The organism is Kitasatospora sp. NPDC059160 (genome assembly GCF_042755465.1).
In the GTDB taxonomy this organism is placed as follows: Bacteria; Actinomycetota; Actinomycetes; order Streptomycetales; family Streptomycetaceae; genus Kitasatospora.
In genome coordinates this window covers 1-51,287 of record NZ_JBHZCN010000069.1, presented here as the reverse complement: position 1 = coordinate 51,287, position 51,287 = coordinate 1, and the positions used below count along the sequence as shown (strand labels likewise).

43 protein-coding genes are annotated in these 51,287 nt (G+C 74.0%); 22 read left to right on the top strand and 21 right to left on the bottom strand.

All coding sequences use genetic code 11. The features are described 5' to 3' along the window. Positions 1-1,173: MFS transporter (locus ACFXOZ_RS27030; protein WP_380593084.1), on the bottom strand; the 1,173-nt coding region annotated here is incomplete at its 3' end. Between the two features lie 170 nt (positions 1,174-1,343). Here ACFXOZ_RS27030 and ACFXOZ_RS27025 point away from each other — a divergent pair. The 8 genes from ACFXOZ_RS27025 to ACFXOZ_RS26990 all read left to right on the top strand — a co-directional run bounded on the left by ACFXOZ_RS27025 (position 1,344) and on the right by ACFXOZ_RS26990 (position 10,115). Continuing rightward, positions 1,344-1,802: a MarR family winged helix-turn-helix transcriptional regulator gene (locus ACFXOZ_RS27025; protein WP_380522969.1), complete on the top strand. Its 459-nt coding sequence runs from the start codon at positions 1,344-1,346 to the stop codon at positions 1,800-1,802. A gap of 259 nt (positions 1,803-2,061) precedes the next feature. After that, complete coding sequence (locus ACFXOZ_RS27020) at positions 2,062-3,303, top strand: sedoheptulose 7-phosphate cyclase (RefSeq protein WP_380593083.1); 1,242 nt, start codon at positions 2,062-2,064, stop codon at positions 3,301-3,303. Beyond that, complete coding sequence (locus tag ACFXOZ_RS27015) at positions 3,300-4,505, top strand: ROK family protein (protein ID WP_380593082.1); 1,206 nt, start codon at positions 3,300-3,302, stop codon at positions 4,503-4,505. The genes ACFXOZ_RS27020 and ACFXOZ_RS27015 overlap by 4 nt, the downstream gene beginning before the upstream one ends. Beyond that, a complete protein-coding gene (locus ACFXOZ_RS27010; protein ID WP_380593081.1) occupies positions 4,502-5,677 on the top strand; it encodes an alcohol dehydrogenase catalytic domain-containing protein in 1,176 nt (391 codons plus the stop codon). The genes ACFXOZ_RS27015 and ACFXOZ_RS27010 overlap by 4 nt, the downstream gene beginning before the upstream one ends. Continuing rightward, positions 5,674-6,492 carry an SDR family NAD(P)-dependent oxidoreductase gene (locus ACFXOZ_RS27005; protein ID WP_380593080.1) on the top strand — a complete coding sequence of 273 codons (819 nt, stop codon included), beginning with the start codon at positions 5,674-5,676 and terminating at the stop codon, positions 6,490-6,492. The genes ACFXOZ_RS27010 and ACFXOZ_RS27005 overlap by 4 nt, the downstream gene beginning before the upstream one ends. Next, a complete protein-coding gene (locus tag ACFXOZ_RS27000) occupies positions 6,489-7,352 on the top strand; it encodes a sugar phosphate isomerase/epimerase family protein (protein WP_380522964.1) in 864 nt (287 codons plus the stop codon). The genes ACFXOZ_RS27005 and ACFXOZ_RS27000 overlap by 4 nt, the downstream gene beginning before the upstream one ends. A gap of 9 nt (positions 7,353-7,361) precedes the next feature. After that, positions 7,362-8,441: an alcohol dehydrogenase catalytic domain-containing protein gene (locus tag ACFXOZ_RS26995; protein ID WP_380522963.1), complete on the top strand. Its 1,080-nt coding sequence runs from the start codon at positions 7,362-7,364 to the stop codon at positions 8,439-8,441. Between the two features lie 156 nt (positions 8,442-8,597). Then, a complete protein-coding gene (locus tag ACFXOZ_RS26990) occupies positions 8,598-10,115 on the top strand; it encodes an IPT/TIG domain-containing protein (RefSeq protein WP_380593079.1) in 1,518 nt (505 codons plus the stop codon). A gap of 42 nt (positions 10,116-10,157) precedes the next feature. Here ACFXOZ_RS26990 and ACFXOZ_RS26985 read toward each other — a convergent pair whose 3' ends face one another. Continuing rightward, positions 10,158-11,093: a DUF4232 domain-containing protein gene (locus ACFXOZ_RS26985; RefSeq protein WP_380593078.1), complete on the bottom strand. Its 936-nt coding sequence runs from the start codon at positions 11,091-11,093 to the stop codon at positions 10,158-10,160. 99 nt (positions 11,094-11,192) lie between these two features. Between ACFXOZ_RS26985 and ACFXOZ_RS26980 the strand changes: the two genes are divergently transcribed. Beyond that, the gene (locus ACFXOZ_RS26980; RefSeq protein WP_380593077.1) at positions 11,193-12,416 is read left to right on the top strand and encodes a hypothetical protein; all 1,224 of its coding nucleotides are present in this window, start codon (positions 11,193-11,195) and stop codon (positions 12,414-12,416) included. Here ACFXOZ_RS26980 and ACFXOZ_RS26975 read toward each other — a convergent pair. Next, positions 12,390-13,913, bottom strand: a complete 1,524-nt coding sequence (locus ACFXOZ_RS26975) for an FAD-dependent monooxygenase (RefSeq protein ID WP_380593076.1) — start codon at positions 13,911-13,913, stop codon at positions 12,390-12,392. The genes ACFXOZ_RS26980 and ACFXOZ_RS26975 overlap by 27 nt on opposite strands. Before the next feature lie 88 nt (positions 13,914-14,001). On the opposite strand from ACFXOZ_RS26975, the gene ACFXOZ_RS26970 reads away from it, so the two are divergent. Continuing rightward, entirely contained in the window at positions 14,002-14,583 is a 582-nt protein-coding gene (locus ACFXOZ_RS26970) for a CGNR zinc finger domain-containing protein (protein WP_380593075.1), read from the top strand. Between the two features lie 62 nt (positions 14,584-14,645). Here the strand turns inward: ACFXOZ_RS26970 and ACFXOZ_RS26965 are convergent, their stop codons facing one another. Further along, positions 14,646-15,446 (bottom strand): hypothetical protein, encoded by an 801-nt coding sequence (locus ACFXOZ_RS26965; RefSeq protein ID WP_380593074.1) that lies wholly within the window; start codon positions 15,444-15,446, stop codon positions 14,646-14,648. A 137-nt stretch (positions 15,447-15,583) separates the two neighbouring features. Between ACFXOZ_RS26965 and ACFXOZ_RS26960 the strand changes: the two genes are divergently transcribed. Then, complete coding sequence (locus ACFXOZ_RS26960) at positions 15,584-16,408, top strand: SDR family oxidoreductase (RefSeq protein ID WP_380593073.1); 825 nt, start codon at positions 15,584-15,586, stop codon at positions 16,406-16,408. Positions 16,409-16,488: 80 nt separating this feature from the next. After that, positions 16,489-17,583, top strand: a complete 1,095-nt coding sequence (locus tag ACFXOZ_RS26955; RefSeq protein ID WP_380400372.1) for an alanine racemase — start codon at positions 16,489-16,491, stop codon at positions 17,581-17,583. A 98-nt stretch (positions 17,584-17,681) separates the two neighbouring features. Here the strand turns inward: ACFXOZ_RS26955 and ACFXOZ_RS26950 are convergent, their stop codons facing one another. From ACFXOZ_RS26950 to ACFXOZ_RS26935, 4 genes are all read right to left on the bottom strand, one after another. Continuing rightward, complete coding sequence (locus ACFXOZ_RS26950; protein ID WP_380593072.1) at positions 17,682-19,121, bottom strand: hypothetical protein; 1,440 nt, start codon at positions 19,119-19,121, stop codon at positions 17,682-17,684. Between the two features lie 116 nt (positions 19,122-19,237). After that, complete coding sequence (locus tag ACFXOZ_RS26945) at positions 19,238-20,701, bottom strand: hypothetical protein (protein WP_380593071.1); 1,464 nt, start codon at positions 20,699-20,701, stop codon at positions 19,238-19,240. 162 nt (positions 20,702-20,863) lie between these two features. Then, positions 20,864-22,312, bottom strand: a complete 1,449-nt coding sequence (locus ACFXOZ_RS26940; protein WP_380593070.1) for a hypothetical protein — start codon at positions 22,310-22,312, stop codon at positions 20,864-20,866. Between the two features lie 219 nt (positions 22,313-22,531). Next, a complete protein-coding gene (locus tag ACFXOZ_RS26935; protein ID WP_380593069.1) occupies positions 22,532-22,783 on the bottom strand; it encodes a DUF6296 family protein in 252 nt (83 codons plus the stop codon). 362 nt (positions 22,784-23,145) lie between these two features. On the opposite strand from ACFXOZ_RS26935, the gene ACFXOZ_RS26930 reads away from it, so the two are divergent. Then, positions 23,146-24,711: an acyl-CoA synthetase gene (locus tag ACFXOZ_RS26930; protein ID WP_380593068.1), complete on the top strand. Its 1,566-nt coding sequence runs from the start codon at positions 23,146-23,148 to the stop codon at positions 24,709-24,711. Between the two features lie 69 nt (positions 24,712-24,780). Here the strand turns inward: ACFXOZ_RS26930 and ACFXOZ_RS26925 are convergent, their stop codons facing one another. Next, positions 24,781-25,614 carry a polysaccharide deacetylase family protein gene (locus tag ACFXOZ_RS26925; RefSeq protein WP_380593067.1) on the bottom strand — a complete coding sequence of 278 codons (834 nt, stop codon included), beginning with the start codon at positions 25,612-25,614 and terminating at the stop codon, positions 24,781-24,783. On the opposite strand from ACFXOZ_RS26925, the gene ACFXOZ_RS26920 reads away from it, so the two are divergent. Next, on the top strand, positions 25,607-25,738 hold the full coding sequence (locus ACFXOZ_RS26920) for a hypothetical protein (protein WP_380522949.1): 132 nt from the start codon (positions 25,607-25,609) through the stop codon (positions 25,736-25,738). The two genes, ACFXOZ_RS26925 and ACFXOZ_RS26920, sit on opposite strands and share 8 nt — an antisense overlap. Positions 25,739-25,741: 3 nt before the next feature. On the opposite strand, the gene ACFXOZ_RS26915 is transcribed toward ACFXOZ_RS26920, so the two are convergent. The 5 genes from ACFXOZ_RS26915 to ACFXOZ_RS26895 all read right to left on the bottom strand — a co-directional run bounded on the left by ACFXOZ_RS26915 (position 25,742) and on the right by ACFXOZ_RS26895 (position 31,052). Next, positions 25,742-26,089, bottom strand: coding sequence for a hypothetical protein (locus ACFXOZ_RS26915; RefSeq protein ID WP_380593066.1), 348 nt, complete (start codon positions 26,087-26,089; stop codon positions 25,742-25,744). 40 nt (positions 26,090-26,129) lie between these two features. Further along, positions 26,130-27,113, bottom strand: coding sequence for an aldo/keto reductase (locus ACFXOZ_RS26910; protein WP_380593065.1), 984 nt, complete (start codon positions 27,111-27,113; stop codon positions 26,130-26,132). Between the two features lie 62 nt (positions 27,114-27,175). Then, positions 27,176-27,697 carry an SUKH-4 family immunity protein gene (locus ACFXOZ_RS26905; protein WP_380593064.1) on the bottom strand — a complete coding sequence of 174 codons (522 nt, stop codon included), beginning with the start codon at positions 27,695-27,697 and terminating at the stop codon, positions 27,176-27,178. Positions 27,698-28,324: 627 nt separating this feature from the next. Next, positions 28,325-29,527, bottom strand: coding sequence for a glycosyltransferase (locus ACFXOZ_RS26900; protein WP_380593063.1), 1,203 nt, complete (start codon positions 29,525-29,527; stop codon positions 28,325-28,327). Positions 29,528-29,612: 85 nt separating this feature from the next. Continuing rightward, positions 29,613-31,052, bottom strand: coding sequence for a hypothetical protein (locus ACFXOZ_RS26895; RefSeq protein ID WP_380593062.1), 1,440 nt, complete (start codon positions 31,050-31,052; stop codon positions 29,613-29,615). Positions 31,053-31,120: 68 nt separating this feature from the next. Between ACFXOZ_RS26895 and ACFXOZ_RS26890 the strand changes: the two genes are divergently transcribed. Continuing rightward, positions 31,121-31,294: a hypothetical protein gene (locus ACFXOZ_RS26890; RefSeq protein WP_380522944.1), complete on the top strand. Its 174-nt coding sequence runs from the start codon at positions 31,121-31,123 to the stop codon at positions 31,292-31,294. Between the two features lie 4 nt (positions 31,295-31,298). Here the strand turns inward: ACFXOZ_RS26890 and ACFXOZ_RS26885 are convergent, their stop codons facing one another. Beyond that, positions 31,299-32,564, bottom strand: a complete 1,266-nt coding sequence (locus tag ACFXOZ_RS26885) for a helix-turn-helix domain-containing protein (RefSeq protein WP_380593061.1) — start codon at positions 32,562-32,564, stop codon at positions 31,299-31,301. A gap of 115 nt (positions 32,565-32,679) precedes the next feature. On the opposite strand from ACFXOZ_RS26885, the gene ACFXOZ_RS26880 reads away from it, so the two are divergent. Beyond that, entirely contained in the window at positions 32,680-34,356 is a 1,677-nt protein-coding gene (locus tag ACFXOZ_RS26880) for an FAD-binding dehydrogenase (protein ID WP_380593060.1), read from the top strand. Between the two features lie 16 nt (positions 34,357-34,372). Here ACFXOZ_RS26880 and ACFXOZ_RS26875 read toward each other — a convergent pair whose 3' ends face one another. Next, positions 34,373-35,167: a hypothetical protein gene (locus tag ACFXOZ_RS26875; RefSeq protein ID WP_380593059.1), complete on the bottom strand. Its 795-nt coding sequence runs from the start codon at positions 35,165-35,167 to the stop codon at positions 34,373-34,375. A 170-nt stretch (positions 35,168-35,337) separates the two neighbouring features. Then, on the bottom strand, positions 35,338-38,115 hold the full coding sequence (locus ACFXOZ_RS26870; RefSeq protein ID WP_380522940.1) for an SdrD B-like domain-containing protein: 2,778 nt from the start codon (positions 38,113-38,115) through the stop codon (positions 35,338-35,340). Positions 38,116-38,582: 467 nt separating this feature from the next. Between ACFXOZ_RS26870 and ACFXOZ_RS26865 the strand changes: the two genes are divergently transcribed. Continuing rightward, positions 38,583-39,284, top strand: a complete 702-nt coding sequence (locus ACFXOZ_RS26865; RefSeq protein WP_380593058.1) for a TetR/AcrR family transcriptional regulator — start codon at positions 38,583-38,585, stop codon at positions 39,282-39,284. 60 nt (positions 39,285-39,344) lie between these two features. Here ACFXOZ_RS26865 and ACFXOZ_RS26860 read toward each other — a convergent pair whose 3' ends face one another. After that, positions 39,345-40,808, bottom strand: coding sequence for an FAD-dependent monooxygenase (locus ACFXOZ_RS26860; RefSeq protein WP_380593057.1), 1,464 nt, complete (start codon positions 40,806-40,808; stop codon positions 39,345-39,347). Between the two features lie 66 nt (positions 40,809-40,874). On the opposite strand from ACFXOZ_RS26860, the gene ACFXOZ_RS26855 reads away from it, so the two are divergent. Further along, complete coding sequence (locus tag ACFXOZ_RS26855) at positions 40,875-41,504, top strand: TetR family transcriptional regulator (protein WP_380522936.1); 630 nt, start codon at positions 40,875-40,877, stop codon at positions 41,502-41,504. Positions 41,505-41,545: 41 nt separating this feature from the next. Here ACFXOZ_RS26855 and ACFXOZ_RS26850 read toward each other — a convergent pair whose 3' ends face one another. The 3 genes from ACFXOZ_RS26850 to ACFXOZ_RS26840 form a co-directional block, all read right to left on the bottom strand. Further along, positions 41,546-43,183 carry an amidohydrolase gene (locus ACFXOZ_RS26850; RefSeq protein ID WP_380522935.1) on the bottom strand — a complete coding sequence of 546 codons (1,638 nt, stop codon included), beginning with the start codon at positions 43,181-43,183 and terminating at the stop codon, positions 41,546-41,548. A 92-nt stretch (positions 43,184-43,275) separates the two neighbouring features. Further along, positions 43,276-44,694 (bottom strand): APC family permease, encoded by a 1,419-nt coding sequence (locus ACFXOZ_RS26845; protein ID WP_380593056.1) that lies wholly within the window; start codon positions 44,692-44,694, stop codon positions 43,276-43,278. 236 nt (positions 44,695-44,930) lie between these two features. Next, complete coding sequence (locus ACFXOZ_RS26840) at positions 44,931-45,086, bottom strand: DUF6131 family protein (RefSeq protein ID WP_380522933.1); 156 nt, start codon at positions 45,084-45,086, stop codon at positions 44,931-44,933. Positions 45,087-45,418: 332 nt separating this feature from the next. Here ACFXOZ_RS26840 and ACFXOZ_RS26835 point away from each other — a divergent pair, with 332 nt between their 5' ends. The 4 genes from ACFXOZ_RS26835 to ACFXOZ_RS26820 all read left to right on the top strand — a co-directional run bounded on the left by ACFXOZ_RS26835 (position 45,419) and on the right by ACFXOZ_RS26820 (position 51,197). After that, the gene (locus tag ACFXOZ_RS26835) at positions 45,419-47,320 is read left to right on the top strand and encodes a glycoside hydrolase family 5 protein (RefSeq protein ID WP_380593055.1); all 1,902 of its coding nucleotides are present in this window, start codon (positions 45,419-45,421) and stop codon (positions 47,318-47,320) included. A 159-nt stretch (positions 47,321-47,479) separates the two neighbouring features. Further along, positions 47,480-48,001 (top strand): signal peptide protein, encoded by a 522-nt coding sequence (locus tag ACFXOZ_RS26830; protein ID WP_380593054.1) that lies wholly within the window; start codon positions 47,480-47,482, stop codon positions 47,999-48,001. A 297-nt stretch (positions 48,002-48,298) separates the two neighbouring features. After that, positions 48,299-49,714: a family 2B encapsulin nanocompartment shell protein gene (locus ACFXOZ_RS26825; RefSeq protein ID WP_380522930.1), complete on the top strand. Its 1,416-nt coding sequence runs from the start codon at positions 48,299-48,301 to the stop codon at positions 49,712-49,714. Then, a complete protein-coding gene (locus tag ACFXOZ_RS26820; RefSeq protein ID WP_380522929.1) occupies positions 49,701-51,197 on the top strand; it encodes a SufS family cysteine desulfurase in 1,497 nt (498 codons plus the stop codon). Before ACFXOZ_RS26825 ends, ACFXOZ_RS26820 begins: the two co-directional genes overlap by 14 nt. The last annotated feature ends 90 nt before the right edge of the window (positions 51,198-51,287 follow it).

Sequence of the window (51,287 nt, the reverse complement as noted above, 5' to 3'; positions counted from 1 at the left end):
CAAATCCACCACTCTCCGGCCGCGGGCCCAAATAATAAAAGAGAGGGTCAGGGCGACCGCCGTGGCGAGGGCGGCGGTGAGGGTGACGGCCCGGGCGTCGTAGCCGAGGTCGATGGTCGCGCCGCCGAGCCAGGCGCCGAGCCCGTTGCCCAGGTTGAACGCGGAGACGTTGGCCGAGAGGGCGAGGGCGGGCGCGGCGGCGGCCACCGCGAGGATCCGTGCCTGGAGCGCCGGGATGATGGAGAAGCCCGCGGCGCCGAACAGGAACAGCGCGATCGCGGCCGGGACCTGGTGGGGCGCGGCGAGCCAGAACAGCAGCAGGGCGACCAGCAGGGCGCTCTGGGCGCGCAGCACGCCGCGCATCACGTTGGCGTCGGCGGCCCTGCCGCCCAGGATGTTGCCGAGGACGGAGCCGATGCCGAAGACGATCAGCAGGATGCCGACCATGGCGGGCGCGAAGTGGCCGATGTCGCGCAGCAGCGGGGCCAGGTAGGTGGAGGTGGTGAAGACCGCCCCCTGGGCCAACACGGTGATCAGCATGGACAGTTGCAGACTCCCCTTGCGGAACACCTTCATCTGTTCGCGCAGCGACAGGCTCCCCTCCGCGCCCCCCTCGCCCTCGGTGGACAGCGCGCCGGGCACGAACCTGACGATCAGCAGCAGGCACAGCACGGCGAAGCCGGTGACGTAGCCGAAGGTGGCCCGCCAGCCGAAGTGCTGTCCGATGAAGGTGCCGATCGGGGAGCCGAGCACGTTGGCGAAGTTGAAGCCGAGCGCGATCTTGGCCATCGCGGTGGCCTGCTTGTCCGGCGGGGACATCAGGGCGGCGACGTGCCAGGCGACGGCGGCGAAGGTGCCGTGGCTGAGCGAGGTGAAGATGCGCGCGCCCATCAGCGTGGGGTAGTTGGGGGCGAGCACGGCGATGACGTTGCCGACGATGAAGACGCCCATCAGGGTGAGCAGCAGCCCCTTGCGGGACCACTTGGTGGTCAGCAGGGTGATGATCGGCCCCCCGATCGTCACCCCCAGCGCGTAACCGGTGACCAGCAGGCCGGCGGTCGGGATGGTCACGTCCAGATCGGCGGACATCTCGGGCAGGATCCCCGCGATGACGACCTCGGCGGTGCCGACGCAGAACACTCCGAGCATCAGGGCCAGGAGGGGCAGTGGCATGGCGACCCAAGCCTTTCGTAGGGAGCCAGGTTCAAGGATGATGTATGCGATTGCATATAGATAATGGACGAACGTGCCTGGGTGGTCAACTGCCGCAAAGAGTTACGCTGGAAAACAGTGGCGGACGGACAAGCAGAACGTTCCGAAGGACTCAGTGAGGGGCCGCGTCGATGGAGACATGGGGACCGGGGAGCGGGCGGGACGAGATCGCCATCTGGCGACAGCTCACCCGCCTGATGGAGCAGGTCAACGCGACCGCGGGCAGGCGGCTGACCCGCAGCCACGGGGTCTCCATGAACGAGTTGCTGCTCCTGCTCTCGCTCGCCGAGCAGCGCGACGGCACCCTGCGGATGTCGGACCTGGTGAAGACCCTGGGCGCCAACCAGCCCTCGGTCAGCCGGATGACCGCCCGCCTGGAGGACGCCGAGTGGGTGGTGCGGCGCAGCGCCCTGGACGACAAGCGCGGGGTGGACGTGCGGATCACCGAGGCCGGCCGGCGGCTGGCCGGGGAGGCCGAGCAGACCCTGCGCAAGGCCCTCGCCGAGGCGCTCGACTCGGCCGCCCTGAGCGACTCCACCGCCTCGCTCGTCGCCCGGCTGCGGTACGCGCCCGCGGTGCCGATCGACTGAGCACCCCCTCCCCGCACCGGCCCCGGTCGCAGGCCACCGCCCGCGACCGGGGCCGCTTCATGCCGCTTCACCTCCCCGCAACAGGACTCCACGCGAAGTAACAGTCCAGAAATATGCATTTGAATGCATCTACTGTGACCGCCATCACGTTGCCGTGTATACGGATCGAGCACTAGCGTTCGAGGCCGACAACAGGCGGACGGTCGACTCGTTCCCACCGCCCACTCCCCCGCTCGAGGACGCTCACGGAGGTTTCGTCATGTCCGGTACCCCACTCCCCGGCCCGACCACGCACCACCGCCCGACCGGCCTGAACCCGGTAGCGGATCTCCCCAAGCCGCCCGGCCTACACTGGAACGTCCGGGCCGAACAGCCCGTCGCCTACAGCGTCAGCATGGTGCGCGGACTGCTCGACCTCGACGACCCCACCCTCGCCCGCGCCGTCGGCGGCGGCCACGGCAGGCCCTTCCGCTGCCTGCTCGCGATCGACTCCGCCGTCGACGCGCTCTACCACGAGCGCTTCGCCGCGTACTTCGACCGCTGGCTGATCGACGCGACCTGGCAGGTCGTCCAGGGCGACGAGGACGCCAAGTCCCTGGAGCAGGCCGTCCTCGTCACCGAGGCCATGTCCCGGATGGGCATCCTGCGCCGCGCCGAGAAGGTCGTCGCCGTCGGCGGCGGCGTCGTCCTCGACATCGTCGGCTTCGCGGCGAGCATGTACCGCCGCGGCGTGCCCTACATCCGCGTCCCCACCACGCTGGTCGGCCAGATCGACGCCGGCATCGGCGTGAAGACCGGAATCAACCACGGCCACCACAAGAACCGCCTGGGCGCCTACTTCGCCCCCGAACTCGCCCTGATCGACCCGCACTTCCTGCGCACCATCGACCCCCGGCACGTCGCCAACGGCATCGCCGAGGTGATCAAGATGGCGCTGGTCAAGGACGCCGTCCTGTTCGACCTGCTGGAGGCCACCGTCGGCGACATCACCCCCGAGACCCTGGGCGGCTGCGGCTCGGCGGTCAGCGAGGTACTGTCCCGGGCCATCTCCGGGATGCTCGACGAACTGGAACCCAACCTCTGGGAACAGGTTTTGGAACGTTCCGTCGACTACGGCCACACGTTCAGCCCCTCCCTGGAACTGCGCGCCGACCCGCCCCTGCTGCACGGCGAGGCCGTCGCCGTCGACATGGCCATCTGCCTCGCCCTCGCCCACCTCCGCGGCCACCTCTCCGCGCACGACACCGACCGGGCGCTGAGACTCCTCCAGGGCTTCCGACTCCCCGTCGCCCACCCGATCTTCACCCAGGAGCTGCTGGAGGAGGCGCTCGCCGACGCGGTCAAGCACCGGGACGGCCTCCAGCGCGTCCCGCTCACCCGGGGCATCGGCTCCGTCGTCTTCACCAACGACCTCACCCCGGCGGAGCTCGGCCGGGCCCTGGAGTTCATCGGCGCCTGGACGACGGATGCGCGGGCCGAGCTCGTCGGCGCGGCGGTATGAGCGCGGGCACCGTGCCCCAGGCCTCGCCGGACGCCTCTCCGGACGCCTCGCCGGGCGGCGGCCGGGACACTCTGCCGGACGCCTCGCCGGGCGGCCAGGCGCCTGCGGACATCACCGTCTTCGACGTCGGCGGCACCCACATCCGCCGGGCCGTCTGGCAGCGCCGGGGCGGGCTGGGGACCCGCACCACGCACCCCTCCCCCAGCTTCAAGCGCTTCCCCTCGGCCACCGTCGCCGAGCTCCAGGACATGATGGTCCGCCAGCTGTGCGCCGGCGTGCCGCACACCCCGGCCCCCGTCGTCGGCATCTCCTTCGGCGCGGCCCTCGACCACCGCTCCGGGCTCGTCTACGCCTCCGCCCCGCTGTGGGGCGAGCACAGCGAGCCGTACGACCTGCGGGCCGCGCTGACCGCCCGGCGCCCGGACGTCCGGTGGCACATCGTCAACGACGTCACCGCCGCGCTGCTGCACGCCGCCGCGGCCGCCGAGCGCAGCGGCCACCGCAAGGTCCTGCTGGCCACCATCAGTTCCGGCATCGCCTGCCGGGTGCTCGACCAGCGGCAGCGCCGGATCCCGGTCGACGACAGCGGACTGCAGGGCGAGATCGGCCACCTGCCGGTGCACGCCGACCTCCTGGGCAGCACCGTGGAGTTGACCTGCGACTGCGGCCGGCCCGGCCACCTCGCCGCCTACGCCTCCGGCCCCGGCATCGCCCGGCTGGCCGACACCCTCGCCCACCGGGAGCCCGCCCGTTGGGCGGCCTCCCGGCTCGGCCGGCTCACCGCCGGCGGCACCGCCTTCGAGACAGCACTGCGCCGGGCCCTGGACGAGCAGGACGAGCAGGACGGGACCGGCGCACAGCGTGCACAGGACGGGAGGGACGGGCAGGACGGACGCCCCGGGCCGGACACGCTCGCCGCCGACCTGCTCGACGCCGCGACCGCCCCCGTCGCGGCTGTCCTGCGCACCGCGCTCTGCCTCGACCCCGAGCTGGACGAGGTGGTGCTGACCGGCGGCGTCGTCCACGGCCTCGGCCACCACTACCAGCGCGCCCTGCTGGGCCACCTCACCCGCGAGGGCCTCTACCTGACCAGCGACCGCACCCCCGACTGGCTGCACCGGCGGATCACCGTCACCGCCCCCGGCGAGGCCGACAGCCTCGCCGGGGCCGGGATCGCGGCCGGAGCCGGAGCGTCGACGTGACGACGGCCGAGCGCGTCCCCAGCCACCGCGCGCTGGTCCGCGAGCCCGGCGGCGTACGGCTGCGGCTGCGTCCCACCCAGGCCCCCGCCCCGGGCGAACTCCTCGTCGCCACCCAGGTCGCCGGGCTGTGCGGGACGGACATCCAGATGCTGCGCGGGCTGCGCGACGACCCGGCGCCGGTGATCGGCCACGAGGGCATCGCCCGGGTGGTCGCCGCCGGCCCGGGCGTCCCCGCCGCCCTGCGCCGCCCGGGCACCCCGGTGGTGGTCAACCCGACCCACCGGACGGACCCGTCCTTCCTGCTCGGGCACAACGTCGACGGCCTGCTCCAGGAACGCACCCTGATCCCGGCGACGGCCGTCCGGGACGGCCTGGTGGTGCCGCTGGCGCAGGAGCCCGACCCGGTGCTCGGTGCCCTGATCGAGCCGTTGGCCGCCGTCCGGTACGCCCTCGGCCTGCTGGCCGCCGGCCGTCCCCGGACCCTGGTGGTGTACGGCGACGGGACGATCGGGCAGCTCGCCGTCCGGGCCGCCCGCCGCCGGCTCGGCGCCGACGTCCGCGTCCTGCTCGTCCACCACACCCCGGACGGGCTGGCCTGGAGCGCTGAACGGGCCTTCCCCGGCGTGGAGTTGACGCTCGACCCGGTGCCCCCGGTGGGCTCCGGGCCGGTCGCGGCCCTGCTCGCGACCCCGCGCGACGGGACCCTCGCCGCGCTCGCCGCCGCCCTGCGGCTCGGCGGCCCCGGACTCTCGGACCACCTCGACGACGACGCGACCGGCGACCTGACCGTCGACCTGTTCGGCGGCCTCCCGCCCGGCGCCGCCGTCACCGAACTGCCCGGCGTCGACCTGGCCGCCGTCCGGGCCGCCAACTGCGCCGGGCACCCCGTCCCGTACGCCTTCACCACCACCCGCACCGCCGACGGCCGACGCGTCCGGCTGACCGGCCACCGCGGCGTGGGCAACGACCACCTCGCCGAGGCCGCCGCCGAGCTGTGCCACCACCCGGAGGCCTACCGCGACCTGGTGACGCACGTCGTCGGGCCGCCGGAGGCCGCCCGGATCATGACCGGGCTCTCGGCCGGCGGCGGACGCAGCGTCGCCGGGAGCCGGCTCGTCAAACTCGCGGTGCGCTTCGCCCCGGCGCCGCCCACACCCCTGGAGGCCCAGTGACCGCGCCCGACCGCACCCGCCGCCGCGCCCTGGTCGTCGGCGGGTCCACCGGCATCGGCCGTGGCGTCGCGGACGCCTGGGCCGAGGCCGGGCTGGACGTCACCGTGCTCAGCCGCTCGCGCCCGGCCGGCCCCGGGGCCGAGCGGCTGCGCTGGGCGGCCACCGACCTGACCGACACCGACCGGGTCGCCGAGAACCTGTCCCTGGCCGGCGCCGAACCGCTGCACGCCGTCTGCTACTCGGCCGTCCACTACGGCGACCGGCGGACCCTCTTCCGCGAGTGCACCGAGGCCGAGTGGCGCCGCCAACTCGACGTCAATCTGCACGGCCTCTGGCTCACCCTCTCCTGGACCGTCCCGGCCCTGCGCCGACCCGACCGTCCCGGGCTGTTCCTCGGCATCTCCTCCGAGGTCGTCTACAACGCCGGGCCGGGCCGCTCCGGCTACGCCGCCACCAAGGCGGGCGCCGCCGCCCTGCTCGACTCCGTCGCCCAGGAGGAGGCCGCCGAACCGCCGGGCACCGAGGCGCTGCGGATCGTCCAGGCCCTGCCCGCCGGCATGGTCGACACCCCCGGGATCCGGCGCCGGCGCCCCGACGGCTTCGACTACACCGCGTACATGCGCCCGGCGAGCTTCGCCCCGCTGGCCCACGAGCTCGCGGCGACGGCCGGCGCCGGACTGCACGGCGCCCACCTGGTGGTGGACCCCGAGGGCGGCTGGCGCCCGGTCGGCGAGGGGCTGCCGCTCTCCCAGAGCCGCCCCGTCCCGGCCACCGCCACCGCCACCGCGAGGGCCGCCGCCGGCGCCACCTCGTGACCGCCGCCCCGCTCCTCGGGCTGGCCGGCTGGCGCCTGCCCGGGGACCACCTCGACGCGGTCCGGCTCACCCACCGGGCCGGCGCCGACGGCCTCCAGCTCGACCTCGGCGGCCCCGGCCGCGGGCCGTGGCTCGACGCGCCGGGCACCGTCGAGCGGATCCTGGAGCACTGCGCCCGGCTCCGGGTCCGACCGCTCGCCGTCGCGGGCAACACCCTCAACGACATCGGCCTGCACGCCCCGCCGGGCGGCCGGGACGCGCTGCGCGTCCGACGCGTCCTGATCCGGGTGCTGGACGCCGCCCACGCCCTCGGCGCCCCGCTGGCCTTCGTCCCCAGCTTCCGCCGCAGCGCCGTCACCGACCGCGCGGAACTGGACCGCACGGCCGCCGTACTGGCCTGGGCGGCGGCGGAGGCCCGGGCCCGCGGGCTGCTGCTGGCCAACGAGAACGACCTCGACCCGGCGCGCGCCCGCCGCCTGGTCGACCAGGTCGCGGCGGACGGCTTCCGGCTGCTGCTGGACACCTACAACCCGCGGGTCGCCGGGGTCGACGCGGTGGCCCTGGTCGAGGCCGTCCACCCCTGGCTCGCGCCCCACGTCCACCTCAAGGACGGCACCGGCGGCGTGGTGGCGCGGGACCTCCTCGGCGACGGGGACGGCCCGGTCCGGGAGTCCCTCGCCGCCCTCGCCGCGCACGGGTTCCGGCCCGAGGCGCTGGTCCTGGAGAACGACCACCGCGACGGCGACCCCGTCCGCCTCGCCCTCGACCTCGAACGCGCCCGCGACCTCGCCCGCACCCACCAGCCGTCCGCCCCCCACCAGCCGTCCGTCCCCCACGAGCCGTCCGCCTCCCGCCCCTGAGGAGCCCCCGTGCCCCAAGCGCCGAACCTCCCGGCCGAGTACGCCACCACCACCCTGCGGGACGGCGTGGTGAGCCTCGGCACCCGCCCCTTCCCCCACGACGCGCTCCGCGCCGACACCGTCCTCATCAAGCCCCACCACCTGGGCATCTGCCGCGCCGACGCCAAGGAGGTCGTCGGCTCGCGCGACGTCCCCGAGGACCGCGGCCCGCTCTTCGGCCACGAACTCGTCGGCACCGTCGCCTTCGCCGGCGCCCGGACCGGCTTCCGGGAGGGCGAACTCGTCACCCTCAACCCCAACATCACCCCCACCCGCACCACCGGCTTCGCCGAGTACGTCTTCGTCCACGGCACGGAGGCGCAGCTGGACCAGGCCGTGGTGCGCGTCCCCGAGACCGGCATCCGGGACGCCGTCTGGATGCCCGAGCCCTTCGCCTGCATCGTGCACGCGCTCCGCAGACTGCTCGAACTCACCGCTCTCACCGACCTCCGGGGCCGGCGCGTCGCCGTCCTCGGCGCCGGCTGCGCCGGCCTCACCTTCGCCCTGTACGCCCGCCACCTGGGCGCCTCGCCCACCGTCTTCAACCGCGGCGAGGCCCGGCGCGCCTTCGCCCGGCAGCAGGGCCTGCTCGCCGCCGAGGAGATCCACCCGCTGACCGACGCCAAGGCGCCGCAGCACCAGGACAGGTACCACGTGGTGATCGTGGCGACCACCGTATCGACCACCGAACTCCTGGACACCGCCAGCGACTTGGCCGCCGACGGCGCCGTCCTCTTCGTCTACGGCGGCACCCGCCGGGGCGACACCTACCCGCCCGGCCGGGCCGACGTCGACACCATCCGCCGCGCGGAACTCATCGAGCCGGTCGAGCACCACGGCAAGCGGCTGCACCTCGCCGGCGCCTACGGCTGCCACCGCGAGGACTACGAGGAGGGCTTCCGGCTGCGCGCCGAACACCCGCTCGCCTTCCCCCTGGAGAAGCTGACCTCCCTGCGGATCGGCCTGGACGACTTCCCGCGCCGGGTGACCGACATCGCCGCCGAACGGGAGGACCACCCCGGCAAGGTGATCATCGACCTCGCGCCCTGACCCCGACCGGACGGGCGCGCGCACCGGCTTCGCACCCGGGGCCGGTGTACGCCCGGTGGCGTGACGCGGGGATCCGGCACCGCGTCGGACGGGCGCGGCGGGAAGCCGATCGGACACGATCCTCCCTGTCCCACCAGGCGATCCCGAGGAGCCGGCATGGCGGCGGAGCAGACCGCACCGATGACACCCCGAGTGGCGATGACCCTCGCCGCGATCGCGGCGACCGCCGCCACCCCGCGCCCGTCCGGGGAGACGGTGCCGGAGCAGTTGAACCGGGTGTTCCTGGGCATCACCCGGCAGTTGGCCGACACCGACCTCGCCACCGGCGCCGACTGGAGCCTCCGGTGGCTGGCGCTGGCCCCCGACAACGCCAACCTGGCGTACCTGGCGGCCGACCCGTCCTCCAGCAGCTTCGCCGTGGTCCTCCGCGGCACGGTCGGCAACGTGACCGACCTGCTGGAGGACCTCGACGTCGGCACGGTGGTGCCGTTCACCGCCGTCGGCGCACCGTCCGCCCCGGTGTCCGTGTCCCAGGGCGCGATGGCGGCCTTCACCCAGGTCGTGTCCATGAGCAGCGGGGGCGTGACCCTGGTGCAGGCGCTCACCGAAGCCCTCGCCGGGGCCGCGCAGACCCCCACGGTGTACGTGATCGGCCACAGCCTCGGCGGCTGCATCGCCACCATGGTCGCGCCCTACCTCCAGGCACGGTCCTGGCCCGGCGCCACCCCGCAGTTCGGCCTCTGCACCTTCGCCGCCCCCACCGCCGGCGGCCCGGACTTCGCCGACTACGTCGACTCCCTGCCGTGGATCGTCAACGCGCGCTACTACAACCCCTACGACGTCGTGCCGCTCGCCTGGACCTCGCTCGACGACGCCGAGGGCTGGTACCCGACTCCTCCCGGACCGGCGGCGAACGAGGAGGTGGACGCCGTCATCTCGGTGATCGCCGGTCTGCCCGGTCCCCACCAATACGCCCAGCCCGGCAAGGCCGTGCCCCTGGCCATCGACTACGGCCGGACCCACGACCCGGACTTCGTCAAGAGCTCACTCGCGGACTTCCTGGGCCAGGTCGCCTTCCAGCACGCCAACTCCACCTACCTGGGCCTGCTCGGCGCCCCCGACGTCCTGGCCGGCCCGGTGGTGCGGGCCCTCTCCACGAACTCCGGGGAGGGCGGCACCGCACTGGCCGTCGCCGGCAGCGGCTTCGGCCCGGGCGCGGCCGTCGACTTCGGCCCCGTCCCCGGCCAGGACCTCGCGGTCAGCGGCGACGGCCTCGCGATCAGCCTCTACGCGCCTCCCGGAGTCGGCGTGGTCGACGTCCGGGTCACCACCGAGCTGGGCACCTCGGCGGCCGTCCCCTTCGGCCGGTTCGCCTACGGCGGCCCCGCGCCGGTGATCACCACCGGCCTCTTCCCGGCCACCGGCCCCGAGGGCACCTCGGTGACCGTCACCGGCGTCAACTTCGGCGCCGACGCCCAGGTGTTCTTCGGCACCAACCCCGCGGCGTCGCCGCAGGTCCAGCCGCCCTACGAGATCGTCGTCGACGCGCCCGCCCCGAGCACCGGCTTCGGCAGGCCCAGCACCGTCAACGTGACCGTGGTGTCCAACGGCTACTCGTCCCCGGCCGGGCCGGCCAACGAGTTCACCTACCTGAAATCGTCCCCGGAGTCCTGACGGCCGAGTCATGACCACCGAGTCATGACCGCCGAGCCCTGATCACCCCGCCGGCGGCCTGGTCGCCGGCGGCTGCCCGTCCTCCCGCACCCAGGCGCCGACACCCAGGCGCCCGGTGGTGCCCAGGTCCAGCTCCGGCACGACCGTCACCGGCGCGGCGCCCGGCATCGCCCGGACCCGCACGTACGGGGCGTTCACCGCGTCACCGGCGCCCGCCTCGGTGGTGTTGCGCCACGCCAGCGTGGACCGTGCACCCTCGCCCGGCTTCAACGCGAGCGGCCGCGGCGGGTCGTCCGCCCCGGTGCCGCTCGCGATCTGCGCACCTCCGCGCAGGAGCCGCACCCCGTCGACCGGCCGGTGCCCCACGTCGAGGAGCTGGAGGTCCGGGTAGCCGTTGAGGTTCACCGTGGCCGTCCCGCAGTTGCGCAGGTGCAGCCCCACCACCCGCAGCCCCATCGCCGCGTCCCCGTCGTCCGCATTCACCCGCACCCCGGAGGCCGGGCACGGCCCGTCCGGGCGCGAGGCCTCGGCGCTCGGCACGCTCCGCACCTTGACGACCGTCAGCACCGAGCCCTTCCCGTCCAGTTCCACCCGCCCCTTCCCGGTCGCCCCCGGCGCGAGATCCCTGACCGTCCTCGTCTCGTTGCCCAGCACACCCCCGGCCGCCCCCGACCGGCCGAACACCACCGTCACATCGGCCGCCTCCGCGCCCGGGTTGGTCACCTCGTACTCCGCACAGGCCGCACTCGCCGCCGTGATCCGCACCCCGTCCTTCGCCACGGGCCCCGGCGAGGCCGACGCCGCCCCGCACGGCCCCGCACTGCCGGAGCCGGCGGCCGAAGGCCCCCCGCCCTCCCCGCCCGCCCCGGCCACCTGGCTCCCGCACCCCGCGAGCAGCACCACCGCCGCCGCCACCGCACCCACCGCACCGACCCCGCGCCTCACCGGCACCACCCCACCCGTCCCGAACTCACCCATCCGACCATCCGATCACGAACCACCCCACCCCACCGTGACCGCCGTCACTCCCCCTGCAACAGCCCCGCAACGCCGCCGCCGGTGGAGGATGATCTCCGGATGCCGGAACCCAGCCCTGCCCTCGAACGACTGGTCGCCAACGAGAACAGCTTGAGCGACCTGCTGGCCTTCCTGTTCGAGCGCGATCCCCAGCCCCTGATCGACCTGCTCGGCCTCGCCCCCGGCCCGTACCGGTGTCGACGCGAGGTCAAACAGCCTGCCGGCCGCCTGGACCTCGTGGTGTACCGGCGGTCGGACGACCGTCCCGTGGCCGTGCTGGAGATGAAGGGCGCCTCCGACGAGCACGGCGATCAGTTGAACCGCTACCGGGCCTGGGCCGAAACCCTCGACCCCGTACCGGCCCTGTTCTACTGCACCTTCGACGCCGCCCGGCCCACCGAGCCGTGGCGATCGCTGCGCCTCGTCACGCTCTTCCAGGCGTGGCACTCGGCCGCGGATCCGCACGCCGCGTGGCTCGCGCACGGGATCACCGACGTCCTGCACAGCTGGGAAACGGAGGCCGACGGTGCGATCGGGAGTTCCTCCGGCTGGTACGTGCCGGACGTGGTGAGCCGTCGTACGGCCCTCGCCCTCGACGACGCGCTGCGCCGCGACCATCCGGGCTCAGCCGAAGCGAGGGCCATGAGCACCAGCGGCGGAAACCCGATGGTGATGGCCTGGCGACACCACCCCTCCGGCTCCGACCACGCCTGGATCGCCGTGGACCTGCGCTGCCCCGGCCGTGGGATGCCCAGCCAGCCCTGGCTGTTCCGGCCGTGCGTCGACGTCCTCACCGGTGCCAGGCCGACGGTGGAAGCCGTGCTCGAAGCCCACGACCTGGCCGTGGAGCTGCAACCGGCGATGGCGCTGTCCTCGATCCAGGAGGGCCTTCGCCGGCGGGGCCGTCCGGAACTGGCCGCGGCGCTCCGCGCCGACAAGCACGACGGCCTGAACGGCCCCGCCGATCCCGAGGTCCTGGCCAGCTGGCGCGACCGGCTCGCCAGCGGCGCGAGCACACCCCGGCTGCATCCGGTCTTCTTCCACGACCGGCAGCGGCGCCTGGCGACCCAGTTCCGGCTCGACGTCGGCTCGCTCACGCGGACCGACCTCGCGGACCTCACCCTCGCGGTTCTCGACCACCTCGTGGAACGGGCGGACGCTCTCCGGTCCGACCGGGCCGTCTCGGCCCACGCGACAACAGGGCCGCACGACTCAGGGGCAGGCGACCCAGAGGCGGGCGACCCAGGGGCGGGCGACTCAGGGGCGGGCGAGGATCTGCCGTAGTACGTCGAGGAGTTGGGTCGCTTCGGCGGCCGGGTGCGGGGCCTGCCAGGCGATGTGGCCGTCGGGGCGGACCAGGGTGGCGCCGGTGGGTGGGAGGGTGAGCGACCGCATCAGGTCGGCGGGGAGGAGGTGGAGGGCGACGGGGAGGCCGGCGGCCGTGGCGGTGTCGGCGTGGCGCTGCCAGGCGGCGTCGGCGGTGAGGAGGGCGAAGCCCGGGCCGACCAGGTCGAGGGTGGAGCCGGTGGGGAGCGGCAGGTGCGGGAGGCGGGTGCCGGGGGCGGGGTCGGGGTGGGCGCCGTCCGGGTCGAGGGGTGGGCGCGGCGCCAGGGTGACGGGGAGGACGGCGGTGGAGGTGTAGGCCGCGGTGAGCAGCAGTTCGTCGTCCATCCGGTAGCTGGTGCGGGCACGGGAGTTGGCGAGGGAGATGTCGATGACCTGGCGGGCCACGGGGCGGCGTTCGGCCTCGTAGCTGTCGAGCAGCGCGTCGCCGGCCGTGCCGGCCGTGACGGCGGCCAGCTTCCAGGCCAGGTTGTCGGCGTCGCCGATGCCGGTGTTCATGCCGTGCCCGCCGGTCGGCGGCGTCACGTGGGCCGCGTCGCCGGCCAGGAGCACCCTGGACTTCCGGTAGCTGTCGGCGAGTTGGGCGTCCATCCGCCAGGTGGTGGTGTCCAGGACGGTCACGGCCAGGCCCGGCAGCCCGGCCGCTTCGCGGATCAGCCGGGCCAGCCGCGGGTGGTCGGCCCGCAGGGCGGTGGTGTCGTCGCGGCCGGGGTCGTACGGGTGCTGGTAGATCCAGCGCCGGTCGTTGTCGACGGCGAGGAAGCCGCCCCGGCCGGGCTCGGTGAGGAAGTAGGAGGCGCTGGCCCGGTCGGCGACGACCTCGCCGAGGGGCGCCTCGAAGCGGACGCCGAGGAAGTGGCCGAGGCCGGTCGGCCCGGCCATGGCGATCCCGGCGGCCGCGCGGACGGTGCTAGACGCGCCGTCGCAGCCGATCAGCCGGTCGGCGCGGACGGTGTGCCGCTCACCGCTGCCGCGATCCTCCAGGACGGCTTCCACGCCGTCGGCGTCCTCCGTGTACGCCACCAGCCGGGTCGCGAACCGGACGGCCTGCGGGGCGAGTTCCCGGGCGCGCCGGGCGAGGACGGCCTCCAGGGCGTCCTGGGAGCAGATCAGCCCGGGGGACGGGGTCCGCTCGGGGCCGTCCGGCACGGCGACCCCGGTGCGCACGAAGTCCGGGTCGACCAGGGTGCGGCCGCGGTAGAAGTACACCTGGGAGGGCGGGAGGCCGGCCCGCCGGATCTCCGGCTCCAGGCCGCAGCGCCGGAACACCTCCATCGAACGCGCCGACACGCCACGGGCCTTGGGGTGCCGGGAGGTGTCGGGGTGCGCCTCGACGAGCAGGTGGTCCACGCCGTGGCCGGACAGCAGGAGGGACAGCGTCAGGCCGACGGGGCCCGCGCCGACGATGAGCACGGAGGTCGTTGCCGGGAATCGCATGCCACTCCTTCGTAACGGCTATTCGAGATTTTTGACGTTACCATGGTGGCGGCAGAGAGCACCCAGGAGACGAGGACACCCCGACCCCATGCCCCGGACCCCCGACCCGACACCCGAAGCCCCCGGCCCCTCCCGAGGACCCGAGGACAACCCCCGCGGCCTCCACTTCCTCGCCGACCTCGCCAACACCGTCCGCGCGAACCCCGACACGGGCACCGCCGAACTCCAGGCCCTCCTGGACCGCCACGGCGGTCCGCCGTTCCACCTCACCGAGGCCGACGCCCGGGAACTGTGCGAGGCCACCGCCCCCGTGATCGCCGTCCTCGACACCGACGACCCCGACCACGCCGCCGAGGCGATCAACGCCCTCCTCGACCGCTACCCGCCCCGCCCGCACCTCGTCCGGCTCCCCGGCCGCCCCTGGTCCCTGCACACCCGGGCCCCCGCCGACGCCGGCCTCACCCACTGGCTGCTCTCCACCGCCGCCCTCGCCCTCGGCCTGTGGCTCAGCGAACGCGGCACCTGCGCCTGGGGCCGCTGCGCCGCCCCCGGCTGCGGCCGCCACTACATCGACACCGGCCGCCGCACCCCCCAGCGCTACTGCACCCCCCGCTGCGCCACCCGCGTCCGCGTCGCCACCCACCGGGCCGCCCGAAGGACCGGCGACTGAGCCCGCGCATCAGGCCTGCGGCAGCCCACGGCGGCCCGAGGCACGGAGGGTGTCGGCCCGGGTCAGGGCGCCCAGGGCAGGCGTACCGCTTCGATCTCGGCGTCCTCCAGCAGCGCGTCGACGAGCGCCGGCGGCCCGGCGACCTTGGTCGCCCAGAGGTCGTAGTCGGTGCACAGGACCCATGAGCGGTCCTCGGCCCAGAAGTTGGACGGACTGAAGTCGGCCTCCGGGTCGTCGTACAGGAGCTCGGCGTCGCCGAGCCGGCCGGCCCGCACCCGGAGGTTGTCGAAGTCGAACGCCCCGAGCATCAGTGGGTTGTAGTAGGCCAGGCACCGGGTGTCCGGGCCGGCGGGGCTGTGCGCGGTCAGGATGCCGATCAGCCGGGACCAGGTCTCCCGGTCCAGGCTCCCCTCGGTGGGCGGAGCGATGCCGAGCGGCCAACTGCCGTCCTTCTTGACCGAGGGGAAGCAGCGGTAGGACGGCAGCAGCCCGTCCGGCACGACGGGGTCGCCGGTGCGCCGGGCGAGCTCCGCCCAGCGGAGCCGCTGCCAACCGGGGCCGGGGTGCTCGGCACGGCCCAGGCCGCCCCCGGTGATGACGGTGGTGGCCACGAGGTCGATCCCCGGAAGGGTGTCGGGTTCGGCGGTGCCGGCCGCCGACCGAGCCCGGTGGTACTCGTCGTGCGACATGCCGGTCGGCGCCTGCTCGTGCTCGTACATGGCGTTGAGCACCCAGACCGCGTCGGGCATCGCGGGCGGCATGAACCCGGTCAGGCCGTCGCCGCACAGCTCCGACAACCAGTCCGTGGCACCGGGCGTCGCGAGCGGCCACCGGACTCGCGGCGGATTCGTTTCCTTGGTCATCGGGCCATGTTCCCAGCCGCCGCGGGTGGCATCAGGCCTGCGGGGGCGGGCAGGTATGAGGGGTCGTCCGGCTTCGGGGCGGGACGACCCGGCCCGGCCCCGGAGGCGGCCGGGAGGGCGTGGGAGGGACGGCGGGCATGGGCGAGCTGGACGGCAGGACGGCGCTGGTGACGGGTGGGTCCCGGGGGATCGGGCGGGCGGTCGCACGGCGGCTGGCCGAGGACAGGGCGCTGGTCGCGGTGCACTACGGCGGCAACGAGGAGGCCGCCGCGGAGACCGTGAAGCTGATCGAGGGGGCGGGCGGCCGGGCGTTCGCGGTGCCGGCCCGGTTCGACCGGGGCGACGGGCCGGACCGGCTGTTCGAGGGCCTCACCGCCGGGTTGGCGGAGCACGGCGAGGACGGCCTGGACATCCTGGTCAACAACGCGGGCGTGCACCTGGCCGGTTCGATCGGCGAGATCACCGAGGAGGACTTCGACCGGGTGATGGCGGTCAACGTCCGCGCGCCGCTCTTCGTGATCCAGCGGACCCTGCCGCTGCTGCGGGACGGCGGCCGGATCGTGAACGTGGCCTCGGCGGCCGCCCGGATCGCCTCGCCGCTCCAGATCGGCTACACCGTCAGCAAGACGGCCCTGGAGGCGCTCGCCGCACCGCTCGCCAACGACCTCGGCCGGCGCGGGATCACCGTCAACACCGTCAACCCGGGCGTGATCCTCACCGACATGACCTCCGCGTGGGCCAGCGCCCCCGAGGCGATGGCCGGGCTGGAGTCGATCACCGCCCTGGGCCGGATCGGCACGCCCGAGGACGTCGCGGACGTGGTCGGCTTCCTGGCGGGCCCGCGCGGCCGCTGGGTGACCGGCCAGACCGTCGACGCCTCCGGCGGCACCTACCTGGGGCCGATCCCGCCGGGCGCGCCTCGCGCTGCCGAGACGGACGGGCCCGGTCCGGCGGAGGCCTGACGGGCCGCACGGGCCGGCACGACGACGTAGCGGGGGGCGCGGCGGGAACCGGAGGTCGGCCGGACGCGTGATCATGGGGCATGAGCACACATCTCCCCGAGGAGCCGGCGACCCCCGCGCTGGTCGTCGACGCCGATGTCATGGAGCGCAACATCGCCCGGATGAGCGCGGCGGCCCTCGACGGCGGCTTCGCGGTGCGCCCGCACGCCAAGACCCACAAGTGCCCGGAGATCGCGCGGCGCCAGCTCGACGCCGGTGCGGTGGGCCTGAGCGTGGCCACCGTCGGCGAGGCGGAGGTCTTCGCCGCGAACGGCGTGTCCGACCTCTTCATCGCCTACCCCCTGTGGGTCGACGACGCCAAGGCCCGTCGGCTGCGCGCCCTCGCGGACTCGGTCGCCCTGCGGGTGGGGGCGGACTCCGTGGAGGGTGTCCGGCGGCTGGGGCGGGCGCTGCGGGGAGCGGCGGCCCCGGTGCAGGTGATGATCGAGATCGACTCCGGCCACCACCGGACCGGGGTCGTTCCGGCCGACGCGACCGAGATCGGCCTCGCCGCCGTCGACGCCGGGCTGGAGGTGGCGGGCGTCTTCACCTTCCCCGGCCACGGCTACGGCCACGACCCCCGCGCCCGCGAGCACGCAGCCCGCGACGAGGAACGGGCACTCGGCGAGGCCGCGGAGGCGCTGCGGGCCGTGGGGATCGCGGTGCCGGTGGTGAGCGGCGGGTCGACGCCGACGGCCGGGCAGTGGCGGTCCGGCGCGGTGAACGAACTGCGCCCGGGGGTGTACGTCTTCAACGACGCGACCCAGCTGGCCATCGGCAGCTGCACCGCGGACGACCTCGGGCTCTACGCGCTCGCGACCGTGGTGAGCAGCCCGGGCCCCGGTCGTTTCGTACTCGACGCGGGCAGCAAGGTGCTGGGCTCCGACGCCTCGCCCTGGGTCCGCGGTCACGGCTACCTCCCGGACCACCCGGATGCGGTGGTGGCCTCCCTGTCCGAGCACCACGCCACCGTCGTGCTGCCCGAGGGCGGGCCCACTCCCCGCCTGGGTTCCCGGGTCGCCGTCGTCCCGGTCCACGTCTGCACGCCGGTGAACCTGGCCGACACCCTGGAGGTGGTCCGGGCCGGGGAGGTCGTCGACCGCTGGACGGTGGCCGCTCGGGGCGCCAACAGCTGAACGGCGGCTGACCGACGACCGGGCGGGCGGGTTCGGGCGGGTTCGGCACCCTCCCGCCCGAACCCGCCCGACCCCTGCCGACCGGCGCCGGGCCCGGGTCAGAGCTCGCCGTGGGCGAGCTGTTCCAGCGCCTCCCGGATCAGCGGTTCGTGCTGGTGCGCCGCGAGCCGGCCGTGGTACTGCCGGGCCAGGCCCTGCGGAAGGGTGCCGGAGACGCCGATGGCGCAGGACGTGGCGCGGACGGCCTGCGCCGCCTCGCCGAGGGCGAGGTAGGTGTCGACGACGGACAGCAGCATCCGGCCGGTCAGCGGCGGGGCGAGCACCGGCTCGGGGCCGTCCAGCCAGTCGAGCAGCGCGGCGGCGTGGGGTTCGGCCCGTCGTGGATCGGCCGCGTGGAGCCAGGCGTCGGCCCGTACGGAGGTCAGGAAGCGGTCGTCGACGGTGAACGGGAACCCGGGCCGGTGCCGGTGCTTGTGGTCGGAGGCGACCGGGGTGTCGGCGGCGAGGGTGTCGGCGGCGCGGTCGAGCGCCCGCGCCGTGTCACCGGACCGGCCGAGGCGGGCGAGGGCGAGCGCCTCCCTGGTGTGCAGCACGACGGCCACGGCGGGGGCCGGCTCAGGATCGGCGGCCCTGGCGGCCCGCACGATCATCCGCGCGTCGGCCGCGTCACCCACGATGAGGTGCCGGGTGGCCAGTTGCGCCATCACGACGCCCGCTGCGGCCCGGTCACCGGTGGCGACGGCGGCACGGAGTGCGGCGAGGTTGTGCCGCTCGGCTCCGGTCTCCTCGCCGAGGGCGCTGCTGAGCCAGGTGCAGAGCAGGGCGGTGCGGGCCGCGAGCGGGAACAGCCGCCGTGGTCCCGGACTTTCGACGCCGCCGCTGGTCCCGGCGCCGGTTTCGGTACTGGTGCGGGCACCGCTGAGCAGGTTGCCGACGACGAGCCGGTGTTCGGCGTACGCCACGCCGTACAGGGCCGCGGCGGGCATCAAGGTGCCGGCCTCCTGCTGTTCGAGAGCCGTGGTGCGGGCCTCGCTCCAGCGCAGGCGGTTCCCGACCAGGCCGGGAACGCACCCGGCGGCCGAGCGGGTGGTCCGGCGGGTCCAGCCGGTCCGGCCCGGGTCGGCGAGCTGTGTCAGGGCAGCACCCAGGTGGGATGCCAACTCACGCCCCCTCAGGGTGAGTTCAGGTGAATGCCGAGCCCCGGAGAGGTCCACGACGGCGCGCAGGGCGAGGACCGCACCGTGGTCCGTGTAGGGCTGGTCGAGCAGGGTGGCGTCCCCGGTGGCCAGGTGGAGCCAGTGCGGCCAGCCGAGTTGGTGGACCTCGCGGGCGGGGATCCCGTGGATGTGCGCCATGGCGAGCTGGGCGGTGTGCTCGGGGACGGAGCGGGCGGCCTCCCAGCGGGAGACCCTCTCCCGGCGGGCCGCCGTGTTCCCGAGCGCGAGCGCGGTGTGGGTGCGCGCGACGAGCTTGGCGTACTCGGACTGGGACAGGCCCATGCCCTCGCGCAGCCGGGTGAGGGGGTGGACGTGGACCATGTCGCCTCCGAAGGGGTCGAGGGGCGGCGGCCCCGGCCGGGCACGGATCGTCGGCGACCCGTGCGGCGAGCGTGTGGACAGCACGGACCGGACGGCAGGCCACCAGGTCATCGCCGTTACGGGATCGGCCGGTTGGAGCGGGAGCCCTCGTCCAGGCGTTCCAGGACCTGCCGGACGGCCGGCTCGTTCTCGTGCCGGGCCAGCCGCGCGCGGTACTGGAGGTCGAGTCCGGGCGGGAGCCTCCCGGTGACGTCGACGGCGCGGTGGACGGTGTCGGCGACGCGGTCGAGCTCACCGAGCGCGAGGTGCGCGTCGGCCGCGTAGAGGAGCCAGACACCCGTCTGGGGCGACGGGACGGCGCTCCGCGGTGCCAGCAGGGAGTCCGTGAAAAGCTCGAAGTACGGCTTCGCACCCTGCGGATCCCCGAGGAACAGCGCGGCCAGGGCCCGGCTGACGGTGACGCACCGCTCGGCCCCGGCACCGGCACCGGCCCCGGCACCGACCGCTGGACCGGCACCCCCCGAGGCGGCGCTCGCGGCGGCCCGGTCCAGCGCCCTCGCCGCGCCGGTGGCGTTCCCCAGCCGGGCCAGGGCGAGGGCCTCCGCGCAGTGCAGGATGCTCTCCGGACCGTACGAGGACCCGCGCTGTCCGGACTGTCCGGGTTGTCCTGACTGACCGGACTGACCGGGCTGCCCTGAGCGGACGGCGGCGGCTGCCCGGACAAGCGCCAGCGCATCGGCCGGGGAGCCGGCGGTGAGGTGGCGACGGGCGAGGTGGGCCATGGCAGCCGAGGCCGTCCCGGGCGCGGCCGCAGCGGCGGCGGCCCGGATCGCGGTGAGGTTGTGGCGCTCCGCCCGGGTCTCCTCGCCGACGGCGCTGCTCAACCAGGTGCAGAGCAGCGCCGTACGGGCAGCGAGCCGGAAGAGCGGGCGGGCGGCCGGGTCGTCGCGGTCACGGCCGTTGAACAGACCGACGACCAGCCGGTGTTCGGCGTGCGCCGCCCGGTAGAGGGCCTCGGCGGGTATCAGCGAGCCGTCCTCGTGCCGTTCGAGCGCGCCGGTGCGGGCCTCGATCCAGTGCAGCTGCTCGGCGAGGGCCTGGGACCGGCCCGGCACGTCACCCCGGCCGGGGCGGGCGTCCCGGCCGGCGCGGGTTCCCCCGCCGTCCGCCGCGATCTGGGTGAGCGCGGACCGCAGTTGGGCGGTGAGCGCCGGCCCCCGCAGCAGGAGCCGCGGGGAGCGTGGCGCCTTCGGCAGGTGGAGGGCGCTGCTCAGGGCGAGCTCGGCGCCGGCGGCCGTGTAGGGCTGCTCCAGCAGGGTGGTGTCGCCGATGACCAGGTGCAGCCAGTGGGGCCAGCCGAGACGGCGCACCTCGCGGGCGGCGACTCCGTGGATGTGCGCCATCGCCAGTTGCGCGGTGTGCTCGGGGACGGTCCGTCCCGATTCCCACCGGGAGACCTTCTCCCGACGGGCCGCCATCTGCCCGAGGCCGAGCTCGACATGGGTCCGGGCGACGAGACGGGCGTATTCGGGGTGGGAAAGGCCCTTCGCGGACCGCAACAGGATGAGTGGGTGCGCCATGGATGCAGTCTTGAGATGTCTCTGTAGATCGTGGGGGAACCGAGACCGGCTCCGGACCGGCTTCGGTACCGGATCCTAGAAAAACCGATACGGAATTCGCCAGACGCGGAGGCACTCCCCGAGGCACTGCCGACGGCATTGCCGGAACGGGAATTGGCGCTTTCAGTCGGACCGGGGCTCGAAGCTGCGCCCGGGCCCGAACCCGCCCCCGGGTTCGCGGCCGCCCCCGGATTCGAACCCGGTCCGACGCTGCGCCACGGACCGATCGTCCAGGTGGTCGAGGAGCTCCCGCACGCCGGGGTGGTCGGCGTGCGGCGAGAGCCGGCTGCCGAACCAGTGGGCGAGCCCCGGCGGCAGGACCCCGGCCCGGTCGACGGCGCCGCGGACGGTGGCGGCCGCCTCGTCGACCTGCCCGACCGCCAACTGGGCCTCCACCAGCGGGCGCAGCCGGGCCACGGCGTGCGGCGAGGGGGGCCGGGCCGTCGGCGCGCCGTCGGTGCGCAGGCTCCGGTAACTGTCCAGGGCCCGGGCCGGTTGCCCCAGACGCAGCCAGGTGTGACCGCGGGCGAGGGCGAGGTACTCCTCGTCGATGTTGCTGCCGGTGGGGTCGGCCTGTGCGTCCCAGCCCGGCGCGGCCGCCGACAGGGCCTGCTCGGCGTGCTCCAGCGCACGCAGGCCGGCGGCGGGTTCGCCGAGCCGGGCCAGGGCGCGGGCCTGCCGAGTGTGCAGGATGACGGCCAGCCTGGGGGTGGGGTGCGGGTCGACGGCCCGGGCGGCCCGGAGCAGGGCGAGGGCGTCCCGGGGGTCGCCGCGGCGCAGGTGCCTGATCGAGAGCAGCGAGAGGTAGGCGGCGGTGTGCCGGGGCGCCCCGGCGGCGGCCGCGGCCCGGATCGCGGCCAGGGCGTAGCGCTCGGCGCGGCCCTCCTCCCCCAGGGCGCCGCTGGTCCAGGTGCACAGGGCCGCGCTGCGTGCCGCGAGCAGGAACAGCCGGGTGCCGGTGGTCCGGTCGTACCGGTGGCGGGCCAGGAGGTCACCGACGAGCCGGTACTCGGCCCGGGCGGCGGCGTGGAGCGCGTCCTGCGGGATCGGGCTGCCGGCCTCCAGTTCTTCCAGGGTGCGGATGCGGGTCTCGGCCCAGCCGAGCGTTCCGGGGCCGATCCGGGGGCCCTCGTGCACGGGCGGGCACGGGCCGTCGGCGAGCGCCGCCACGGCGCCGCGGATCTGGGCGGTGAGCGAGGCGCCGCTGGCGATCAGCGCAGGGCCCGGGCCGGGATTCCCCGGCTCACCCGCGGCGAGCCGGGTGATGTCGACGGCGGCCTGCGGATTCCACGGCTGCCGCAGTAGTGCACCGTCGCCGCCGGCGACGAACAGCCACTGCGGCCAGCCCAGGCGCAGCACGATCTCCCGGTCCACCTGGTGGATACGGGCGATGGCGAGCTGGGCGCCGAGTTCCGGAGCGATCCGGCCCGATTCCCAGCGGGAGACCTTCTCGCGCCGCGCGGCCATCGGCCCGAAGCCGAGTTCCGCGTGCGTACGGGCGATCAGCTGGGCGTACGCGGACTGGGAAAGGCCGATCGCGATTCTCAGCACGGCCAGGGGGTGCGTCGTCATGTCATGGCTTCGATTCCTCCCAGCGGCCTTCCGTCGTTCTTCGCGACGGCATTCGCGGCGGTGGGGGGTTTTGTCGAATGATCAATCAAGACTCATTTGATCGTAACAGCGCGACTTCGCAGCGTCAAAGCCGGAAGCGAATTCCGCAGTTCCTGAATTCCGGCGGAATGGCATTTCCGCGAAGCCTCCCGCCGCCCCGGGCGTGTGCAGGCATGCGTGCTACGGCGCGAGGCGGTCCGGCAGCGGCACCGCGTGCAGGCAGGGGTGCCGCCCCATGCCGTCCGGGGCGGACAGGACGGTGGCGACCTCGCCGATGATCTCCACCCGGAGGTCGCCGGCGCGGTTCGTCCAGACCGGTCCGCCGCCGGGGCCCACGGCCTCGGTGACGCGGACCACGACGACCGGCGGCGGAGCGTGCCCGCCGATCGACCCGGGCAGGGTCACCGCGTAGCGGCGTTCAAGGCTCTTCATGGCCGGCCTCCTCGTCGGACTCCCCGCCCGGTGGCGTCGATTCTCCTCCGAGGTCGGGCCGTCGCATACGAACGGTGGCCGTCTTCGCAGCACCCTTCGGCCCGGCACGGTGCCGGGCCCCGGAATCGATGGTTACCGGGCACCTACCCGGCCGGGGCCGATGCACACGCCCGCACGCACCCGACGGACCGGGCGGGCGGACCGGCCGGGCGCAGGCCCTGGTGCGAGCGGTCCGGACCGGGCAGGCTGCTCCTGCCCGCTCCGGTCGTCCGGGCCGGGCGCAGCCGCCCCACTGCCCAGCCGCCCCACCGCCCCACCGCCCCGCCGCCCCGCCGTACGAAAGCGAGACCGTGACCGTGACCATGAGCGACGACCCCCGAGCCGGCACCGTCGACGGGCTGCTGCGCCGGAGCGCCCGCCGGGCCCCCGACCGCGTCGCCCTCACGTTCGCCGACCGCAGCTGGACCTACCGGCAGCTCGACGAGGCGGTCAGCCGCGCCGCCGGGCACCTGCTCGGGCTCGGGCTGCGGCCCGGCGACCGGGTCGCCGCGTACGGGCGCAACTCCGACGCCTACGCGATCGCCTTCCTCGCCTGCGCCCGGGCCGGACTGGTGCACGTCCCGGTCAACCACGCCCTCACCGGCGAGGAACTGCGCTACCTGCTCGGCCAGTCCGGCACCCGCGCGGTGCTCAGCGACCCGGCGCTCGCGCCGGAGGTCGAGCGGGTCCGGGACGGCCTGGCCGTCGAACACGTACTGCCGCTGCGGGAGGACCCGGCCGGGCTGCCGGGGAGCGGGCTCTCGGGGATCGGCCTGCTGGAGGCCGCGTCGGCCGGCCCCGTGCCCGAACTCGGCACCGGTCCGGCCGAGACCGAGCTCGCCCAGCTGCTCTACACCTCCGGCACCACCTCCCGCCCCAAGGGCGCGATGATGCCCCACCGCGCCCTGGTGCACGCCTACCTGTCCGCCCTCCACGCCCTCGACCTGCGCGAGGACGACCGGCCGCTGATCTGCATGCCGCTCTACCACTCGGCGGCCCTGCACGTCTTCCTGCTCCCGTACCTCGCCGTCGGCGCCTCCGTCCTGCTGCTGGAGTCGCCCGACATCCCCGAGCTGCTCCGCCGGATCGAGGCCGACCGGATCGCCTCGCTGTTCCTGGCACCGACCGTGTGGGTTCCGCTGGCCAACCACCCGGACCTCGACCGGCACGACCTGTCCTCCCTGCGCAAGGCCCAGTACGGCGCCTCGATCATGCCGGTGGCGGTGCTCGACCGGCTCCGTGCCCGCTACCCGCAGGTCGGCTTCTACAACTGCTTCGGCCAGTCCGAGATCGGCCCGCTGTCCACGGTGCTCCGGCCGGAGGAGCACCTCGACCGCCCGGCCTCCTGCGGACGCCCGGTGCTGTTCGTGGAGACCCGCGTCGTGGACCGGACCGGCACCGAGGTGCCGCCCGGCACCCCGGGCGAAGTCGTCTACCGCTCACCGCAGTTGTGCCTCGGCTACTGGGACTCGCCCGAGCAGACCGCCGAGGCCTTCAAGGACGGCTGGTTCCACTCCGGGGACCTGGTGGTCGCCGACGAGGCCGGCTACCTGACCGTGGTCGACCGGATCAAGGACGTCATCAACACCGGCGGGGTGCTGGTCGCCTCCCGGGAGGTCGAGGAGGCCGTCTACAGCCACCCCGCCGTGGCCGAGGTCGCGGTGATCGGCGTCCCCGACGACAAGTGGATCGAGGCGGTCACCGCCTTCGTCGTGCTCCGCCCCGGCAGTCCCGCCCCCACCGAGGCGGAACTGATCGCCCACGTCAGGAGCCGGCTCGCACCGTTCAAGGTGCCGAAGAAGGTCCTCTTCGTCACCGAACTGCCCCGCAACCAGAGCGGCAAGCTCCTCAAGCGCGAACTCCGGGCCCGGGCCTCCGGGATCCGCTAGCCCGGCCGGCCCAGACGGCCGGGACGGCTGGGACGGCTGGGACGGCCGGGACGGCCGGGACGGCGACGGTCACGGAGTGGTCCGGACCGGGAAGCCGGTGGCGCGGCCCTGGCTCTTCAACCAGGTGAGCACCTGGCCGAGGGCCTCGACGGTCTGCTGCCGGTCGCCGCCACCGTCGTGGAACAGGACGGTCGGGCCGAGCGCGAGCTCCTTCTTCACCGTCTCGACGATGGCAGCCGTGCCGGGCTTCTCGAAGTCCTTCGAGTCGACGTTCCAGCCGAGCGGGCGCATGCCGTTCGCGGCGGCGATCCGCCGGCTGTCGGGGGTGAACGAGCCGCCGGGGGCCCGGTAGTACATGACCTCGGCGCCGCCCGCGGCCTGCTCGATCATCTTCTTCGCGTCCAGGATCTCCCGCTCCTGGTAGGCGACGGGCTTCTTGTCCATCGTGGTGTCGTGGTCCACGGTGTGGTCGCAGAGCCGGTGACCGGCCGCCACCACCTGCTTGACCAGGTCCGGGTGGGCCTTGGCCTGCGGTCCGATCATGCAGAAGGTCGCCTTCACCCCGTACCGCTTGAGCACGTCGAGGACCTTCGGGGTCCACACCGGGTCGGGCCCGTCGTCGATGGTGATGTTGACGGCGTTGCCCCCGGCCTCCGAGGCGTGGGCTATGCCCTCGGGTATGCCGCCGGACTGCGCACCGCCGCCGCTGCCCTGGGCACCGTCCTGGCCGCCCTGCCCTTCGGCGGACCCGTCCTGCGCCTGGGCGACGTTCCGGTCATGGCCGGGGACCGTCGCGGTGACCGCGGGAACCGCCCAAGCCGTCGCCGCGGCGACGACGACCGCCACCGCGACGGCCGCCCGCGACCGGTTGCCCACGGTCCCCATGCGCGCCTTGATGTCCATCAACGACCCCTCCCCCGACTCCACCTGCGTGTTCTCCGAGGTCGAGGACGTCAACCACCCCACCGGGGTTCCCCGCTTCGACGCGCGTAGCAGACCGGTGACATTTCCCGCCGGAACGCGCTGACGCTCAGTGGAGCGACGAGTCCGAGGTAGTACGCGGGGCGTTGCGCGACTCCGGCGGGCCTGCCGTCACGAAGTTCCCACTGCCGTCGATGAAGAGCAGCACCCCGACGTCCTGCTCGCGGTCGACTCCGACCTGGAAGTCGTGGTCAGGGACCGCCGGGAAGTCGTGGCCCGGAACTCTCGGCTTGACGATCCCCCTGGCCAGGTGGGTCAGCTGAGCCAGGTTCTCGTACGCCGAGCCGTCGAGGAGTTCGTCGATCAGGCGATCGACGTCCTCGACGGAGGTGAGACGGCCGGGATCCGCCATCTGGTCCGCCCGGTACCGGACCTCGACCAGTGCCGGTAGTGCCACCGATCCCCTCCAGACCCGGCGGCGACCGCCGGCGACGCTCCTACCAGCGGTCGTGCACCTGCGGCCGGATGCGGCGGTCGTACAGCTCCCGTACGGCGTCGAGCGTGGCCGCGGGCAGCGGGGCCTGCTCGGCGGCCGCAGCGTTGGAGCGGGCCTGCGCCACATTGCGGGCGCCGGGGATCACCGTCGTGACCCCGGGCTGCTGGATGATCCACCGCAGGGCCGTCTGCGCCGCCGTGGCACCCTCGGGTGCGAACGCGGCGAACTCCCGGGCCGCCTCGACGCCCGTGGCGAAGTCCACGCCGGAGAAGGTCTCGCCCTGGTCGAAGGCCTCGCCGTGGCGGTTGTAGGTGCGGTGGTCGTCCGGGCCGAAGACGGTCCGCTCGCTGTAGCGGCCCGAGAGCAGCCCCGAGGCGAGCGGCACCCGCGCCAGGATCCCCACCCCGGCCGCCTCCGCCGCGGGCAGCACCCGCTCCAGCGGCTTGAGCCGGAAGGCGTTCAGGATGATCTGCACACTGGCGACGCCCGGACGCGCGATCGCGGTCAGCGCCTCCGCGCAGGTCTCCACGCTCACCCCGTAGGCCGCGATCCGCTCCTCTGCCACCAGGGTGTCCAGGGCGTCGAACACCTCGTCCGAGGAGTAGACCGGCGTCGGCGGGCAGTGCAGCTGCACCAGGTCCAGCCGCTCCACGCCCAGGTTCTCCCGCGAACGGTCCGCCCAGGCACGGAAGTTGGCGAGGCGGTAGTGCTCGGGCCGCTGCTCGACCCGGCGGCCGAACTTGGTCGCGACGAACACCTCCGCGTCCGGCCGCTCCTTCCGGAACCGGCCGATCAGCCGCTCACTGCGGCCGTCCCCGTAGACGTCCGCGGTGTCGAAGAGCGTGACCCCCTCCTCCACCGACGCCTCCAACACGGCCAGGGCGTCCTCCTCCCGGACGTCACCCCAGTCCGCACCGAGCTGCCAAGTGCCGAGTCCGACCACCGAAACGGGACGGCCGGTCCGGCCGAGTACGCGCTGTTCCATACCAGGAGCCTCTCACGCCACCCCACCCGACGCCGCCCGGGCCCGGTCCCCGACGAAGATCCTCAGCCGCCGAGGAGAACCTCCCGCCAGAGGGAGTGCCGCTGGGCGGCGACATCGGCGTCGTGTTTGACGATGAATTCGAACAAGTCCCTCAGGCACGCGTACCGGTCGATACTGTCCGCGGAATTGATGATTCCCGAGATCCAGTACCAGCGCCATGCCGAGTCGATGAGGCCGCTGATCGACGAGTTGACGAACACATCGCTCTGGCGCCACTGGGTCAGCGGGATTCCCCAGACCTGACCCGACGGGACAGCCGCCGCCAGTTCCAGGTCGAGCCAGATACCAAGCCCGTAGTAGCCGCGCCCGTCCTCCAGTTCGTCCGGACGCTCACCCGCGTGGATGTTCGAGACAAGGCCGTACCGCTCGATCAGCGGCAACCCCCACCGTTCCAGAGCCGCACGGTCGCGGGCCGGAACGAGCCACCGGTTCAGGGCCAGCGGATCCTCGACCGCCGTCCGATCCGTGGGGACCACGAGTTCCGCCTGCGGGCGGGCGAGGATCTCGCGCGCCCGATCACGCATGGAGCCCAAACTCGGCCGTCCCTTTTGTGTCAAGAGCATTGCCGCAGGAGGGGCAGCGGCACAGCCTAACCCGCCTTCCGTGATCACCTGACGGGCTCACGGCGCCAGCGGATCAGCGCAGTCAGGAGAGGGTGGCCGGCCGTCGAGAGTCCCTATCGGCGACGGTTGGGCGCTCGGTCGTGGCGGTCACGGCCGCGGGATCGGGACGACAACGCCCAGGCGCCGCAGCAGATGGCGGATTGCCCTGCTGGAGAAATCAGTGCTCGGAGTGCTCGTGGCCGGCCTCGCGTGCGGGGTCCGTCACGAACCGGCTCAGCCGGTAGGTGGTCGGCTGCACCAGACGGCCGCACAGCGTGTCGATCCGGACCATCGATCCGTCGACTCCCGCTTCCCGAAGACGGCGCAGGTGTGCGCGCAGCTCCGCCTCGTCCAACGTTTCGAGGACCACGTCCCACCGCCCGGCGTCCGGCGCAGTGCGAGCGGCAAGGCGCTGCCTCTCGGCCTCCTGCCGCCGTTTCCTCTTCGCCTGTCCTGGCACCGGCCCAGAATCGCGGGTCGGCGTCAGGACGGCAAGGCCATTGAAACGGGCGCCGTGTCCGCTCTCGGTGAGCCTTGGTCAGGCCGGCGCTACCGCGGCTGCGCGCTCGGATTGTCGGGCGGTGAGGCGAGGTGGGCGAGCAGGGGGGCGGCGCCGTCCTTGGTGGCGAGTCCGCGGGCGAGGTGGGTGGCGCGGTGGTGGTGGGTCGGGTCGGTCAGGCAGGTGGTGATCGCGTCGGCGAGGGCTTCGGCGGTGAGGTCCTGGAACGGGACGGGGCGGGGGGCGACGCCCAGGGTGTGCAGCCGGGCCGCCCAGAACGGCTGGTCGGCCATGACGGGCACGGCGACGGCGGGCACCCCGGCCCGTAGGGCGGCCGCCGTGGTGCCCGCTCCGGCGTGGTGGACGACGGCGGCGGTGCGGGGGAACAGCCAGTCGTGCGGGACGTCACCGACGGTCAGGACGTCGTCGCCGCAGCCGTTCAGCCCGGCCCAGCCCGCCTGCACCACCGCCCGTACGCCCGCCCGCTCGACCGCCGTGGCGACCAGCCCGCTGAGCCGCTCCCCCTCCCCGACCGCCATGCTGCCGAACCCGATGAACACCGGGGGCGGGCCGGCCCGGAGGAAGTCGAGCAGGTCGGCCGGGGGCTGCCAGCCGGCCGGCCGCGCGGGCCACCAGTAGCCCGCCACCCGGGCCCGGGACGGCCAGTCGGCGGGGCGCGGCAGCACCAGCGGACTGTAGCCGTGGAAGACCGGACGGGTTTCGGCCGTGGGCGGGTCGGCGGGCAGTCCGAGCCGGGCACGCAGCCTGGTGACGGCGTCCACGAAGAGCCCTTCCGCGCGCCTCAGGACGTCCCGGCCCGCCGCGAGGTTGCCCTCCGGCCCCAGGTCGTCCGCGTTCCGGGCGTTGGGCAGCGCGAACTCCCGGGTGGCGAACGACGGGGCGAGGTAGGTGCCGACGACGGGGACACCGAGCGCCTCGCCCGCCGCCCGGCTCAGCGGTGCCGGGCCGAAGGCGGTGAGCACCACGTCGGCCCCGCCCGCCGCCGCCTCCGCGACCCCGTCGGCCAGCCCGTCCGTGTAGGCCCGCAGCGCCGCCCGGGAGAACTCCCGGACCAGCTCGTGCGGGTCTCCCGGCACGGGCCGGTGTTCGAGCCCGCAGTCGGCGAGGAGCCCGGCGAAGGACGCGTGGGCGGCCACGGCGACCTGGTGGCCCGCCTCCAGCAGTTGCCGCCCCAGCCCGGTGTAGGGCGCGACGTCTCCGCGTGAACCGGCTGTGACGATCAGAATGCGCATGGCACGATTCTGCCGCCTCCCGCCGCAACTCCGTGCCCACGCGCTGCCGTTGCTCCTGACTCGCGGACACCGGCCGGTCGAGGGATCAGAACGGGGGTGCCTGCGCGGTTGCGCCGACACCGGCCCAAGGGTCGTCCTGCTCCCCCTGCTCGGTCAGTTCACGCTCCCGCCGTTCGGCGGCCGCGCGTGCCTCCGCGATCGTCGGGACGGCGGCGAGGGCCTCCTCCGGGCGGCCCAGTCTGATCAGCGTCTCGGTCAGGTCGAAGTCGACCCCCTGCTGGGCGGCCGCCCGGAGCAGCGCGAGGGCCTCCTCCGGGCGGCCGTCCCGCTCCAGCAGCCGCGCCACCACGGTGTCCCACTCCCCGGGCTCCCGCTCGTTGAGGGCGGTGGCCTCCGTGAGACCCTCGGCACAGCGGCCCGCCTCGCCCAACAGCCAGAACCGCAGCTGGAGGATGCTCTCCGGATGCCCCTCGGCATACGCACCGGTGAGCCCCTCCAGCAGTTCGAGCGCCCGGTCGGGGCGGCTGTCGTCGACGAGCAGTTCCAGCGCCCAGTGGAGGAGGTTCCCGCAGTCGTAGTAGTCGTACGTGGGCCGGCCGGTCTCCACGGCTTCGTCGACCCTCCCCTGCCCGACGAGGAGGCGCATCAGCGCCGCACGGTCGTTCGGGTGGTCGTGGGCCTCGATCGCCTCGCGCAGCAGGCTCTCGGCCTCGCCGGCCCGCCCGGCGTCCTCCAGTGCCTTCGCGTACACGGCGAAGGCGGAGTAGCGCTCGCTGACGGCGAGCGCCGCCAACTCTTCGATCAGGCCCTGCCGGGCGAGGAGCTCCGCGTAGTACTGCGGAAAGTTGACGGGGTGACGGCGGCCCGAGGCGATCTCGGTGCGCAGGACCTCGACGGCCTCGTCCGTGCGCCCAGCGCGTTCCAGGACCCGAGAGATCAGGAGCAGCACGTGCCACCGCTCGCTCCGGTCCGCCCCGCACGACTGACCGCAGCTCGCGCACGGCACGCCCTCCGTGCCCTCCATGCGCGCCGCAGCTTGCGTGAGGACGTCCAGGACCCGGTCGTCACGGCCCTGGCCCTCGGTCACCTCGACCAGGTGCGACCGGAGCCAGTGCTCCCCGAGGTGCGGTACCAGCAGGTCGACGGCCTCGTCCGCCCGCCCGGCCCGCACCAGCAGTTCCGCGTAGCGTGCGCTCACGTGGCCGTCGCCCTGTTCGGCCGCGTCCGGGCGCACCATCGCGAGCGCCTCGTCGCCCTCGCCGCGCCGGATCATCAGCTCCGCGGTGAGCCACTCGGCGGCCCGCCAGCCGATGTCGGTGAACGGGTCCATCAGTGCCAGCGCCCGGTCGAACTCCCCGGCCGCGCAGAGCTCCCGCGCCGCCGCCTCCGCGCAGTTCCAGTCGCCGCGTTCCTGCGCCGCCCGGATCACCAGGTCCAGCCGCCCCAGGTCGAGGAGACTGCGCACCATCCGCGGGTAGACGCCGCCGTGGCGTCGCTTTTGCCAGAGAAGATCATCGATGTTCACGAGGGCAACCTACGAACCGCCACTGACACCCCCGCGCCGGTGGGGGTGTGCTGGGATGGTGCGGCGGGGTGTCGGGGCAGACGGAGGGACAGTTGCAGGGGCGGGGGACGGTGCGGGAGATCGTGGTGGACGAGGGGCGGGTGCGGGGACTGGTGCTCGGAGCGGCCTGGCTGGTGTCCCGCTGCCTCGCCGAGGACGACCCCTTCCGGCTGGTGACGGCCGGGCCGCGGCCCTACGGGTGAGGTGTCAGGGGGTGGCTGTGAGGAGGGCCGTCTGGAAGACGAAGCGGTTCCACGGGGTGCGGGGGTCGCGGCCGGTGGTGGTGGCGAGGCGGCGGAGGCGGTAGCGGACGGTTTGGGGGTGGAGGTGGAGGCGGGCGGCCGCGCCGGCGGCGCCGTCGGCGTAGATGACCGCGTCGAGGGTCCGGCGGGTGTCGTCGTCCTGGGCGAGGTGGCCGAGTACGGCCTCGGTGACCCGGGCGGGGGCGGCGTCCGGGTGTCCGGTGACCAGGGCCACCACCTCCAGGTCGCCGCGGTCGAGCACCCGGCGCTCGGTCCGCGCCGGTGGTGGGGCGTGCCGGAGGCCGTGGAGGGCCAGGCGGTAGTCGCGTGGGGCGGTGGCGGCGGTGACGCCGGTGAGCCGGGCGCCGGTGAGGGCGTGCGCGCCGGTCAGGCGGTCCAGTGCCGCCGGGTCGACGGCCTTGAGCAGGGCGACCCCGACGCCGTCCATGACGGTGTGCAGCGAGGTGAGTTCGAGGTCGCCGGCCCGGTCGGCTGCGGTTCGGGCGTCGAGGGCCGTGGCCGCCAGTGCGGCCGCCCGTGCCGCGTCGTCGGCGGAACCGGCGGCACCGGCGGCCGGGGAGACCACCAACAGGTCGAAGGTGGAGGGCAGTTCGGCGTCGAGTTCGCGCAACCGCGCGCGCAGGGTGCCGGCGTGGCTCTGCCGGCCGAGCAGCAGGTCCGCGAGGAGGCCGCGGAGTGCGCGTTCGCGGTCCTCGCTGAGGATGCGGCCGGTGGACTCGTAGCCGTCGAAGACCGCCTCCGAGGACTGGTCGAGCACCGTCAGCCAGACCCGGGCCAGCGCGCTGAGGTCGCGCGACGGGACGGTGTCGGGGAAGCGTTCGCCGATCCGGTCGAAGAAGGCCAGCGCGGCCACCCGGTAGGCGCGCAGTACGGCCGCCAGCGGGCGGGCGTCCCGGGCCCGGACGGCGCCGACGCCGCGGAACATCCGGAGGTCGCCGGCGTCCAGGGCGCCGTCCACCGACCACAGTTCGAGCACCCGGCGGAGGGTCCAGACGATCAGGGAGCGGACCTCTTCGAGCTGGCGGGCGTCGAGGTTGGCGTAGGCGGGGATCTCCCGGGTGACGGCGGCCAGGGCGGCCTCGACCATGCCCGGCTCGTCCGCCAGGATCCGCGCCACGGCGGCGGAGCGGTCGGCGGCGGACCGGGCGGCCGACGACGCGCCCCCTACCCGGGTGCCGTGCTCCGGTGGCACAGTCTTCTTCATCACCATCTGACAAACCTAGCGCCCGCCCCCGCGGCCCGCCCGAGCATGGGGACCGTACGGCCATGGGGACCGTACGGCCGTCGCGCCCGGGCGACGGCGGATTCCCCCGAGGGAGAGCTGCATGCCGTTCCAGCCTGAGGTGATCGTGGTCGGGGCCGGCCTGGCCGGACTGGTGGCGACGCACGAGCTGGCCAAGGCCGGTCGGCGGGTGCTGGTCGTCGAGCAGGAGAACCGGCGCAACCTCGGCGGCCAGGCGTTCTGGTCGCTCGGTGGGCTCTTCTTCGTCGACAGTCCGGAGCAGCGGCGGGCCGGGATCAAGGACTCCCTGGAGCTGGCCCGGCAGGACTGGCTCGGTTCGGCGGGCTTCGACCGCCCGGACGACGAGGACGTCTGGGGCCGGCGGTGGGCCGAGGCGTACCTGGCGTGGGCGGCGGGCGGCAAGCGCGGCTACCTGCGGGAGCTGGGCCACCGGGTGGTGCCGCTGGTGGGGTGGGCGGAGCGGGGTGCCGGTTCGGCCACCGGCCACGGCAACTCGGTGCCGCGCTTCCACATCACCTGGGGTACCGGGCCCGGTGTGGTGGAGGCCTTCCTGCGCCCGGTGCTGCGGGCGGAGCGCGCCGGGCTGGTGCGGTTCGCCTTCCGGCACCAGGTGGACGAGCTGCTGACGGAGGAGGGCGGGGGCGGCGCGGTGGTCGGCGTCCGGGGCTCGGTGCTGGCGCCGGACGACTCGGCGCGCGGGGTCAAGTCCTCGCGGGAGGTGACCGGCCCGTTCGAGGAGCGGGCGGCGGCGGTCGTGGTGACCTCCGGCGGCATCGGGCACAACCATGCGCTGATGCGCGCCAACTGGCCGACCGAGCGGGTCGGTCCGGCGCCCGAGCACCTGATCTCCGGCGTGCCCGCCCACGTCGACGGGCGGATGCTGGCCATCACCGAGCGGGCGGGCGGCCGGGTGGTCAACCGCGACCGGATGTGGGCGTACACCGAGGGCGTGCACAACTGGGACCCGGTCTGGCCGGACCACGCCATCCGGATCCTGCCCGGCCCGTCCTCGATGTGGTTCGACGCCGAGGGGCGCCGGCTGACCGGGATGTCCGGCGTGCCGGGGGCCGACTCTATCGGCGCGATGAAGCAGATCCTGGCCACCGGCCACGACTACTCCTGGTTCGTCCTGACCCAGTCGATCATCGAGAAGGAGTTCGCGCTCTCCGGCTCGGAGCAGAACCCCGATCTGACCGGCCGCGACCTGGGGTTCGCGCTGCGGAGCCGGTTGGCGAAGGGCGCTCCGGGCCCGGTGGAGCGGTTCAAGCAGCACGGCGAGGACTTCGTCGTCGCCCGGACCCTGCCCGAGCTGGTCGCGGCGATGAACGGGATCGCCCGCGGCCCGAAGCTCGACGCCGCCATGATCGAGCGTCAGATCGTCGCGAGGGACAGGGAGTTGGGCAACGATTTCAGCAAGGACGTGCAGGTGATGGCGATCCGCAATGCCCGCCGGTCGCTGACCGACCGGATCGCCCGGGTCGCCAGGCCGCACCGGATCCTCGACCCGGCGCACGGCCCGCTGATCGGCGTACGGCTCAACATCCTGTCCCGCAAGACCCTCGGCGGCCTGCAGACCGACCTGGAATCGCGGGTGGTCGGCGCCGACGGGGCACCCGTCCCCGGTCTGTACGCCGCCGGGGAGGTGGCCGGCTTCGGCGGCGGGGGCGTGCACGGGTACAACGCCCTGGAGGGCACCTTCCTCGGCGGGTGCATCTTCTCGGGGCGGGCGGCCGGCCTCGCCATCTCCCGTATCGGCTAGCGCACTTGTTACGTCGTCAGCTGGTCAGCCAGGGCGCCTCGGGGAGCTTGGCGTCGGCGTTGCGGCCGGCGAACTCCACGGTGGCCGGCGTGCCCAGGCCCGCCATCCGCATGGTGACCCGGCGCAGCGAGCCGTCGCCGTCCACCCAGTAGGTGAGCGGCGAGCGGTTGCCGTCCGGTGCGGCGCCCTGGGCGCGCGGGCCGGAGAAGCGGTCGTAGCTGCGGCCGTCGATCCGGTCCTCGCCGAGCCAGCGGGCGCCGGACTGGGAGAGCAGCACCGGGTTGTCGGGGCGGTCGGCGCCGAGCTGGGTGAGCAGTTGGAGGCCGGCGTCCAGCGGGTCGGCGGTGTACGAGCGCGGCGACCAGCCGGAACGGGGGACGTGTTCGGCCTGCTGCCAGGGCGGGCTCTGGTCGCCTGCCGGTTCGGGGGCGAGGCCGAGGCCGCCGGTGTCCCAGACCACCAGCCCGTGGTCGAGCGGTCCGCCCGCTCCGGTGGACGTGTAGCGGCCGGCGCCCCGGTGGGTGCGGTAGTCGACGACCCCCTCGACCCGGATCCGCACTCCCCCGCCCTCGTCCGCGGTGAGCACCACGTTGACGGGGCTGGCCTGGTAGAGGTTCAGCCGGGACAGTGCCAGCCGGGCGGCCTCGTCGCTGCTGACCGGCCGTTCCGAGGCCTGGTCGGAGGTCGTCCGGTACGCGGCGACGCCGCCCGCGACGGCGGCGCACACCGCGCACGCGACCAGCGCCGTCAACCAGCGGGGGCGGCGGCGCCGGGGCGGTTCGACGACGGGGGCCTTCGTCTTCCGGGCCATGCGGGGGTGTGCTCCGATCGGTCGTTGCGGGCGGACGGCAGGAAGCCGGCGGGTGAGAAGGCAAGCCGGCCGGGTACGGGAACCGGGCGGGTCCGCGATCCTCTCGGTCCGCGTACCCGCCCGGTCCGGGCCTCACCCCGTCAGGCCGGGGTGGGTGGCCGACAGCAGGACTACTGGTGCTGGCCCCGGCGTCGGCGCACCACCAGGAACAGTCCCGCGCCGAGGGCGATCAGCACCGCGCCGCCGGCCGCGATCAGCGGCATGCCGCTGCTGGCTCCGGTGTGCGGGAGTTCGCCGCCGGGAGCGGGCGCCGGTGGGAGCGGCGTGCTCGGCGGGGTCGTCGTCGGCGTCGGGGTCGGCGTCGACGAGGCGGTGGGCGTCGGGGTGGGGATCAGCTTGTTGACGGCCGTGACGCCGACCCCGTCCTCCAGGTTGTCGGCGGTGAGCACCAGCGGTCCGAAGACCGTGTTGTCGGGCGCCGAGTAGCCGTCGGGCGGGCTCAACTCCTGCCAGTAGTACGTCCCGGGCACGCCGGTGCCCTGGCAGATGCCGTCCTTGCCGGTGGTGCACGGGTCACCGACGGGCGTGTCCGGCTTGGCCCCGGTGGCCTGGAGGCCGTCGGTGCCGTTGGTCTCGTGCCAGAGCTGGAACTTGGCGCCGGCGAGCGGCTTGCCGTCCTGGTCGTTCTTGACCAGCTTGAGCGCGCCCTCCTGCTGGCGGTAGCCGAAGTCGAAGGTGTGGTCGTTCTCGCCCGGTCCGCCGGTGGTCAGCGCCCGTTCGGGGAACTTGGCGCCGGCGGGGACGATGCCCTTCGAGTCGATGAAGTGGTTGTCGCCGACGTCGTGGTCGGTGGGCACCCAGTGGTACAGCGGGCCGCCCTTGGCGTAGTCGGCGGGGTTGTCGATCCGGATGGTGTACTTGGTGTGGGGCTTGAGGCCTCCGGGGACGTTGCTGTTGTCGAAGTAGTACTCGCCGCGCGCCGTGGTCTTCGTGGTGCCGAGGACCTTCCCCGACTCGTCGTAGAGGTTGACGGTGGCGCCCTTGACCGGGGTCTGGCCCGGGTTCTGGATGCCCTTGCGCTCGGGGTCGTACCAGACCCGGTTGCCGATCTGCAGCGGCGCTTGGTCGCAGAGCACTTCCAGGTCACCCATGGCCGCGCCCTTGCCGAACGGGGAGCCGGTCCCCGCCGGGGTCAGCCGCAGGCCGAACTTCGGGTCGTGGCTGCCGTCCGCGCGCTCCATGAAGGAGGTGCCGTAGCCGACCGCGGTGTGGTCCGGGTCGAAGGCGGAGCCCGCCACGGTGCTCTCGACCTTCGAGAGCGCGATGCCGGCGAACACCGTGTTGTGGTGGCCGACCGCGTCCCAGCCGGTGGAGAAGAACCGGGCACCGCGGACGGTCTTGCCGCAGCCGAGGTTGACGTCCATCACGTACGTGCCGTTCGACGGGCAGGCCTTGTTCAGGTCGCCGCCGGACATCACGGTGGCCGAGTTGGGCGCCGGGGCGCCCGGTCCGCGGTCGGCGAAGCGGTCCTTGAAGGCCAGCAGCATCGAGCCGTCGGTCTCGAACAGGATCTCGCCGAGCTCGGGCTCGGGGAACGCGATGGTGCTGTTGCCGCAGACCTTGCCGTTCTGCGAGGCCGGGAAGGTGCTGGTCCAGGCGAACCAGCCGGCGCCGTCGCACGGGCCGCTGCCGACCGTGGACTGCCGCGGGTAGTCCATCGGCTGGTCGAGCACCGGCTTGCCGAACGCCCCGGTGCCCAGGTCGAACGGCAGCACCAGGGCGCGCACGTCCGTGAGCTTGCCGGTGGACTCGCCGGAGCAGACCCCGCCGAGGAAGCCGGTGCCGTCCTGCAGCCCCAGACCGTAGGGGCGCCAGTCCGCAGCCGACGGGCAGCCCGGGTCCGGGATCGGGTAGGCGGCCTTCGGCGCCGAGGCCGTCGGCGCGGTGGCGTCGTAGCGGTAGAGCTTGCGGTCGTTCAGGTTGACGACGAACAGGTCCTTGCCGTCGTCGGTGATCTTGATGCCGCCCAGGCTCTCCTTCCCGGGGACGTCGAGGAAGGCGTCGTCCGTCCCGGCCCCGTGCGCGGTGCCACCCGCGTTCGGGACGGTGGTGAAGACGCTGGTCCTCCCCGGCTTGGCGGGGTCGCTCATGTCGGTGACGTAGATCCCGCCGGAGCCGGCGGGGCCGTAGTCGGTGGTGCGCTTGGCCGTCGCCGCGGAGAACACCCGCTTGTCGGCCTTGTTCCAGGCGATGCCGAAGATCGTCCCGGTGTCGGCGTCGGTGGCGACGTTCGTCGCGACGACGTCCTTGCCCGGGCCCTCCTGACCGCGCGAGTCGTACGGGAAGGAGACCAGGGTGCGCTGGGACTTGCCCTGGTAGGTGGGCGTCTGGCAGGCGGTCACCAGCGGCGCGTTCTTCTGGCAGTAGTCCGCCGGGTTCCACAGCCCGGTGGTGTAGGAGACGCTCTTGCCCCCGCTGAGGTCGACGAACTCCTCGTTGGAGCTGAGCTGGTTGGGCGCGCCGTCCAGGCCCTGGCGGGAGGCGAAGGCCGGGAACAGCACGCCCGGCTTCGGATTCACCACCTGGACGCGGTACTTGCCGCCGGTGGCCTTGCTGGTCGCGGGCGCCAGGGTGACCGTGCCGTCCGCCGCCGTGGTGCCGTCGATCGATACCCCGGCGTCGTCGGTGAGCGTCACCTTGACGCCCGCCATGTTCGGCTCCAGCGCTGGCGTCCAGGTGCCGGAGTCGTCCACGGCCCGGATCACCCGGACCGTGACCGTCCCGTCGCCGGTCTGCGAGACCGCCGCCGGGACCGCCGCCAGCGAGCTGCTGCCGACGACGACGGCGAGCGCCGCGATCCGGCCCACGACGCGGCGTCCGGAGCGGCCCGGCCGTGACCGGTCCGGGCCGCGCGCGGCGCCGTTCATCAGTTCATTCGTTGTGTTCATCCCTGCTCTCATCGTCCAAAGAGCCCAAATGGCCCGACTTCATGAGGGAGCCCACAGCGTGGCCTGAATCCGCCGTGGTTAACGTGAGCTTAAAGGGAATTCACCCAACCGGGTGGTCGATCGTGGAACTTTGATGACCTGTCAGACGTATCCACCACGACTCCCCTGACGGCTCGTCATGTCTCACCCTCTCCCACCAGCGGGAATCCGGACCCGGACAAGCTCTCGACACGGAATGAGCGCCATGTCGACAAAGCCGCTCGACCACGGAGGGTGACCGAACCTCGAACGGCACTACGAATGCCCCGGGAATTCGGCACGGCCCGCACAGAACTGTCCACGATTCATTCCAACCCACCAGTCCCAGGAGCAACGTTTGCCCGCGCTCGACCTCCCCCACGGTCCGGCCGCGAACGGCACCGTCCACCCCTGTCCTGCGTCAACACCGCTGACATAACCTGCGGGGCATGAGCGAACGCGTGGTCCCCGAGCCCCAGCGCCGTCGACGGCGACCCACCAAGCAGGGCGTCGTACTCTCCCGGGAGCTGATCATCGACACCGCGCTGCGGCTGGTCGGGCAGCACGGCGCCGAGGCGCTCACCGTCCGCCGGCTCGGCACCGCGCTCGGCGCCGACCCCAGCGCCGTCTACCGCTACTTCCACAGCACCGACGACCTGCTGCTGGCCATCGCCGACGAACTCATCGGCCGCGCCCAGGCCGGCTGGCGCCCCACCGGAGACTGGCGCACCGACCTGCGCGCCATCGGCCTGCGGATCCACACCGCCTACCTCGCCCACCCCCAGGCCGCCCTGCTCGCCGCCCACCGCACCACCGGACGCGGCCACGAGACGGCCGCCGTCGAGACGATCCTCGGCGTGCTGCGCACCGCCGGCTTCCCCGACCCGGAGGCCGTCGCGATCTACCACGCCTTCGTCGACCAGAGCCTCGGCTTCGCCGCCCTGGACGCCGCCGCCCTCGCCCTCCCCGCCGCCGCGGCCACGGCCGACCTCCAGGTCTGGCAGGCCTCCTACGCCCGCCTCGACGCCGCCACCCACCCCCACATCGCCGCCACCGCCCACCTGCTCTCCACCGACATGCGCCGCAGCGGCTACCCGTACGCCCTCGACCTGCTGCTCGACGCCGCGGCGGCCCGGCTGGCGGCCGGCTGAGGGAGCACGAGGCCGACGGCCGGCCCGGCGGGCACCGTCAAAGCGCCCGGCCGGTGCCGGTCAGCCGAACCAGCGGGCGAGGGCCGTGTCCAGCGGCGTGCCGTCCCGGTCGGTCCAGGCGAGGTAGCCGTCGGGGCGGATCAGGAGGGCCCCGGCCCCGTCGACGTCCTCGTCGGTCTTCGCCAGGACGTGCTCGACCCGGTCGGCCCGGTCGCCGACCGACCGCCGGGTGCCGTCCAGGGACAGCAGCAGGCCGCGGCCGGAGCCCATCAGGGAGCTCGCCCGCACCGGCCCGGCCTCGGTGGTCAGCACCAGGTCGATCAGCCGGGGGCCGACCCCCGGGTACTGGAGGTCCAGGCCGGACATCATGCCCGAGACGTACCGGTGGGCGTCGGGCAGCCGCAGCAGCTCGGTGACGAACTCGCGGACCGTGGCGAGCTCCTCGTCCCGCCCCGGGTTCATGATCACGTTCTGTGCCCGGGTGTGGCGCAGCACCCGTGCGGCGACCGGGTGCCGCTCCTCGTGGTAGCTGTCGAGCAGCCCGGCGGGGGCCCAGCCGTTGATCGTGCCGGCGAGCTTCCAGCCCAGGTTGACGGCGTCCTGGACGCCCAGGTTGACGCCCTGTCCGCCGATCGGCATGTGGATGTGCGCCGCGTCCCCGGCGAAGAACACCCGGCCCTCGCGGTAGCGCTCGACCTGGCGCACGGCATCGCCGAACCGGGAGGCCGCGCGCAGTTCGCCGAGCTGCGTCCCGGGCCCGTAGACGGCGTGCAGGGCCTCCTGGACCTCGTCCGCGGAGACCGGTGACGCGTGGTCCGGGCCGTCGCCGGAGAGCTTGCCGAACAGCATCCGGTACAGGTCCGGGCCGATGGGGTGCAGGATCGAGTGGAAGCCGTTGGCCGACTTCGCGAACGCGCTGAAGTGCCCGGGCTCGGTGCGGACTTCCGCCGAGTGCGCGGCGAGCGTGAGGTCCGCGGCCACGGCGGACATCCGCCGCTCCCGGCCGGGGAAGTCCACGCCCAGCAGTCGGCGGACGGAGCTGTGCCCGCCGTCGCAGGCGACGAGGTAGCGGCCCCGGAGCTCGCCGCTGCCGCCGTCCTCGGCCCGCCACCCGACGGTCACGCCGTCCGCGTCCTGGGCGATCGCCGTCACCTCGCGGCCGCGCAGCACGGGTACGCCCCGCTCGGCGAGGAGCCCTTCGAGGAGGGCCTCCAGCGCGGCCTGCGGGACGGCGACCGGGTGCGGGTAGCGGGTGCGCCACGGCGTGCAGTCCAGCTCCACCGGCAGGGTGGCGAAGTGCCCGCCCGAGCTCTTCCGGGGCGGCAGCTCCGCGAGCAGCGGCTCCAGCAGCCCCCGCAGGTCCAGCACTTCGGCGGTGCGCGGCTGGAGGCTGCCGGCCCGGGACTGGGTGCTCCGGGTGAGCAGCTTCTCCGTGACGACGACCGGGATCCCGGCCAGCGTCAGCTCGTTCGCCAGCATCAGCCCGGTCGGGCCCGCCCCCACGACGATGACTTCGGTCTGCACAGCAACCTCCGCAAGAAGAACCAGGTGCAATTCTGCACTCAGTCTACCACGAGGTAGACTGAGTGCATGAATCAGCAGATGGGCCTGCGGGAACGCAAGAAGGAACGCACCCGGGAGACGATCGGCGCGACGGCGATCCGGCTCTTCCTCGACAAGGGCTTCGACCAGGTGTCGATCACCGAGATCGCCGAGGCGGCGGACGTCTCCCGGCGCACCCTCTTCGCCTACTTCCCCACGAAGGAGGACCTCGTCCTCCAGCGCTTCGCCGACCACGAGGACGAGGCGGCCCGCACCGTCCGCGCCCGCCCGGACGGCCTCCCCCCGCTGGAGGCGCTGCGCGCCGCCCACCTCGACGCCCTGGCCCGGCGCGATCCGAACACCGGCCTGTGCGACGACCCCGAGGTGATGGCCTTCCTCCACCTGATCAGCGACACCGAGAGCCTGGCCGCACGGCTGGCGCGCTACTCGGGACGCGGCGCCGAAGCCCTGGGCGCGGCCCTGCGGGAGGCGGGCGTCGACCCGCTCGCCGCCCGCCTGGTGGCCGCCCAGGTGATCGTGGTGCAGCGGGAGCTCGCCACCGTGAACCAGGAGCACCTGGCCGCCGGCACCTCCGCCGACGACCACTACCCGGCGGCGGTCCGGGCGGCGGAGCTCGCCTTCGACCTGCTGAGCGGCGGGCTAGTAGTGCTTTGTTAGGTCGGGGCGTCGACCCGGCCTGAGCGGGCGGCCGCCCGCGCTCACTCGGCCGCGTGGACGAGTTCACCCCCCACGTAGGTGCGCAGCACCCGGGCCTCGGCGATCTCCTCCGGAGGGCCGGTGAGGATGTCGCGGTCGAGCACGACCAGGTCGGCGAGGTGCCCGACGGCGAGGGTGCCGGCGTCGTCGTGGCCGTTCACGTGGGCGGATCCGGCGGTGTAGGCGGCGAGGGCGGAGGCGAGGTCGAGGCGCTGCTCGGGCAGGAAGACCCGGCCGTGGGTGGCGCCGGGCTCCATCCGGTGGACGGCGACGTGCAGGCCCGCCAGCGGGTCGGGGCTGCTCACCGGCCAGTCGCTGCCCGCCGCGAGGGTGGCGCCCGCCCGCTGGAGCCCGCCGAACGGGTACTGCCGGGCGGCGCGTTCGGGGCCGAGGAAGGGGATGGTGAGTTCGTCCATCTGCGGTTCGTGCGCGGCCCACAGCGGCTGGATGTTGGCGACGGCGCCGAGCCGGGCGAAGCGGGGCAGGTCGTCCGGGTGGACCACCTGGAGGTGGGCGAGGTGGTGCCGGGTGTCGCGTCGGCCGTTCTTCGCCCGGGCGGCCTCGACGGCGTCCAGCGCCTCGCGGACGGCCCGGTCGCCGAGGGCGTGGAAGTGCACCTGGAAGCCGAGCGCGTCGAGTTCGGTGACGTATCCGCACAGCGCGGCCGGATCGACGAAGCTGAGGCCGGAGTTGGCGGTGGCGCAGCCGCAGCCGTCCAGGTAGGGGCTGGTCATCGCGGCGGTGAAGTTCTCCGCGATGCCGTCCTGCATGATCTTCACCGAGCCGGCCCGGAACCGGCCGTGGCTCAACTCGGCGCGGCGCCGGACGAGTTCGGGGATCTGTTCGGCGCCGCGGGCGCGGTCCCACCAGAGCGCGCCGGTGACCCGGGCGGTCAGTTCGCCGGAGCGGGCGGCGGCGAGGTAGGCGTCGGACGGGTCCGGCTGGCCGTTGAACTCGCCGAGCAGGGCGTCCTGCCAGCCGGTGATGCCGAGCGAGTGCAGCAGGCGCTGGGCCCGGAGCAGGCCGGCCAGCCGCTGGGCGGCGGTGGCCGGCGGCACCAGGCGGGCGACCAGCGTGGTGGCGCCCTCCTGGAGGGTGCCCGCCGGGGTGCCGTCGGGTTCGCGTTCGATCCGGCCGTCGGCCGGGTCGGGGGTGTCCCGGGTGAGGCCGGCCAGCTCCAGGGCCCGGGTGTTGGCCCAGGCGCCGTGGTGGTCCCGGTTGGTCAGGTAGACCGGGCGGTCGGGGACGGCGGAGTCGAGCAACTGCCGGGTGGGCAGGCCGCCTTCGAAGCTCTCCAGGGACCAGCCGCTGCCGGTGATCCACTCCTGGTCGGGGTTGGCCCCGGCGTAGGCGCGGATCCGGTCCAGGTACTCGGCCACGCCGACCGTGCCGGTGAGGTCGCAGGCGGCCAACTCGACGCCGCCGTAGACCGCGTGGACGTGGGCGTCCTGGAAGCCGGGCAGCAGCAGCCTGCCGGTGAGGTCCACGACCTCGGTGCGCGGCCCGATCAGTTGGTGGACCTCGTCGTGGCCGACGGCGGTGATCCGCCCTCCGGTCACGGCCAGGCTGCTCGCCCGGGTGCGGGCGGCGTCGCCGGTGTGGACGGGGCCGTGGGTGAGGACGAGGTCGGCCTCGGTCATGGGTGGTGCTCCTTCACGCTGGTGCGGCAGGGCGGTCGGGTCGGGCGGTCGGATCAGGTGGTCGGGTCGGACGGTCGGATCGGGCCGTCGGGTCAGGCGGTCGGGTCGAGGAAGTACGGCGAGCGGCGCCGCCAGCGGGCCCAGGCCGCCGAGGGGAGGCCGGTGACGATCATCAGCGCCACCACGGTCAGTTCGAACCACCCGTTGTCGGCGGCGAGTTCGAAGTGGTCGGTGGAGTCGTAGAAGGTCCAGGCCAGGTAGCCGCCGACGGCGAGCAGTGTCGCCGCGCCGAGCAGCGGGCCGACCACCGCGCGCAGGCCCTGCACCGGGTCGGTGCGCAGCAGGCCGCGGAAACGGACGGCGGAGGCGATGGCGGTGAGTGCGTAGTAGAGGGCGACGATGATGCCGATCGCGTTGACGGCGGCCGAGATCAGGTCGTTGACGGTCGGAATGGCGATCGAGGCGAGGGCGAGCAGCGCGGCGAAGCCGGTGACCAGCAGGGTGCCGACGGCGGGGGTGGCGTGCCGGGGGTGCAGCCTGGTCCAGACCGGGCCGAGCACGCCGTCGCGCCCCATCGCGTACATCCCGCGCGCGGTCGGGATCACCGAGGCCTGGAGCGAGGCCACCGCGGAGAAGGTGAGCGCGATCAACGGCAGTGCGGCAAGCGGCTGGTGGGCGAGGGCGGCGCCGAAGTAGGTGAGTCCGTGGGCGCCGTTGTCGGCCAACTCGCCGAGCGGGAGCACCCGTTGGAAGGCCGTCCCGGCGAGCAGGAAGAGCAGCATCATGACCACCAGGGCCAGGAAGCCGCCGCGCGAGGCGTCCCGCGGGTCGCGGACCTCCTCGCCGACGCTGAACACCGACTCGAACCCCCAGTAGCAGAACACCGCGAGCACCATGCCCTGGGCCAGGGCGCCGAAGGAGGGCAGGTCGAAGGGGTTGAACCAGTGGAGCGAGAAGGGCTGGTCGCCGGCGAACAGGCCGTAGCCGCAGAAGCCGAGCAGCACGGCGTACTCGAAGACCAGCAGGGCCTTCTGGAGTCGGGCGGCGAGGTCGAGGCCGCGGACGGCGACCAGGGCGGCGCCGATCAGGACGGCCAGGCCGAGCAGGGTGCACTGGACGGTGGAGTCGGCGTCCAGGCGCAGCCCGGCGATGCTGCGCAGGTGGGCCTGGTCGAGGAGCTGGATGACGGCCGAGCCGGTGACGGTGGTGGTGTAGGCCATGAAGACCACGGTGCCGACGGTGTTCACCCAGCCGGTGAGGAAGCCCAGCCAGGGGCTGAGCGTGCGGCCGACCCAGCGGTAGCTGCTGCCGGCGTCGGGTTCGACGGCGTTCAGGCGTCCGTAGCCGCCCGCGATGGCGAGTACGGGGAGGAAGGCCAGCAGCATGATCGCGGGCAGGTGGAGGCCGACGACGCCCGCCATCAGGCCGAGGCCGATCCCGATGCTGCTGGTGGCGGCCGTGCTGGAGGCGGCGATGGCCGCGCCGTCCAGCAGGCCGATGGACCTGTGCATGGCGCCGTGCTGCGCGCCGGTTCTCGGGCCGCTGCCCGTGTCGTCCCTCAGCGTCGATGCCAACGGATCACCGCCTTGCTCGTGGGGGGTGGGGGCGGGCGCGGATGTTCGGGGGGCGCCCGGGGGTGGGGGAAGTGCGAGCCATGAAACCGGCGGTGTCGTTTCACGTCAATGCTGTTGTCATAAGCGCTCGGGCCCGACTCCTCGAACGGAGTCGGGCCGGGAACGGTGGGTGCCTACCAGTAGTGGCGGCGGCCGCCGACCTCGCGACCGACCGTGCCCATGACCAGCAGGACGAGGCCGATGAGGAGCAGGATGACGCCGACGGTCCACAGGATGGAGATGCCGCTGACGAATCCGATGACGAGGAGGATGACTCCGAGGACGATCACGACGAGCTCCGTTCTTTCGCCCTCCCGGTGGGTTCCTCCGCTGGTGCGGAGGCATGCTGCGCCTTCCCCGTTCTCGGGTTTCGATTCAGGAATCCCGGAATTTCCTCGGCGACCACCGCCGGACGCCCACGGGCCGGGTTGGCCGGGTGGGCCGGGGCGACGAGATCGACCGGGTCGACCGGCGCACGGTGCGTGGTCGCACCCCGCTCCACCCTGCGCCCGCTCCACGCTGCGACCGATCCCCCTGCGACCGGCCCACGGGCCTCGTCCCGGACGGTGGTCTTGACGTACCGTCAACAAGCCCTGCCCCCGTCACCCTCACCGGAGCATCCGTGACACCCCCTCGAAAGGCCCGCACCGCCGCGCTCGCGGTGGCCGGCCTGCTGGCCGCACTCCTCAACGCCGCCCCACCCGCACAGGCGGCCGCCCCCGCCGCCCCGACCGCCTCCTGGACCGGCCCGCTCAGCACCCGGGGGCGGTACGTGGTCGACGCCAACGGCGACCGGTTCAAGCTCAAGGCCGGCAACTGGGCCGGAGCACAGGGGACTTGGGAGGGCAGCGGCTCGACCACGGACCCCGCGGACAACCAGGCCGGCCAGGTCTCGTACAACATCCCGCTCGGGCTGGACCGGGCCCCGATCGACCGGATCCTGGCGGGCTTCCACGGCCTGGGCCTGAACGCCGTCCGGCTGCCGTTCGCCAACGCGATGATCCACGACACCGCCGCCGTCCCGGACGCCGCCGTCGCGGCCAACCCGCAGCTCCGGGGCAGCACCCCGCTGCAGGTCTACGACGCCGTGGTGGCCGCACTGACCGCCGACGGGTTCGCCGTCGTCCTCAACAACCACACCACCAGCTACCGCTTCTGCTGCGGCCTGGACGGCAACGAGCGCTGGAACAGCGGTCAGAGCACCCAGCAGTGGGAGGACGACTGGGTGTTCATGGCGAACCGCTACAAGGCCGACAAGCGGGTGGTCGGCGCGGACCTGCGCAACGAGGTGCGCCGCGACACCTGGGACGACCCCAACTGGGGCCTGGGCGACGCCCACGACGAGTACGCGGCCTTCGAGGAGGCGGGCAACCGGATCCTCCAGGCCGACCCTGACCTGCTGGTCGTCATGGAGGGCATCAACTGGTACGGCATCCCCGCCGCCGGGTTCTCCCACGGCCGGCCGATGCTCACCCCGGTGGCGAACCTGTCCAACACCCTGATCCGGTCCGACAAGCTGGTCTACGCGGCGCACTTCTACGCCTACACCGGCCCGGCCAACACCGGCGCGGGCAGCGGCCCGGGCTCGACCTCCGACCCGCGCTACGAGGACTTCACCCCCGAGCAGCTCGCCCAGGTGGTGAACCAGGAGGCGCTGTTCGTCACCCAGGACGGCCAGCACTTCACCGCCCCGGTCTGGGTCAGCGAGTTCGGCGCCGGCGGGCGCGGCTCCACCGACGCCAAGGAACAGGCCTGGTTCGACCGCTTCACCGACGTGCTGGCCGCCAACGACACCGACTTCGCGGTCTGGCCGCTGGTCGGCTGGCAGCACGACGGCGTCCCGAACGACAGCTGGGCACTGCTCTCCTACGACACCGGCGGCCGGCAGCTCGGCCTGAACGACCCGGGCGACTGGCGGGCCGCGGACTGGAACAAGCTGGTGAACGCCCCCTCGTACACCGGGCCGGTCGCCCCGGTCGCCCGCTGGAACATGCTCGACCTCGACCACGGTGACCAGAACGTCTCGGCCCGGATGCTGGCCCGGCCCGACTGGAGCCCCGGCAACCGCAAGGGCGACTGCCCCGACGGCCAGCGGCTGGCCGGCCTCGGCCGCGGCAGCAGCCGGGGCCTGTGCACCGACGCGGGGCAGCCGCCGCTCGGCACCGGGGACTGGGTGACCGTCACCGACCAGCGCTACGTCACCGGCGGCGACTGGGCCTCCGGCTACGACAAGCTCCAGTGCCCGGACAACACCTTCGCCGTGGGCTACGGCGTCCACGACAACGCGATGTCCGCACTGCTCTGCGCCCCGGCCGCCACCGCGCTGCCGAGCACCGGTCGCACGGTCTGGTTCGACCGCGGCGACAACCGGCCGGCGAACGGCGGCTCGCTCGCCGGTGACTGGGCGCCCGGCTCCTACAAGGGCCAGTGCGCCGACGGCGAGTACGTCGCCGGTGTCGCCGACACCTGGCGCGGGCTCCAGTACGGCGTCCCGGACGCGCTGCTCTGCCGCCCGCTGCGCTGACCACCGCGGCGGGGGGCACGTGCCCGGCGGATGCGCCATCCGCCGGGCACGTGCAAGGTGGTGGAGTACGAAACGCCCGGCCGGCGACCGTCCGTGGCCCCGCGGACACCGTCCGCCGGGCGAGCGGCCCCCAGCCGCCCCTCGACCGAAGGAGGCGCCATGCCGTCCAGGACGATCCCCCGTCGGGCTCTGGTGCTGACCGCCGCCGCCCTCGCCGTCCTGCCCGCCACGGCGCTCACGGCGCCCGCGCGGGCGGCCTCCGGGCCCTCCGCGCCCCCGGCGGCCACGGTAGCGGCATCCGGTCCGGCCGCTGCCGTGCCGGTGCGCTTCGTGGACCTGCCGGACTCCGCGCTGCCGACCGACCGGGCACCGCACCGGATCACCTTCCGCTACCGCAACGACACCCCGAAGGATCAGACGGTCGCCCCGCAGATCCTGGTCGAGTCACCCCAGCGGGGCCCGTTCCTCAGCCCCTCCGACGTCCGGCTGGAGATGCGCGGGACGGACGGCAGCTGGCGCACCGTGCCGCTGGCCAGCCAGACCGGCACGCTGTACACCGCGCTGGTCCCGGCGAAGATCGTCCTACACTCCGGCCACACCCTCACCGAGAGCTACCGGCTCACCGTCCTGCACGCGCCCGCCCCGGGCACCGTCGAGCCGCGGATCGCGGTCTACGCCTGAGCTGTCCCCCCGAGGGTCGCTCCGGATCGGGCCGGTCCGGGGTGCCCCGGCTGTGCGCCTCCGACCGCCCCCCGTGCTTCCAAGCCGTGCTTGGGGAAGCATCGGTGCCCGTTATAGGAAACTCACTCGATCGAGTGAGTTTGGCGGCCATGAGTCGCTCATTCGTGCAGCGGCGTGTCCGCTATCCGGTGCCCTCAAACGTGCCCACGGCACTCCGTTGCAGCGGCAAGAATCGGCGAGGCGGTCCGGCACCGGTCGGACCCCGTCCTCCCACACCTGCCGCAGAGGGGACCAGCCGTGACCACCGAGGCCGTTCCGCAGAACCAGCCCAGCCAGCAGAGCCTGAGTACCTCCGCCGCCCGCAACCTCGCCACCACCACCAAGACCGTGCCGCAGATGCTCGGGATCACCCCGCGCTACCTGCTGCGGGTGCTGCCCTGGGTCGACCTGGAGGCAGGCGTCTTCCGGGTCAACCGCCGCCGGGGCTTCATCCTCGGCGACGGCCTGGTCGGCACGTACGTCGACGGCTCCGGCGCCGCCCGGGTCATCCCCGAGGACCTGCGCGAACTGGCCTTCCTCAGCCAGGTCGACGGCCCGGTGCTCACCGCCCTGGCCGCCGGGTTCACCGAGCGCGAGGTCGCGCCCGGCGAGCTGATCGTCGACGCCGACGCCCCGGCCGAGCAGCTGCACATCATCTCCTCCGGGCGGGCCGAGAAGCGCGCCACCGGCGAGTACGGCCAGGACGCCCTGCTGGGCATGCTCGGCGACGGCGACTTCTTCGACGCCGCCGCCTGGGCGGCCGGCACCGCGATGCCGTACCGGGTGAAGGCCGTCAGCTCCTGTACCGTGCTCACCCTGGACCGCCGCCTGCTCACCGAACTCGCCGCCCGGGAGCCCTCGTTGCGCGCCCAGCTGGACGAGTTCGCGGCCGCCCGGGGCCAGGTCGACGCCGAGCACCCGATCGACCTCAGCTCGGGCCACTCCGGCGAGCCGTACCTGCCGGAGACCTTCGTCGACTACGACGAGGCCCCGCGCGAGTACGAGCTGAGCATCGCCCAGACCGTGCTCAAGGTGCACACCCGCGTCGCGGACATCTACAACTCCGACATGGACCAGGTCCAGGCCCAACTCCGGCTGACCGTCGAGGCGTTGCGCGAGCGCCAGGAGTGGGAGATGCTCAACCACCCCGAGTACGGCCTGCTCAACAACGTGGTGCCCACCCAGCGGGTGCGCACCCGCGGCGGCGCGCCCACCCCGGACGACCTGGACGAGCTGCTCGCCCGGGTCTGGAAGCAGCCCGCCTTCTTCCTGGCCCACCCGCGGGCGATCGCCGCGTTCGGCCGCGAGTGCACCCGGCGCGGGGTGCCGCCGCAGATCGTCGAGCTGTTCGGCAGCCCGTTCCTGACCTGGCGCGGCGTGCCGCTGCTGCCCTCCGACAAGCTGGACCTCAAGGGCTCGGCCAACTCGGCGCCCGGCACCACCAACATCCTGCTGATGCGGGTCGGCGAGGAGCGCCAGGGCGTGGTGGGCCTGCGGCCGGCCAAGGTCCCGGACGAGGTCGAGCCCGGGCTGGCGGTGCGCGCGATGGGCGTCGACCGGCAGGCCATCACCTCCTACCTGGTGACCAGCTACTTCTCGACCGCCGCGCTGGTGGACGACGCCGTCGCCGTGCTGCAGAACGTCGAGGTGTCCAACTACCATGACTACTCCTGACGGATTCGGGCGCGGCACCGGCGTCAACGCGGCCCCGGGCGCACCGGCCGTTCCGGGAGCCCGGACCGCGCCGGGGGCCCCGGCCGCACCGGGAGCCCAGGCCGCACCCGCCGCGCCGGGCGGACTGACCGCCTCCCCCGCCGCCGCGCCCCCGTTCCCGCTCCCCGAGGCCCTCGCCCACGCCGCCGGCGGCCCGCGCTACTGGCTTCCCACCCGGGCCGACCGGACGTCACCGCCCACCGCCCCCGCCGCGGGCTTCGACGTCGAGGCCGTCCGCCGCGACTTCCCCCAGCTGCACCGCGAGGTGCACGGCCGCCCGCTGGTCTGGCTGGACAACGGCGCCACCACCCTCAAGCCCCGCCAGGTGGTCGAGGCGGTCGGCGAGCACTACTCGGCGGGCACCTCCAACGTCCACCGCGGGGCGCACACCCTCGCCAAGCAGGCCACCCAGATCTACGAGGAGGGCCGCGCCGAGGCCGCCAAGCTGCTCGGCGCCCCGGACCCGGACGAGATCGTCTTCGTCCGGGGCACCACCGAGGCCGTCAACCTGGTGGCCCAGACCTGGGGCCGGGCCAACCTCGGCGTCGGCGACGAGATCCTGGTCTCCGCCGCCGAGCACCACTCCAACCTGGTGCCCTGGCAGCTGATCGCCAAGGAGCGCCGGGCCCGGGTCGTCCCGATCCCGCTGCTGCCGGACGGGCGGCTGGACCAGGACGCCTACCGGGACCTGCTCGGCTTCCGGACCAAGCTGGTGGCCCTCACCCACGCCTCCAACGTGCTGGGGACGGTGCCGCCGGTGGCCGAGATGACGGCGCTGGCCCACCGCTACGGCGCCAAGGTGCTGATCGACGGCGCCCAGGCGGTGGCCCACTTCCCGGTGGACGTCACCGCGCTGGACGCCGACTTCTACGCCTTCTCGGGGCACAAGATCTTCGCCCCGACCGGGATCGGCGCGCTCTACGGGAAGCGGGAACTGCTGGAGGCCATGCCCCCGTGGCAGGGCGGCGGCAACATGATCGACTCGGTGAGCTTCGAGGAGACCAGCTACGCCCCCGTCCCGCACCGCCTGGAGGCCGGCACCGGCCACATCGGCGGGGTCGCCGGGCTGCGGGCCGCCCTGCGGTACGTCGCCGGACTGGACCGCGCGGCCGCCACCGCGCACGAGGAGCAGCTCACCGCGTACGCCACCGCGGCGCTGCGCACGGTGCCCGGGCTGCGGCTGATCGGCGAGGCCCCGGGCAAGATCGGGGTGCTCACCTTCCTGCTCGCCGGGACGGACCCGATCGCCCTCGCCGGGGCCCTCGACCAGCAGGGCATCGCCATCCGGGCCGGCCACCACTGCGCCCAACCCGCCCTCGCCGCCTACGGGTTGCAGAGCGCGGCCCGGGCCTCGCTGGCCCTGTACAACACCGTGCAGGACGTCGACGCCCTGGTCGCCGCGCTCCAGGGCGTCCAGGCGGAGTCCGCGGCGGCCGGAGCCTGACCCGACCGGGGGCGGGCGCCCCGACCACCCCCGCCCCCGGAACGGTCCCGGCCCCAACCCGATACCCCGCCCCCGGCGCCCCCCCCGCGC

What these genes read in the sequence shown, in the direction of transcription:
- ACFXOZ_RS27025 (WP_380522969.1), top strand. Translation starts at nt 1,344, where the DNA reads ATGGAGACATGGGGACCGGGGAGCGGGCGGGACGAGATCGCCATCTGG.
- ACFXOZ_RS27020 (WP_380593083.1), top strand. Translation starts at nt 2,062, where the DNA reads ATGTCCGGTACCCCACTCCCCGGCCCGACCACGCACCACCGCCCGACC.
- ACFXOZ_RS27015 (WP_380593082.1), top strand. Translation starts at nt 3,300, where the DNA reads ATGAGCGCGGGCACCGTGCCCCAGGCCTCGCCGGACGCCTCTCCGGAC.
- ACFXOZ_RS26990 (WP_380593079.1), top strand. Translation starts at nt 8,598, where the DNA reads ATGGCGGCGGAGCAGACCGCACCGATGACACCCCGAGTGGCGATGACC.
- ACFXOZ_RS26985 (WP_380593078.1), bottom strand. Translation starts at nt 11,093, where the DNA reads ATGGGTGAGTTCGGGACGGGTGGGGTGGTGCCGGTGAGGCGCGGGGTC.
- ACFXOZ_RS26980 (WP_380593077.1), top strand. Translation starts at nt 11,193, where the DNA reads ATGCCGGAACCCAGCCCTGCCCTCGAACGACTGGTCGCCAACGAGAAC.
- ACFXOZ_RS26975 (WP_380593076.1), bottom strand. Translation starts at nt 13,913, where the DNA reads ATGCGATTCCCGGCAACGACCTCCGTGCTCATCGTCGGCGCGGGCCCC.
- ACFXOZ_RS26970 (WP_380593075.1), top strand. Translation starts at nt 14,002, where the DNA reads ATGCCCCGGACCCCCGACCCGACACCCGAAGCCCCCGGCCCCTCCCGA.
- ACFXOZ_RS26965 (WP_380593074.1), bottom strand. Translation starts at nt 15,446, where the DNA reads ATGACCAAGGAAACGAATCCGCCGCGAGTCCGGTGGCCGCTCGCGACG.
- ACFXOZ_RS26960 (WP_380593073.1), top strand. Translation starts at nt 15,584, where the DNA reads ATGGGCGAGCTGGACGGCAGGACGGCGCTGGTGACGGGTGGGTCCCGG.
- ACFXOZ_RS26955 (WP_380400372.1), top strand. Translation starts at nt 16,489, where the DNA reads ATGAGCACACATCTCCCCGAGGAGCCGGCGACCCCCGCGCTGGTCGTC.
- ACFXOZ_RS26950 (WP_380593072.1), bottom strand. Translation starts at nt 19,121, where the DNA reads ATGGTCCACGTCCACCCCCTCACCCGGCTGCGCGAGGGCATGGGCCTG.
- ACFXOZ_RS26945 (WP_380593071.1), bottom strand. Translation starts at nt 20,701, where the DNA reads ATGGCGCACCCACTCATCCTGTTGCGGTCCGCGAAGGGCCTTTCCCAC.
- ACFXOZ_RS26940 (WP_380593070.1), bottom strand. Translation starts at nt 22,312, where the DNA reads ATGACGACGCACCCCCTGGCCGTGCTGAGAATCGCGATCGGCCTTTCC.
- ACFXOZ_RS26935 (WP_380593069.1), bottom strand. Translation starts at nt 22,783, where the DNA reads ATGAAGAGCCTTGAACGCCGCTACGCGGTGACCCTGCCCGGGTCGATC.
- ACFXOZ_RS26930 (WP_380593068.1), top strand. Translation starts at nt 23,146, where the DNA reads ATGAGCGACGACCCCCGAGCCGGCACCGTCGACGGGCTGCTGCGCCGG.
- ACFXOZ_RS26920 (WP_380522949.1), top strand. Translation starts at nt 25,607, where the DNA reads ATGTCCATCAACGACCCCTCCCCCGACTCCACCTGCGTGTTCTCCGAG.
- ACFXOZ_RS26925 (WP_380593067.1), bottom strand. Translation starts at nt 25,614, where the DNA reads ATGGACATCAAGGCGCGCATGGGGACCGTGGGCAACCGGTCGCGGGCG.
- ACFXOZ_RS26910 (WP_380593065.1), bottom strand. Translation starts at nt 27,113, where the DNA reads ATGGAACAGCGCGTACTCGGCCGGACCGGCCGTCCCGTTTCGGTGGTC.
- ACFXOZ_RS26905 (WP_380593064.1), bottom strand. Translation starts at nt 27,697, where the DNA reads ATGCGTGATCGGGCGCGCGAGATCCTCGCCCGCCCGCAGGCGGAACTC.
- ACFXOZ_RS26900 (WP_380593063.1), bottom strand. Translation starts at nt 29,527, where the DNA reads ATGCGCATTCTGATCGTCACAGCCGGTTCACGCGGAGACGTCGCGCCC.
- ACFXOZ_RS26885 (WP_380593061.1), bottom strand. Translation starts at nt 32,564, where the DNA reads ATGGTGATGAAGAAGACTGTGCCACCGGAGCACGGCACCCGGGTAGGG.
- ACFXOZ_RS26880 (WP_380593060.1), top strand. Translation starts at nt 32,680, where the DNA reads ATGCCGTTCCAGCCTGAGGTGATCGTGGTCGGGGCCGGCCTGGCCGGA.
- ACFXOZ_RS26875 (WP_380593059.1), bottom strand. Translation starts at nt 35,167, where the DNA reads ATGGCCCGGAAGACGAAGGCCCCCGTCGTCGAACCGCCCCGGCGCCGC.
- ACFXOZ_RS26870 (WP_380522940.1), bottom strand. Translation starts at nt 38,115, where the DNA reads ATGAACACAACGAATGAACTGATGAACGGCGCCGCGCGCGGCCCGGAC.
- ACFXOZ_RS26865 (WP_380593058.1), top strand. Translation starts at nt 38,583, where the DNA reads ATGAGCGAACGCGTGGTCCCCGAGCCCCAGCGCCGTCGACGGCGACCC.
- ACFXOZ_RS26855 (WP_380522936.1), top strand. Translation starts at nt 40,875, where the DNA reads ATGAATCAGCAGATGGGCCTGCGGGAACGCAAGAAGGAACGCACCCGG.
- ACFXOZ_RS26850 (WP_380522935.1), bottom strand. Translation starts at nt 43,183, where the DNA reads ATGACCGAGGCCGACCTCGTCCTCACCCACGGCCCCGTCCACACCGGC.
- ACFXOZ_RS26845 (WP_380593056.1), bottom strand. Translation starts at nt 44,694, where the DNA reads ATGCACAGGTCCATCGGCCTGCTGGACGGCGCGGCCATCGCCGCCTCC.
- ACFXOZ_RS26830 (WP_380593054.1), top strand. Translation starts at nt 47,480, where the DNA reads ATGCCGTCCAGGACGATCCCCCGTCGGGCTCTGGTGCTGACCGCCGCC.
- ACFXOZ_RS26820 (WP_380522929.1), top strand. Translation starts at nt 49,701, where the DNA reads ATGACTACTCCTGACGGATTCGGGCGCGGCACCGGCGTCAACGCGGCC.